This is a genomic window from Pseudochelatococcus lubricantis, from assembly GCF_011762225.1.
GTDB lineage: Bacteria > Pseudomonadota > Alphaproteobacteria > Rhizobiales > Beijerinckiaceae > Pseudochelatococcus > Pseudochelatococcus lubricantis.
In genome coordinates this window covers 115,344-173,014 of the sequence record NZ_JAASQI010000001.1, presented here as the reverse complement: position 1 = coordinate 173,014, position 57,671 = coordinate 115,344, and the positions used below count along the sequence as shown (strand labels likewise).

At 66.1% G+C, this 57,671-nt stretch carries 43 protein-coding genes and 2 tRNA genes (1 of these 45 only partly in view); 34 read left to right on the top strand and 11 right to left on the bottom strand.

Annotated features, from left to right (window positions below):
- Nucleotides 1-525: the beginning of a phosphoribosylformylglycinamidine cyclo-ligase gene (gene purM / locus FHS82_RS00705; protein ID WP_166947707.1), read on the bottom strand. 561 nt of this gene lie to the left of the window's left edge; the window shows 525 of its 1,086 coding nt (coding positions 1-525); it begins with the start codon at nt 523-525; its stop codon lies beyond the left edge, outside the window.
- A 299-nt stretch (nt 526-824) separates the two neighbouring features.
- Between purM and FHS82_RS00700 the strand changes: the two genes are divergently transcribed.
- The 5 genes from FHS82_RS00700 to ppx all read left to right on the top strand — a co-directional run bounded on the left by FHS82_RS00700 (nt 825) and on the right by ppx (nt 7,249).
- Entirely contained in the window at nt 825-1,370 is a 546-nt protein-coding gene (locus FHS82_RS00700; protein WP_166947705.1) for a CDP-alcohol phosphatidyltransferase family protein, read from the top strand.
- A 91-nt stretch (nt 1,371-1,461) separates the two neighbouring features.
- The gene (locus FHS82_RS00695) at nt 1,462-2,571 is read left to right on the top strand and encodes an AI-2E family transporter (protein WP_246224952.1); all 1,110 of its coding nucleotides are present in this window, start codon (nt 1,462-1,464) and stop codon (nt 2,569-2,571) included.
- A complete protein-coding gene (locus FHS82_RS00690; protein WP_166947701.1) occupies nt 2,564-3,274 on the top strand; it encodes a P-loop NTPase family protein in 711 nt (236 codons plus the stop codon). The genes FHS82_RS00695 and FHS82_RS00690 overlap by 8 nt, the downstream gene beginning before the upstream one ends.
- Before the next feature lie 152 nt (nt 3,275-3,426).
- Nucleotides 3,427-5,652 carry an RNA degradosome polyphosphate kinase gene (locus FHS82_RS00685; RefSeq protein WP_208394019.1) on the top strand — a complete coding sequence of 742 codons (2,226 nt, stop codon included), beginning with the start codon at nt 3,427-3,429 and terminating at the stop codon, nt 5,650-5,652.
- A gap of 58 nt (nt 5,653-5,710) precedes the next feature.
- Nucleotides 5,711-7,249: an exopolyphosphatase gene (ppx, locus tag FHS82_RS00680; protein ID WP_343042490.1), complete on the top strand. Its 1,539-nt coding sequence runs from the start codon at nt 5,711-5,713 to the stop codon at nt 7,247-7,249.
- A gap of 51 nt (nt 7,250-7,300) precedes the next feature.
- Here the strand turns inward: ppx and rnd are convergent, their stop codons facing one another.
- A complete protein-coding gene (gene rnd / locus FHS82_RS00675; protein ID WP_166947697.1) occupies nt 7,301-8,446 on the bottom strand; it encodes a ribonuclease D in 1,146 nt (381 codons plus the stop codon).
- Nucleotides 8,447-8,635: 189 nt separating this feature from the next.
- On the opposite strand from rnd, the gene aspS reads away from it, so the two are divergent.
- From aspS to FHS82_RS00660, 3 genes are all read left to right on the top strand, one after another.
- Nucleotides 8,636-10,450: an aspartate--tRNA ligase gene (gene aspS, locus FHS82_RS00670; RefSeq protein ID WP_166947694.1), complete on the top strand. Its 1,815-nt coding sequence runs from the start codon at nt 8,636-8,638 to the stop codon at nt 10,448-10,450.
- Nucleotide 10,451: 1 nt separating this feature from the next.
- The gene (locus FHS82_RS00665) at nt 10,452-11,345 is read left to right on the top strand and encodes a glycosyltransferase family 2 protein (RefSeq protein WP_166947692.1); all 894 of its coding nucleotides are present in this window, start codon (nt 10,452-10,454) and stop codon (nt 11,343-11,345) included.
- 126 nt (nt 11,346-11,471) lie between these two features.
- On the top strand, nt 11,472-12,554 hold the full coding sequence (locus tag FHS82_RS00660) for an acyltransferase family protein (RefSeq protein WP_166947689.1): 1,083 nt from the start codon (nt 11,472-11,474) through the stop codon (nt 12,552-12,554).
- Here the strand turns inward: FHS82_RS00660 and FHS82_RS00655 are convergent.
- Nucleotides 12,517-13,146: a CatB-related O-acetyltransferase gene (locus tag FHS82_RS00655; protein ID WP_166947686.1), complete on the bottom strand. Its 630-nt coding sequence runs from the start codon at nt 13,144-13,146 to the stop codon at nt 12,517-12,519. The genes FHS82_RS00660 and FHS82_RS00655 overlap by 38 nt on opposite strands.
- A 137-nt stretch (nt 13,147-13,283) precedes the next feature.
- On the opposite strand from FHS82_RS00655, the gene FHS82_RS00650 reads away from it, so the two are divergent.
- A complete protein-coding gene (locus tag FHS82_RS00650; protein WP_166947683.1) occupies nt 13,284-15,605 on the top strand; it encodes an NADP-dependent malic enzyme in 2,322 nt (773 codons plus the stop codon).
- A 129-nt stretch (nt 15,606-15,734) separates the two neighbouring features.
- Here the strand turns inward: FHS82_RS00650 and FHS82_RS00645 are convergent, their stop codons facing one another.
- Nucleotides 15,735-17,606 carry a hypothetical protein gene (locus FHS82_RS00645; protein ID WP_166947680.1) on the bottom strand — a complete coding sequence of 624 codons (1,872 nt, stop codon included), beginning with the start codon at nt 17,604-17,606 and terminating at the stop codon, nt 15,735-15,737.
- A 440-nt stretch (nt 17,607-18,046) separates the two neighbouring features.
- Here FHS82_RS00645 and FHS82_RS00640 point away from each other — a divergent pair, with 440 nt between their 5' ends.
- The 6 genes from FHS82_RS00640 to FHS82_RS00615 all read left to right on the top strand — a co-directional run bounded on the left by FHS82_RS00640 (nt 18,047) and on the right by FHS82_RS00615 (nt 28,645).
- Nucleotides 18,047-18,499 (top strand): hypothetical protein, encoded by a 453-nt coding sequence (locus FHS82_RS00640; protein ID WP_166947677.1) that lies wholly within the window; start codon nt 18,047-18,049, stop codon nt 18,497-18,499.
- Between the two features lie 141 nt (nt 18,500-18,640).
- Nucleotides 18,641-19,687, top strand: coding sequence for a dihydroorotase (pyrC, locus tag FHS82_RS00635; protein ID WP_166947674.1), 1,047 nt, complete (start codon nt 18,641-18,643; stop codon nt 19,685-19,687).
- A gap of 168 nt (nt 19,688-19,855) precedes the next feature.
- Nucleotides 19,856-23,317 (top strand): pyruvate carboxylase, encoded by a 3,462-nt coding sequence (pyc, locus tag FHS82_RS00630; RefSeq protein ID WP_166947670.1) that lies wholly within the window; start codon nt 19,856-19,858, stop codon nt 23,315-23,317.
- Nucleotides 23,318-23,496: 179 nt separating this feature from the next.
- Entirely contained in the window at nt 23,497-24,144 is a 648-nt protein-coding gene (locus tag FHS82_RS00625) for a cold-shock protein (protein ID WP_166947668.1), read from the top strand.
- 867 nt (nt 24,145-25,011) lie between these two features.
- Complete coding sequence (locus FHS82_RS00620) at nt 25,012-26,301, top strand: porin (protein ID WP_166947666.1); 1,290 nt, start codon at nt 25,012-25,014, stop codon at nt 26,299-26,301.
- Between the two features lie 229 nt (nt 26,302-26,530).
- A complete protein-coding gene (locus tag FHS82_RS00615; RefSeq protein WP_166947664.1) occupies nt 26,531-28,645 on the top strand; it encodes a GumC domain-containing protein in 2,115 nt (704 codons plus the stop codon).
- Between the two features lie 14 nt (nt 28,646-28,659).
- Here FHS82_RS00615 and FHS82_RS00610 read toward each other — a convergent pair whose 3' ends face one another.
- Complete coding sequence (locus FHS82_RS00610; protein ID WP_166947662.1) at nt 28,660-28,875, bottom strand: DUF2842 domain-containing protein; 216 nt, start codon at nt 28,873-28,875, stop codon at nt 28,660-28,662.
- 150 nt (nt 28,876-29,025) lie between these two features.
- On the opposite strand from FHS82_RS00610, the gene FHS82_RS00605 reads away from it, so the two are divergent.
- Complete coding sequence (locus FHS82_RS00605) at nt 29,026-30,129, top strand: COX15/CtaA family protein (RefSeq protein ID WP_166947660.1); 1,104 nt, start codon at nt 29,026-29,028, stop codon at nt 30,127-30,129.
- Here FHS82_RS00605 and FHS82_RS00600 read toward each other — a convergent pair.
- Nucleotides 30,111-31,394, bottom strand: a complete 1,284-nt coding sequence (locus FHS82_RS00600) for an O-acetylhomoserine aminocarboxypropyltransferase/cysteine synthase family protein (RefSeq protein WP_166947658.1) — start codon at nt 31,392-31,394, stop codon at nt 30,111-30,113. The two genes, FHS82_RS00605 and FHS82_RS00600, sit on opposite strands and share 19 nt — an antisense overlap.
- Nucleotides 31,395-31,714: 320 nt before the next feature.
- On the opposite strand from FHS82_RS00600, the gene FHS82_RS00595 reads away from it, so the two are divergent.
- The 3 genes from FHS82_RS00595 (at nt 31,715) to rpsI (ending at nt 34,652) form a co-directional block, all read left to right on the top strand.
- Complete coding sequence (locus FHS82_RS00595) at nt 31,715-33,469, top strand: chloride channel protein (protein WP_166947656.1); 1,755 nt, start codon at nt 31,715-31,717, stop codon at nt 33,467-33,469.
- Between the two features lie 230 nt (nt 33,470-33,699).
- Complete coding sequence (gene rplM / locus FHS82_RS00590) at nt 33,700-34,164, top strand: 50S ribosomal protein L13 (RefSeq protein ID WP_166947654.1); 465 nt, start codon at nt 33,700-33,702, stop codon at nt 34,162-34,164.
- 2 nt (nt 34,165-34,166) lie between these two features.
- Nucleotides 34,167-34,652, top strand: coding sequence for a 30S ribosomal protein S9 (rpsI, locus tag FHS82_RS00585; protein ID WP_166947652.1), 486 nt, complete (start codon nt 34,167-34,169; stop codon nt 34,650-34,652).
- Nucleotides 34,653-34,813: 161 nt separating this feature from the next.
- On the opposite strand, the gene glnA is transcribed toward rpsI, so the two are convergent.
- Together glnA and FHS82_RS00575 are read right to left on the bottom strand one after the other, a co-directional pair.
- Nucleotides 34,814-36,223 carry a type I glutamate--ammonia ligase gene (gene glnA / locus FHS82_RS00580; RefSeq protein WP_166947650.1) on the bottom strand — a complete coding sequence of 470 codons (1,410 nt, stop codon included), beginning with the start codon at nt 36,221-36,223 and terminating at the stop codon, nt 34,814-34,816.
- A gap of 85 nt (nt 36,224-36,308) precedes the next feature.
- The gene (locus FHS82_RS00575; RefSeq protein ID WP_166947648.1) at nt 36,309-36,647 is read right to left on the bottom strand and encodes a DUF3240 family protein; all 339 of its coding nucleotides are present in this window, start codon (nt 36,645-36,647) and stop codon (nt 36,309-36,311) included.
- A 344-nt stretch (nt 36,648-36,991) separates the two neighbouring features.
- Between FHS82_RS00575 and FHS82_RS00570 the strand changes: the two genes are divergently transcribed.
- Nucleotides 36,992-38,509: an NAD(P)H-hydrate dehydratase gene (locus FHS82_RS00570; protein WP_166947646.1), complete on the top strand. Its 1,518-nt coding sequence runs from the start codon at nt 36,992-36,994 to the stop codon at nt 38,507-38,509.
- Nucleotides 38,510-38,532: 23 nt separating this feature from the next.
- On the opposite strand, the gene FHS82_RS00565 is transcribed toward FHS82_RS00570, so the two are convergent.
- On the bottom strand, nt 38,533-39,957 hold the full coding sequence (locus tag FHS82_RS00565; protein WP_166947644.1) for a multicopper oxidase family protein: 1,425 nt from the start codon (nt 39,955-39,957) through the stop codon (nt 38,533-38,535).
- A 192-nt stretch (nt 39,958-40,149) separates the two neighbouring features.
- Here FHS82_RS00565 and FHS82_RS00560 point away from each other — a divergent pair.
- The 9 genes from FHS82_RS00560 (at nt 40,150) to FHS82_RS00520 (ending at nt 49,705) form a co-directional block, all read left to right on the top strand.
- Nucleotides 40,150-40,234 (top strand) — tRNA-Leu (locus FHS82_RS00560).
- A 49-nt stretch (nt 40,235-40,283) separates the two neighbouring features.
- Nucleotides 40,284-41,681, top strand: a complete 1,398-nt coding sequence (tig, locus tag FHS82_RS00555; RefSeq protein WP_166947642.1) for a trigger factor — start codon at nt 40,284-40,286, stop codon at nt 41,679-41,681.
- A gap of 260 nt (nt 41,682-41,941) precedes the next feature.
- Nucleotides 41,942-42,565, top strand: coding sequence for an ATP-dependent Clp protease proteolytic subunit (locus tag FHS82_RS00550; RefSeq protein WP_166947640.1), 624 nt, complete (start codon nt 41,942-41,944; stop codon nt 42,563-42,565).
- 395 nt (nt 42,566-42,960) lie between these two features.
- Nucleotides 42,961-44,229, top strand: a complete 1,269-nt coding sequence (gene clpX, locus FHS82_RS00545; protein WP_166947638.1) for an ATP-dependent Clp protease ATP-binding subunit ClpX — start codon at nt 42,961-42,963, stop codon at nt 44,227-44,229.
- Between the two features lie 319 nt (nt 44,230-44,548).
- Entirely contained in the window at nt 44,549-46,975 is a 2,427-nt protein-coding gene (lon, locus tag FHS82_RS00540) for an endopeptidase La (RefSeq protein WP_166947636.1), read from the top strand.
- A gap of 202 nt (nt 46,976-47,177) precedes the next feature.
- Nucleotides 47,178-47,456, top strand: coding sequence for an HU family DNA-binding protein (locus tag FHS82_RS00535; RefSeq protein ID WP_166947634.1), 279 nt, complete (start codon nt 47,178-47,180; stop codon nt 47,454-47,456).
- A 236-nt stretch (nt 47,457-47,692) separates the two neighbouring features.
- Nucleotides 47,693-47,769: transfer RNA gene (locus FHS82_RS00530), tRNA-Val, on the top strand.
- A gap of 58 nt (nt 47,770-47,827) precedes the next feature.
- A complete protein-coding gene (locus tag FHS82_RS00525) occupies nt 47,828-48,604 on the top strand; it encodes an alpha/beta fold hydrolase (protein WP_166947632.1) in 777 nt (258 codons plus the stop codon).
- Between the two features lie 162 nt (nt 48,605-48,766).
- The gene (locus FHS82_RS00520) at nt 48,767-49,705 is read left to right on the top strand and encodes an AEC family transporter (RefSeq protein WP_166947630.1); all 939 of its coding nucleotides are present in this window, start codon (nt 48,767-48,769) and stop codon (nt 49,703-49,705) included.
- A 267-nt stretch (nt 49,706-49,972) separates the two neighbouring features.
- Here FHS82_RS00520 and sugE read toward each other — a convergent pair whose 3' ends face one another.
- On the bottom strand, nt 49,973-50,293 hold the full coding sequence (gene sugE, locus FHS82_RS00515; protein WP_166948849.1) for a quaternary ammonium compound efflux SMR transporter SugE: 321 nt from the start codon (nt 50,291-50,293) through the stop codon (nt 49,973-49,975).
- Between the two features lie 152 nt (nt 50,294-50,445).
- Nucleotides 50,446-51,237: a signal peptidase I gene (lepB, locus tag FHS82_RS00510; protein ID WP_166947628.1), complete on the bottom strand. Its 792-nt coding sequence runs from the start codon at nt 51,235-51,237 to the stop codon at nt 50,446-50,448.
- A gap of 228 nt (nt 51,238-51,465) precedes the next feature.
- Between lepB and FHS82_RS00505 the strand changes: the two genes are divergently transcribed.
- The 5 genes from FHS82_RS00505 to FHS82_RS00485 all read left to right on the top strand — a co-directional run bounded on the left by FHS82_RS00505 (nt 51,466) and on the right by FHS82_RS00485 (nt 57,485).
- Nucleotides 51,466-51,921, top strand: coding sequence for a MarR family winged helix-turn-helix transcriptional regulator (locus FHS82_RS00505; protein WP_166947626.1), 456 nt, complete (start codon nt 51,466-51,468; stop codon nt 51,919-51,921).
- Nucleotides 51,918-53,378: a DHA2 family efflux MFS transporter permease subunit gene (locus FHS82_RS00500; protein ID WP_166947624.1), complete on the top strand. Its 1,461-nt coding sequence runs from the start codon at nt 51,918-51,920 to the stop codon at nt 53,376-53,378. Before FHS82_RS00505 ends, FHS82_RS00500 begins: the two co-directional genes overlap by 4 nt.
- A gap of 120 nt (nt 53,379-53,498) precedes the next feature.
- Nucleotides 53,499-54,770, top strand: a complete 1,272-nt coding sequence (locus FHS82_RS00495) for an aminopeptidase (RefSeq protein WP_166947622.1) — start codon at nt 53,499-53,501, stop codon at nt 54,768-54,770.
- A gap of 2 nt (nt 54,771-54,772) precedes the next feature.
- A complete protein-coding gene (locus FHS82_RS00490) occupies nt 54,773-55,096 on the top strand; it encodes a DUF6522 family protein (protein WP_208394017.1) in 324 nt (107 codons plus the stop codon).
- 91 nt (nt 55,097-55,187) lie between these two features.
- Nucleotides 55,188-57,485, top strand: coding sequence for an FAD-dependent oxidoreductase (locus FHS82_RS00485; protein ID WP_166947620.1), 2,298 nt, complete (start codon nt 55,188-55,190; stop codon nt 57,483-57,485).
- The last annotated feature ends 186 nt before the right edge of the window (nt 57,486-57,671 follow it).

The following is a 57,671-nucleotide window of genomic DNA, read 5'->3' as shown; positions in this document are numbered from 1 at the left end:
GCCGCGCTCCGCCGCGCCCACGGCAAAGCCGGCGAGGTCGTAGTCGCCGTTGCCGTAGAGGCCGGGCATCTCCGCCGTCTCGCCGCCGAGCAGCGCGCAGCCCGCCTGCCGGCAGCCGTCGACGATGCCCTGCACGACGAGCGCGCCCTCGCGCGGGTCGAGCTTGCCGGTGGCATAATAGTCGAGGAAGAACAGCGGCTCGGCGCCCTGCACCACGAGATCGTTGACGCACATCGCGACGAGGTCGATGCCGATCGTCTCGTGATGGCCCGTCTCGATGGCGATCTTGACCTTGGTGCCCACGCCGTCGTTCGCTGCGACCAGAATGGGATCGACGTAGCCGGCGGCCTTGAGGTCGAACAGGCCGCCGAAGCCGCCGATCGTGCCATCCGCGCCGGGGCGGCGGGTCGCGCGCACGAGCGGCTTGATCGCTTCCACCATGGCGTTGCCGGCGTCGATGTCGACCCCGGCCTCGGCATACGTCAGCCCGTTCCTGATCGATCCGTCATGTCCGTTTTGCGACATCGCTTGCGGTTCCTGTGAACAATTCCATCTGGCACCTACGACGGCGGACGCCCGAAGGCAAGTGCGAAGGCGGACGCACGGCCGCGGAATACCGATTTTTCGGTGAACCGCGCCCGCCGCGCCAGTCATTATATAGACAGGCCGCCACGGATGGCGAGGAAGCCTTTAGGACCGCCGCCGCGCCGTGGCTTGTCGGGCGGGCGGGATTTGGTATAGCTGGAAAAAATGCGCAGAACGGCGAGCCTCCCGCGGCCTGCGGACCCCACGCCGACCGGGCGCCGGAGGATGAACGCGGTTCCATGACGATCCCCAACCTGATCACGATCCTGCGGCTGTTGCTGGTGCCAGTCATCGTGGCGTCGATCGGCGCGCAGGCGTGGCTTGCCGCCTTCGTAATGTTCGTCGTGGCGGGCCTCTCCGACGGGGTGGACGGCTATATCGCACGCCGCTTCGACATGCGCAGCGAACTGGGCGCCTATCTCGACGCCTTCGCCGACAAGGCGCTGCTGGTGTCGATTTACGTGGCGCTCTCCGTCGTCGGCGTGCTGCCGGGCTGGCTGGCGATCCTCGTCGTCTCGCGCGATGTGCTGATCCTGATGGCCATTGCCATCTCATGGCTGATGACGCGGCCCGTGGCGATCCGCCCGCTCCTCGTCAGCAAGCTGAACACGGCGGCGCAGATCGGCTTCGCCGCGTTGACGCTGGGGAGCCTCGGCCTCGCCGGCGCCGGGCCGGCGGTCGCCGCGCCGTGGCTGTTCAACGCGGGCATGGCTTCGGTCGTCGGCTTGACGCTGCTTTCCGCGGGTGCCTATCTCACGCTGTGGCTTCGTCATATGGCCGAATGAATAATCGGTGTTAGATGGAGTGCATGCGCGGTATCCTGCGCGGAAAGGCGGTTGCGCCCAAACCGGGGGCTGGCAGAAAATGGACTGGCGGATGAGTGATTTCTCTCCTGTCGAGCGTCAGATGCGCTTCTGGATCGTGGCGCTGGCGGCGTTGCTTGTCGGGGTTTACCTGCTGCGGGGCATCCTGCTGCCGTTCGTCGCGGGGCTGGCGCTCGCCTACATTCTCGACCCGGTGGCGACGCGGCTTGAGCGGATCGGCATGGGGCGCCTCACGGCATCGCTGCTGATTCTGCTGTTGTTCGTGCTGGCCTTCATTCTCACGCTGGTGCTGCTGCTGCCGGTGGTGGTCAACCAGCTCGGGGTGCTGCTCGAAAACCTGCCGGCGAACGCCAGGAACCTGCAACAGTGGGCGACGGAATACGGCGGCCCGCTGATCGAACATCTCGGCGGGCCGGAGGCGTTGGCCACCGTGGAGCGTTCGCTCACGGATATCGTGGGGCAGGCGGCGCGGTGGCTCGGCACGTTCGCGACCTCCCTCTGGTCGGGCGGGCAGGCGGTGATCAGTGTGCTCGCCCTGCTGGTGGTGACGCCCGTCGTCGCCTTCTACCTGCTGGTGGACTGGGGGCGGATGGTCGAAACGATCGATAGCTGGCTGCCGCGCCGCCACGCCGACACCATCAGGACGCTGGCGCAGGACATGAACGGCGCCATCGCCGGCTTCATCCGGGGGCAGGCGCTGGTGTGCTTCATCCTCGGCTCGTTCTACGCCATCGCGCTGACGTCGGTCGGCCTGAACTTCGGCCTGCTGATCGGCCTCGTCAGCGGCGCGCTCACCTTCATTCCGTACGTGGGCTCGTTCACCGGTTTCGTGCTGTCGGTGGGCGTGGCGCTGGTGCAGTTCTGGCCGGACTGGACGATGATCGCCGTCACCGTCGGCATCTTCCTGTTCGGGCAGTTCGTGGAAGGCAACATCCTGTCGCCCAAGCTCGTGGGGGATGCGGTGGGGCTGCATCCGGTCTGGCTGATGTTCGCGCTGGTGGCCTTCGGCTCGCTGTTCGGTTTCGTCGGCCTGCTGCTCGCGGTACCCATCGCGGCCGCCATCGGCGTGCTGACGCGCTTCGCACTGCAGCTTTATCTGGCGAGCCCGCTCTATACCGGGGCGGACCGTGAGCCGAGGGCCCGGATTCACGTCGATGTCTGAAGAGCGGCCGCAAGCGCCGAGGCAACTGCCGCTCGACCTGCCCGTGGAGCCGCGTCTGGAGGCGGCGGATTTTCTCGTCAGCCCCGCCAACGCGCAGGCGTTCACCATGATCGAGAGCTGGCCGGCGTGGCCGGACAGGCTGCTGCGGCTCGTCGGCCCGGCGGGATCGGGCAAGACGCATCTCGCGGCGATCTGGGCGCGGCGCGCGGGCGCGCGCATCGTGTCGGCTGCCGAGGTCACCGCGCAGGGCGTGGAGGAGCTGGCCCTGTGCGAGGCGCTCGTCATCGAGGATGCGGACCGGCCGCCGCGCGACGAACACGCGCTGTTCCACCTGCTCAATGCGGTGCGCCGCAACGGCGCGTCGATGCTGATCACGGCGCGCGCGCAGCCCGGAATGTGGGGACTCGCCACGCCCGATCTCCTGTCGCGCCTGCGGCTGTCGCCCGCCGTCGCCATCGATCCGCCGGACGACGCCCTGTTGCGGGCCGTCCTGGTGAAGCTCTTCGTCGACCGGCAGCTCGTCGTCGATGCCGGCGTCGTCGAGGCGCTGGGGCGGCGGATGGAACGCTCGCTCGCGGCGGCGCGGGAACTCGTCGAGGTGCTGGACCGCGAGGCGCTGAGCGACCGCCGGCGCATCACCCGCCCTTTCGCGCTCGCCGTACTGGACCGGCTGGCCGTGCGATCGGGCGCGGACGACGCATAGAGTCCGTCGCGCTTCATATCGGGGTTTCATGATATTGGGGTTTCATGGTTTTTCGTCGTGGAATTGTCGCAGAAGATTGCGACAACGCGGCTTGAATAGGATAACGGCGGGCGATGATCGCACGCGGCCCGGGTCGAATGTGGAGGTTCACCATGACGGATGTCGAAACGGTTCTGAACGTGGTAGACGAGGATGCCGGTGTTCCCGCGGAGGTGAGCGCCCCGGCGGAGGATTTCCCTGCGGGCGACGCCCTGCTTCATTCCCCCGAGCGGCTGGTCAACCGGGAGCTGTCGTGGCTGCAGTTCAACCGGCGGGTGCTGGAGGAGGCCTCCAACCGCAACCACCCGCTGCTGGAACAGCTTCGCTTCCTGTCGATTTCCGCCAGCAACCTCGACGAGTTCTTCATGGTCCGCGTGGCGGGCGTGCGCGGCCAGCTCCGCTCGGGCGTGTCCGTTGTCTCGCAGGACGGCCTGACGCCGGCCGAACAGCTCGCCCGCATCGGCGCCGGCGTGACGAAGCTCGCCAGCGATCAGCAGAAGCGTTGGCTTGAGCTGCGCGAGGAGCTGGTCGAGAACGGCATCGTGCTCATCAACCCGGACGAGCTGACCCGCGCCGAGCTGAACTGGCTCGACGACTACTTCCTGCACTACGTCTTCCCGGTGGTGACGCCGCTCGCCATCGACCCGGCGCATCCCTTCCCGTTCATTCCCAACCTCGGCTTCTCGCTGGCGCTCGCGCTGCACCGCCAGAGCGACAACAAGTCGCTCAACGCCCTGATCCGCATTCCCAACAAGGTGCAGCGCTTCATCAAGCTGCCTGACTTTGCCGAGACGGGCGCCTCGCGCTTCATCGTGCTGGAGCAGGTGCTGGTGCTGTTCATCAACCGCCTGTTCCCGGGCTATTCGGTGCAGGGCCAGGGCAGCTTCCGCATCGTCCGCGACTCGGACCTTGAGATCGAGGAAGAGGCGGAGGATCTGGTGCGCGTGTTCGAGAGCGCGCTGAAGCAGCGCCGGCGCGGCGTCGTCATCCGGCTGGAGCTTGAGGGCGCAATGCCCGAGAACCTGCGCGACTTCGTCGCCAAGGAGCTGAATGTCCTGCCGGACGAAATCTTCGTCTCCACCGGCATGCTGGCGCTCAACGAGCTGTCGCAGCTCGTCGGCCTCGACCGGCCCGACCTCAAGTTCACGCCCTACAATCCGCGCTATCCGGAGCGCATCCGCGAGCACGCGGGCGACTGCTTCGCCGCGATCCGCGAGAAGGATCTGATCGTCCACCACCCCTATGAATCCTTCGACGTGGTGGTGCAGTTCCTGCAGCAGGCGGCGCGCGACCCCGACGTCGTCGCCATCAAGCAGACGCTCTACCGCACCTCTTCCGACTCGCCCATCGTCAAGGCGTTGGCGGAGGCGGCCGAGGCCGGCAAGTCGGTGACGGCGCTGGTCGAGCTGAAGGCGCGCTTCGACGAGGAAGCAAATATCCGCTGGGCGCGCGATCTGGAGCGGGCCGGCGCGCAGGTGGTGTTCGGCTTCATCGAGCTGAAGACCCACGCCAAGCTGTCGTCGGTGGTGCGTCGCGAGGGCGGCCAGCTCGTCACCTACTGCCACGTCGGCACCGGCAACTACCACCCGATCACGGCGCGCATCTACACCGACCTGTCGTTCTTCACGGCCGATCCGGCGATCGCGCGCGACGTCAGCCGCATCTTCAACTTCATCACCGGTTATGCGGAACCGGCGGAGCTGGAGCGCATGGCCGTGTCGCCGCTCACCATCAAGCCGCGCCTCCTCCAGCACCTGCAGGAGGAGATCGAGCACGTGAAGGCCGGCCGTCCCGGCTCGGTGTGGATGAAGTGCAACTCGCTCGTCGACACGGACATCATCGACGGGCTTTACGAGGCGAGTCGGGCCGGCGTGCAGATCGATCTCGTCGTGCGCGGCATCTGCTGCCTGCGCCCCGGCATTCCCGGCCTGTCGGAAAATATCCGGGTCAAGTCGATCGTCGGCCGCTTCCTCGAACATAGCCGGATCTACGCCTTCGGCAACGGCCAGGAACTGCCTAACCCGCAGGCACATCTGTATATTTCCTCTGCGGACCTGATGCAGCGCAATCTGGACCGGCGCGTGGAAGCGATGTGCCCGATCTCGAACCCCACAGTTCATCAACAGGTTCTTGACCAGATTCTGCTTGCCAATCTGCTCGATAACGAGCAGAGCTGGACGATCCTGCCGGATGGGACGAGCACGCGCATCACGCCTGCCGAGGGTGAGGAGCCGTTCAACGCCCATGCTTACTTTATGACCAACCCGAGTTTGTCTGGCCGTGGAAAGTCTCTCAGAAATTCACGCCCCCGGAGCCTCGCCAAGGGGCCCGTCGGCTGATCGTGTGCCGCCCGACCAGGGTTTCCGGGCGCATGGCGCCGCCGATCAGGGGGCACGCATCGTAGAACAGCCGCAATATCTGGGGCGGGCCGGCAACGGCTCGCCCATTGCTATTATCGATATCGGATCGAACTCCATCCGCCTCGTGGTCTATGAGGAGCTGAGCCGCTCGCCCGCCCAGCTCTTCAATGAGAAGGTGCTCTGCGGGCTGGGGCGCTCCGTCGTCTCCACCGGACGGTTGCCGGAGGATGCGGTCGAGAGGGCGCTCAAGGCGCTCGCCCGCTTTCGCATTCTCTGCGACGCCATCAAGGTCGAGCGCGTGCATGTGCTCGCCACCGCCGCGGCGCGGGATGCCGCCAACGGTCCCGATTTCATCGCCGAGGCCGAGCGCATTCTCGGTTACAAGATCGAGCTGCTGTCCGGCCGGCGCGAGGCGCAACTGTCCGCCTATGGCATCCTCTCCGGTTTCCATCACGCGGACGGTGTCGTCGGCGACCTTGGCGGCGGCAGCCTCGAACTTATCGATGTCATCGGCAACACCGTGGCGCAGGGCATCACCACCAAGCTCGGCGGCCTCGCGCTGCAGGACGTGACCGGCGGCTCGCTGAAGCGGGCGGTCCGGGTGATCCGCGATGCGCTCGCGGACGCAGCCCCGCTCGATGCCCTGCGCGGCCGCAATTTCTATGCCGTGGGCGGCACCTGGCGCGCGCTCGCCGCGCTGCACATGGCGCAGAAGGCTTATCCGCTGCACGTGATGCACGGCTATTCCATTCCGGCCCGCGACGCGGTCGAGTTCACCAAGCTCGTCGAGCGCGCCGACACGGATATGCTGGAGTCGATCGAGTCCGTTTCCGAAGCCCGCCGCCCCCTGTTGGGCTATGGCGCGCTGCTGCTCGACGAGATCATCCGCAGGGGCCGGCCCGAGGCCGTCGTGATGTCGGCGCAGGGCGTGCGCGAGGGGCTTCTTTACGAGCTGCTCAACGAGGAGGAGCGCCGCACCGATCCGCTGCTGGCCGGCGCGGGCGAACTCAACCGGCTGATGTCCCGCTCGCCCGGCCACGCGACCGATCTCATTGCCTGGACGGCGCGCCTGTCCGCGTCGCTGCACCTCGACGAGACGGAAGACGAGCGCCGCCAGCGCGAGGCCGTGTGCCTGCTGTCCGATCTGGCCTGGCGCACGCATCCCGATTACCGCGGCGAGCAGAGCCTCAGCCTGATTGCGCATGCGGGCCTGACGGGCGTCGACCACCCCGGCCGCGCCTTCATCGCGCTGTCGGTGTTCTTCCGCCATGAGGGCCTGTCGCTGGACGGCGCGAGTTCCCGCATGCGCGAACTCGTTTCGCCGCGGATGCTGAACCGCGCCCGCATTCTCGGCGGCATGCTGCGGGTGGCCTATCTCGTTTCGGCGGCGATGCCGGGCGTGCTGCCGCGCACGCCGCTCGTCGGCAGCGGGGCGCGGCTGGCGCTGTCGCTGCCGGGCGATCTCGAACCGGTGGCGAACGAACGGCTGGTCAACCGCCTGCGTCAGCTCGCGCGCATCGTCGGGCGCGATCCCGCCGTGGTCACCGTGCCGAACCCCGGCGGCGGGGCGGCATAAGGAAGGTGCCGGGCGCTCTGCCGACCGCCCGGCCCTCGAAAAAGTCCGGCATCACCGCTCTATCAGGATCACCCTGTTGCCCTCCACGGCGATGGCGAGCCTGCCGTGCTTGAGCTTCAGCGCCTGTTCGCCGAACAACCCGCGCCGCCAGCCCTGCAGCGCGGGCACGTCGGCATCGTCATCGGCGACGATGGCTTCGAGATCGTCGACGGTAGCGAGGATCTTGGGCGCCACGCGCGCCGTCTCGGCGACGCTCTTCAGCAGCACTTTCAGCAGCTCCAGCACCGCGCCGCCGCCATTGCGCCCCCGCGGCCGTTCGAGCTGCGGCAACGTGGCTGGATCGCGCGCCAGGCCGCGCTCCACCGCCGCGAGGATCTCTGTGCCGGCGCGTGAACGCTCGAAACCGTTGGGGATCGAGCGCAGGCGGCCCAGCGCCTCCGCGGAGCGCGGGGCATGGACGGCGATGTCGGCAAGGCCGTCGTCCTTCATCACCCGTGAGCGCGGCACGTCGCGCGTGCGCGCCTCGTTTTCCCGCCACCCCGCGACTTCGATCAGCACGGCGACCTCGCGTGACTTCCGGACGCGCCCGCGCAGCCTCTGCCACGCATCCTCCGGCTTCAGCTCGTAGGTGTCCGGCGAGGTGAGGATTGCCATTTCCTCATCCAGCCAGCCGAGGCGCCCGCTGCGCGCGAGATCGTCGGACAGCGCGCCGTAAATGGTGCGCAGATGCGTGACGTCCGATTCCGCATAGAGCAACTGCTGGTTGTCGAGCGGCCGCTGCGACCAGTCCGTGAAGCGGGACGACTTGTCGATGCGCTGGTGCGCGAGATCGTTGGTGAGCTGTTCGTAGGACACCGAATCGCCATAGCCGCAGACCATGGCCGCGACCTGCGTGTCGAACAGCGGCGCGGGAATGACGTGGCCGCGCTGCCAGATGATCTCCACATCCTGTCGCGCCGAATGGAACACCTTGACCACCGCCTCGTTCGTCATCAGCGCGAAGAAGGGGGCAAGGTCGATATCGGGGGCGAGCGGATCGACAAGCACCGCCTCGTCGGGGCCCGCCATCTGGATGAGGCAGAGCCGCGCGAAAAAGGTCGTCTCCCGCAGGAATTCGGTATCCACGGTCACGAACGGATGCCGTGCGAGGCGCGCGCAGGCCGCCGCCAGCGTGTCTGTTGTCGAAATCAGATCCATAATGGTCCCGCTATAGCGGAGCGGCCGGCGCTTGTCGCGGGGGTCGCGGCGATTTAGCGGCCAATCCGGCGTCTTTTTCGGCACGATGCTTGACAAGCGGTGCCCGTCGTGGACTTCTCCCGCCGGTCTGTCGCGTCGACCGGGCGCGTCGGTGTTCTTTTCCCGTCATCTACTGTGGCTTGTTCCGTCATGCATCGCTATCGTTCCCACACATGCGGCGCTCTGCGCGAATCCGATATCGGCGCCGAAGTGCGTCTGTCAGGCTGGTGCCACCGCATCCGCGACCATGGCGGCGTGCTGTTCATCGACCTGCGCGACCACTACGGCCTCACGCAATGCGTCGCCGACTCCGATTCGCCGGCCTTCGAGGCCGTGTCGCAGGTGCGCTCGGAATGGGTGGTGAGGATCGACGGCAAGGTACGCCACCGCCCCGAGGGCACCGAAAACGACGATCTTTCCACGGGCCGGGTCGAGATCTACATCACGGGCCTCGAAGTGCTCGGCCCGGCGGCGGAGCTGCCGCTGCAGGTGTTCGGCGATCAGGTCTATCCGGAAGAGACGCGCCTCAAGTACCGCTTTCTCGATCTGCGCCGCGACAAGCTGCACCGCAACATCATCCGCCGCGGGCAGGTGATCGATTCGCTGCGCCGCCGCATGCGCGAGCAGGGCTTCTTCGAGTTCCAGACGCCGATCCTCACCGCGTCCTCGCCCGAGGGCGCGCGTGACTTTCTGGTGCCGAGCCGCCTGCATCCGGGCAAGTTCTATGCGCTGCCGCAGGCGCCGCAGCAGTTCAAGCAGCTCCTCATGGTCGCGGGCTTTGACCGCTATTTCCAGGTCGCGCCCTGCTTCCGCGATGAAGACGCCCGCGCCGACCGCTCGCCGGGCGAGTTCTACCAGCTCGATATCGAGATGAGCTTCGTCACGCAGGAAGACGTGTTCCAGGCCGTGGAGCCGGTGCTGCGCGGCGTGTTCGATGAATTCGCCGACGGCAGGCAGGTCACGCAGACCTTCCCGCGCATTCCGTACGCCGAGGCGCTGCTGAAGTACGGCTCCGACAAGCCCGACCTGCGCAACCCGCTCGTCATCGCTGACGTCTCGCAGGAATTCCTCGCCGAGGGCGTCACCTTCAAGGCGTTCCGCGGCGTGATCGAGTCGGGCGGCGTCGTGCGCGCCATTCCCGCCCCTGGCGCCGCGAGCCAGCCGCGCTCGTTCTTCGACAAGCTGAACGACTGGGCACGCGGCGAAGGCGCGCCGGGGCTCGGCTACATCGTGTTCGAGGACGAGGGTGGCGCGCTCGTCGGCAAGGGCCCCATCGCCAAGTTCATCCCGGCCGACGTGCAGGCCGCCATTGCGGCGAAAGCTGGCGTCGGCGCGGGCGACGCTGTCTTTTTCTCGGCCGGCGAGGTGCTGAAGGCGGCGAAGCTCGCCGGCGCGGCGCGCCTGCGGATCGGCGACGAACTCGATCTTTCCGCGAAGGACCGCTTCGACCTCTGCTGGATCACCGATTTTCCGATGTACGAGTGGAACGAGGAGGAGAAGCGCATCGACTTCTCGCACAACCCGTTCTCCATGCCGAACTTCGACCACGACGCCTTCCTCGCGCTCGATCCCGCCGACGAGAAGACGATCCTCGACATCACTGCCTTCCAGTACGACATCGTCTGCAACGGCATCGAGCTGTCGTCGGGCGCGATCCGGAACCATCGCCCGGATATCATGCGCAAGGCTTTCGCCATCGCCGGTTACGGCGAGGACGTGCTGGAGGCGAAGTTCGGCGGCATGCTGCGCGCCCTGAGCTACGGCGCCCCGCCGCACGGCGGCATTGCGCCCGGCATCGACCGCATCGTCATGCTGCTGTGCGATGAGCCCAACATCCGCGAGGTCGTGCTGTTCCCGATGAACCAGCGCGCCGAGGACATCCTGATGGGCGCGCCCTCCGAAGTGACGGCGAAGCAGCTTCGCGAACTGCATATCCGCCTGAACCTGCCGGAAAAGCCGGCCTGAGATGGAGCCGGTCGACGCGGTCGTCGTCAGCTTCAACAGCGCCCGCGTGTTGCCCGCCTGCCTCGATGCACTGAGGCGGGAGGGCGCGCGGGCGATTGTCGTCGACAACGCGAGCAGCGACGATTCCGTGGCGGTTGCGGAGGCACACGGCGCGTATGTCATCCGCAATCCCCGCAACGAGGGTTACGGCCGCGCCAATAACATCGGCATCCGCATGGCGGCGGCCGATCATGTGCTGATCGTCAATCCCGATGCCGTACTCGGTCCCGGCGCGCTGGCGCTGCTCGTCGCGGCAGCCGGGCGCTATCCCGATGCGGCCCTGCTCGCGCCGCGCATCGTCGAGCGGGAAGGGCGCTTCTTCTTCCAGTTCCGCTCGCTGCTGTCGCCGTATCTTCCTAATCCGAGGGCCATCCGCCGCTTTCCGGAGGGCGATTGCTGCGCCCCTTTCCTCTCGGGCGCCGTGCTGCTCGTGCGGCGCGCCGCCTTTCTCGATGCCGGCGGGTTCGACGAGAACATCTTCCTGTTCTACGAGGATGACGACCTGTGCCGGCGCCTTGCGGATGCCGGTCATTCACTCGTCCATGTGCATGAGGCCACGGCGCAGCATCAGCGCGGCGCTTCGAGCGCACCCGATCTCGCACGCGCCTTCAACGCCCGCTGGCACCTCGCATGGTCGCGCGCCTATATCAGCCGCAAATACGGGCTGCCCGACCCCGCGCCGGGCATGGCGCTCGTCAACGGCCTCAAAGCACTGGGCTCGCTGCTCATTCTCGATCGTGTCCGCGCTGTCCGCTACGGCGGTTCGGCGGCCGGCGCCTGGGCGTGGCTGCGGGGCCGCAACGCGCTGTCGCGGCAGGGGCTTGAGCCGGGCGGCGCGACTTCCCCCGGCAGGTGAGGGCCGGAAGACGACGGGAGCGGAACGGCGCCGAAAACGGGACGTCATTCGCGGTTTCGCAATTTGTAACGATTCTGCTATTTGTGTTCGGGTCAGTCCGGCTGTCGTCGGCAATCGGGAACCTGAATGGCGGAAGATTCATATCGGTACGGCGCCACCATCGAGACGGCGATGGCGCGCGGCGGCGACAATTTCAGTCTGATCCGCCATTGCCTGGCGGCGGCGGTCGTCGTCTCGCACGCCTTCAGCGTCGGCACCGGCATCGGTGCGGATGAGCCGCTGCATGCCACGACTGGTTTTTCGCTGGGTGAGCATGCTGTCAACGGCTTCTTTGCCGTGTCCGGCTTTCTCGTCACCATGAGCTTCATGCGGCGCGGGCCGCTCGACTATGTCGTGGCGCGCGCACTGCGCATCGCGCCGGCGCTCGTCGCTGCCGTTCTGCTCTGCGCTTTCGTCATGGGCCCGCTGCTGACGCAGCTGTCGCCCGGCGACTACTTCCGCGATCCGATGTTGTGGCGTTTCGTGCAGGCGACGCTGACGACGCTGAAAAGCACCGCGCCGCTGCCGGGTGTGTTCGAGGACAACCCGTTCCGGTTCGCGCTCGGCACGGTCTGGACGTTGAAATACGAGATCGCCTGTTATGTTCTCGTGCTTGCCATCGGCATGGCCGGCGTATTGCGCCGCCGGACACTGGTTCTCGCCGGCGTCATTGCTCTCGCCGCGGCGAGTCTCCTGCTCGATTTTCTGTATCCCGAGGCGGGCAAGGGCCAGCAGACGGCGATCCGGCTGCCGCTCATCTTCATGACAGGAAGCCTGCTCTTCCTCTATCGCGACCGGGTTCGCCTCGGCCTCCTGCTCCTCGCGGTGCTGGCGTTCGCGATGTGGCTTGCTGCCGGCACGCCGCTCTACCGGACGTTGCTGTTCGTGACGCAGGCTTACGGCGTGCTGTGGTTCGCGCTCGCCGTGCCGCCGCTGCTGCGCAGGCCCCCGCGGGCCGATCTGTCCTATGGCCTTTATCTTTATGGCTGGCCGGTGCAGCAGGTTCTGTTCGGCTTCTTTCCGCAGATCGCCGCGTGGGCGATGATCGGGCCGGCCCTCGTGCTGTCGGCGCTCGTCGCCGCGCTGTCGTGGTATCTCGTCGAGCAGCCTGCGCTTGCCTTCAAGGGTCGGCTTATGCTGACAGCGCGCCGGTCGTCCGCAGCCGCCTGATGGCATCGATCAGTTCCGTCGTCCGCTCGCTCTGCAGCAGCGGCAGCAGGGTGGCGATGGCGGCGTCGGGCAGGTCCCACCAGGCCGTGTCGAGGAGAGCGTCGATGACGTCGCGCGGGAACCTGTGCCGGACGACCTGCGCCGGCACGCCCGCCACGATCGCATACGGCGGTACATCGCGCGTCACCACCGCCCGTGCCGCGATCACGGCCCCGTGGCCGATGGTCACGCCCGGCATGATCATCGCCCCCGATCCGATCCACACGTCCGATCCGATCGAAACGTCTCCGCCGCCCGCGCGATAGTCCGGCAGTGTCTCGCTGCCGGGCCACCGGTCCGGGAAGGCGGAAAACGGGTAGGTCGTCGTCCAGTGCAGGTGATGGCCGCCGCCGAGCAGAATCTCGACCTTGTCGGCGATGGAGCAGAAACGCCCGATGGCGAGGCTGTGCCCCTGGTCGGCGAAGCGCACCTTGGGGTGGCCATAGCTATGCGCGCCAACGGAAAATCCGTAACGGCGAATATCGCGCGCCAGAAAAAGCCGCGTTTCGTTGTGCGGATTGCGCCAGCGTTTCACACGTCTGAAAAGGGACATCAGCTATTCCTGGAACGCAAGCCGAAGGCGGGACAGAGCATTGACGAACGTGCACCGACACGCGACAAACGGACGGCGGGACACCAGACCCGGAAATTCGTACCAGCCATTCGCCAAAGACAGGGGACATCGCGCCAATGACCGGCAATATCTCGCAAGATCTCAAATCGGGGGCTCTCTTCTATCACCGCAACCCCCGGCCGGGAAAGCTCGAGATCAAGCCGACCAAGCCGCTCGGCAACCAGCGCGACCTCGCGCTCGCCTATTCGCCGGGCGTCGCCGTTGCCTGTGAGGCCATCGCGGCAGACCCGACGGAGGCCGACAGCCTCACCACCCGCCAGAACCTCGTCGCCGTGGTGTCGAATGGCACGGCCGTGCTCGGTCTCGGCAACATCGGGCCGCTGGCCTCGAAGCCGGTGATGGAGGGCAAGGCCGTCCTGTTCAAGAAATTCGCCGGCATCGACGTGTTCGACATCGAGGTGGCGGAAAACGACGTAGAGCGCCTCGTCAATGTCGTGGCCGCGCTGGAGCCGACGTTCGGCGGCATCAACCTTGAGGACATCAAGGCGCCGGAGTGCTTCGAGGTCGAGGAGCGGCTCAAGCTGCGCATGAACATCCCGGTGTTCCACGACGACCAGCACGGCACAGCCATCATCGTCGGCGCGGCCGTCACCAACGCGCTGGCGCTGGCAGGCAAGCGGATCGACAAGGTCAGGATCGTCGCTTCCGGCGCGGGCGCGGCGGCGCTTGCCTGCCTCAACCTGCTCGTGTCGCTCGGCGCGCGGCGCGAGAACATCTGGGTGACCGACATCGAGGGCGTCGTCTACGAGGGCCGCGCCGCGTTGATGGACCGCTGGAAGGCGATCTATGCCCAGAACACCGACAAGCGGACCCTTGGCGAGGTTATCGAGGGCGCGGACATCTTCCTTGGTCTCTCTGCGGCGAACGTGCTGAAGCCCGAGATGGTGAAGAAGATGGGCGAGAAGCCGCTCATCCTCGCGCTCGCCAACCCCAATCCGGAGATCCTGCCCGAGGTGGCGCGCGAGGCGCGGCCCGATGCGATGATCTGCACGGGGCGTTCGGATTACCCCAACCAGGTCAACAATGTCCTCTGCTTTCCATACATTTTCCGCGGCGCGCTCGATGTCGCGGCTTCGACCATCAACGAGGCGATGAAGGCCGCGGCCGTCAAGGCAATTGCGGAACTGGCGCGCGAGGCGCCCTCGGAAGTGGTGGCGCGCGCCTATGGCGGCGAAACGCCCAACTTCGGCCCGGAGTCGCTCATTCCGAACCCGTTCGACCCGCGCCTGATCCTGCGCATCGCGCCCGCTGTCGCGAAGGCAGCCATGGAATCGGGCGTCGCGCGCAAGCCCATCGCGGATTTCGATGCCTATGCCGACTCCCTGAACGGTTTCGTGTTCCGCTCCGGCTTCATCATGAAGCCGCTGTTCAGTCAGGCGCGTTCGGAGCCGGGCCGCGTCATCTACGCCGAAGGCGAGGATGAGCGCGTGATGCGGGCGGCGCAGGCGGTGGTGGAGGATGGCATCGCGCGGCCCATCCTCATCGGCCGTCCCGCCGTGGTGGATGCCCGCCTGAAGCGCTTCGGCCTGTCGATCGAGGCGGGACGCGACTTCGATCTCATCAATCCGGAAGACGATCCGCGCTACCGCGACTACGTCGCCACCTATCTGGAGGCTGCTGGCCGCAAGGGCATCACGCCGGACGCCGCGCGCACGCTGATGCGCACAAACCCCACCGTGATCGCCGCCGTGGCCTTGCTGCGGGGTGATGCCGACGCGCTGATCTGCGGGGTGGAGGGCCGCTTCGACTCCCACCTCAAGCATATCCGCAACATCATCGGCGTCGCGCCGGGCGTCGACGACTTCGCCGCGATGAGCCTCGTCATCACCTCGAAGGGCCATTACTTCCTGGCCGACACGCATATTCGCCCTGATCCGACCGCGCAGGAAATCGCGGATATGGCTGTCTCCTGTGCCGTCCATGTGCGCCGGTTCGGGATCGAGCCGCGCATCGCCCTGTTGTCGCATTCCAACTTCGGTTCCGCCGACACTGCCTCGGCGCGCAAGATGCGCACCGCGCTGGCGCTGCTGCGCGAGCGCGCGCCCGATCTTGAGGCCGACGGCGAAATGCAGGCCGATGCCGCGCTGTCGCAGGTGGTGCGCGACCGGGCACTGCCGTCCTCGCACCTCAAGGGCGCGGCCAATGTGCTGATCCTGCCGACGCTCGACGCCGCGAACATCGCTTTCCAGTTCGCGCGCGTACTGGCGGACGCGCTGCCGGTGGGTCCCATTCTTCTGGGCCCGGCAAAGCCCGCACACATCCTGACGCCGTCGGTCACGGCGCGCGGCGTGGTCAACATGACGGCGGTTGCCGTCGTCGAGGCACGTGCGCAGACCGAAACGCAGCGACAGGCCGGCGCGCAGCCGCAGCGGGCCTGAGCAGAGCCGGCAAGGCGCCTCCCGTCGGGCCGGGATGACTTTTCGCTGAATCGTCATCCCGATCCATCTCTCTGATCGAGCATGATCTTTTTCCGGGATCATGCTCTGGCGGGTGCCTTGTCGCGGTGTTTATTCGTTTGCCGTGCTGATGTCGAAACGGTCCAGAATGGCGCGCGGTTCGGAGGCGCCGAAATCGATGGTGCCGATGCCGACGCCGGCGGGCTCCCTGGCCGTCGCAGTCAGGGCGAGTTTGCCCGGCGAGTTTGCGAAGCGCGCTACCGCTGAGGCGATCTTTCGTGCGGCGGCGGAGTCGCCGATGACAGCCGGAATGCCGATCGTCGCGAGTGCGGCGAACTGCTGCTTGACGTCGTCCGGGCTGGCATCCGCGGCTTGCCGCTTGACGATCCGCTCGAACAGGCCCTTGTTTTCAAGGGTGAGGGTGATGTCGTGCAACGTGGCCTTGCCGAGCGCCTGCAACGCCAGATCGGTGTCGCCGGAAAAGGCGCGCCTGTCCACCTGCCCGAGCCGTGCTCGCACGTCGATGCTGCCGATTTCTTTTCCCGACAGAGACAGTGCCTCGACGGCGAGCCGGCCGCCCTCCGCTGTCCAGTGTCCGCGCGCGGTCGCCGAGAGGGTGACCTCGTCGTAGCCCAGCTCCCGCAACTGGTTGACGCCGTCATTGTCGGTCGCGGGCAGGAGCGCATGAAACCCGTCGAGAACGGTTTCGAACTGCGCGCTATCCCCGTCCGGCACAAGATCCGTCATGCTGGTGAACGAGGCGATCGAGAAAGCCACCCGTCCAGATGCGTCGTTCACCTGTTTCCCGTCCGCATCATCGATGTTGAAATCGACGTTGACATTTTCGACGCGCAGCCGCCCGCCCTCCGGCGCGAGGCGCGCGTTATCGAGCGTGATATCGGGGTTGTCCGGATCGGGCCGCGCGGCCTCGGCCAGCGCGCTTGCCGTCGACCTGAACGAGAGATCCTCCACAGCGAAAGTCCGCACCGAGGCCTTGCCGGCGTTGCCTTCGAACGTAATTCCCTCGAACGAAAATCCGAGCTTCCGGTCGATGAAGCGGGTTCGGATCGTATCGACGCGCAGGGAATAGTTGTCCTCTTTCGCGTGTGCGCCGGTCTGCGAGACGGTGACGCCCGAAGCGGTGGTCTCGCCCAGTTCGAGGCCGGAGAGCAGGCCGGCAAGTCCCGCGAGCACCTTGCGCTTGCCGTCGGGCGACAGTGAATCGAAGCTGCCGCTCCCAGCTTCCGCCAGTCCGGCCAGTTCCGACAGGGAGGTGCTGCCCGGTCGCACGGAGAGGCCCTCGCCGTCGATTCCGGCAATCTCCATCGAAAACGTGGCGTCGTCCGCGTTGCCGGTTACACGGTAATCCTTGATTGAAAACGGGCCATGGAGGGGCTGCGCAGGCTGCTCCCGATCCCGCGCGGCGCCGTCCGTTTCATCGCCGCCGAAAAGGCGCGCAAAGAGCACGGTATCGAATTTCTCGACCGAGGTTTCGCCTGAGGTGCCGGTAAACTGTACCTTGTCCCCGCTGTCGTCGGTGAGCGTGGCCGTGACGGCGCTGCGCGCGGAGCGGAGCGATCCGATGACGCCGTTGACGACATCATGCAATTCCATGTCGAAATAGGTTGTCACCTGCCGCACGCCGCCGGAGTGCTGCGTCACGGTCAGTTCGGGGATCGCGATGCGCGTCGCCGACAATGTGTCGAGACGTGCGGGCAGCGATCCGGCCCCCGTGGCGAACAGCGCCCGCAGTTCCGCTTCCGGCAGGCTGGAGCCGGTAATGGCCGCGCTCGGGATCGCGATCTCGACTCCGTTTCCGGAAATCCCGATATTCGCGAGAGAAATGTCAGAGGCAGCGTATGCCGCAGAAGGCCCCAGGAGGGCGAGGAGCGATGGCCGTGCCGGCTCCCCGCCAGGGAAGGACGATCCGGCGACGACGAAGGCGGCAACCAGCGTGCCGATAATGCGAGAGGCACAGGACATGCGATTCCCCAACATGCGGCCGGGCAAGGATGGATTGCCGCTGACGATCAGTGCTGAGAACGTAACACGTACAAGCACAGACTGTCAATTTCCGCTGGGCATGTTCAGATTCCAGATCGCAAAATAGTGATGAGCGTAATTCAATTAAAAATGCCATGAAAAAGAAAGGTTAATGATTTTCGAATATTTATAACGTCTTCTTGATGCGAGTTTATGGATGATGTTTTACAAAAAATGAGGGATTCATAAACTCTCTTTCGCTCCGTTATTGATGCCGGGCATTGCGGGGCGGGGGTCGTAGGGAGGCGGGCGCCGTATGAGAGCGGACATTTTTTCCTTGTCATCGCCCTCACATTGGTCATGCATATGGTGCCTGCCGTTTCAGGGGCTCCCGGTGTTCGTGTAAAGTGGCGCACGAATCAGGTAATGGAGATTGCAAGATGAGTGACGCGACCTCTCAGAATCCGCAGAACGGGGCGCAGGAACCGCTGGCCCTGACGTTTCACGCAGAGGTCGGCGAGGGCGATCAGGTCCTTCTGAAGGCGCGCTCCCCGCACGCCGAAACCGCCCTGCCGCTGACGAGCGCGCAGGCAGCGCATCTCGGGCGCGCGCTCCTGACGGCCGCGGTGGCAACCCATGCCGGCGCTTCACGTCCGGTTGCCGGCACGCCGGTGGACGATTGCCAGTTCCCAGTTTTGCGCTGGATCGCGGCGCGCTCCAGCCGCAACGGGTTTCCGCTCGTCACGGTGATCCTGCCCGGCAATGTCAGCCTCACGCTGCAGCTTGACGACAGCTCGACGGTGAAATGCGGCGAATCGCTGATCAGGCTGGCACAGCGTGGCGCCGAGGACGCTAACGGCACGCAGGACGGCGGACTGCCGCCCATCATCTGACGCGCGCTGTGCCGGATCTGACGCGCGCTGTGCCGGCAGGTCGCCGCGCGGGTGACAATTCTATATGCGCAGCCCGCGAGGCCTGCTACAACGCGGCCCCGAGTGCGGGAGCAATAGATACAGCAGCGCGGAACATGTGGCATGACTGACAGCCTGACAATCCTGCAGCCGGACGACTGGCACGTGCACCTGCGCGATAGCGACATGCTTGCGGCGGTGCTGCCGGCGACGGCGGCACATTTCGGCCGGGCAATCATCATGCCCAATCTCGTGCCGCCCGTCGTGACCGCCGCGCAGGCGCGGGACTATCGCGGCCGCATCCGCGCCGCCCTGCCGCCGGACAGCGCCTTCACGCCGCTGATGACGCTTTATATGTCGGACGATACGGCGCCCGAAGACGTCGTGGCCGGGCATGCGGAAGGCACAGTTGCTGCGGTGAAGCTTTATCCGCAGCATGCGACGACGAATTCCCATTTCGGCATCAGCGATATCGCGAAGGTCTATCCGGTGCTGGCGCGCATGGAGAAGGCGGGCGTGCCGTTGCTGGTGCACGGCGAGGTCGCCGATCCGGAGGTGGACATCTTCGACCGCGAGGCCGTGTTCCTGGAGCGCGTGTTCGATCCGCTGGTGCGCCGCTTTCCGGGCCTGACCGTCACGCTGGAGCACGTGACGACGCAGGAAGGCGTGGACTATGTGACGGGCGCGCGCGAAGGCGTCGGCGCGACAGTGACGCCGCACCATCTCATGTTCAACCGCAACGCCATCTTTCAGGGCGGCATCCGACCGCATTATTATTGCCTGCCGATCGCCAAGCGCGAACAGCATCGGCAGGCCCTGCGGCGGGCGGTGACATCGGGCAATCCGCGGTTCTTTCTCGGCACGGATACGGCGCCCCACCCCCGCCGGGCGAAGGAGGCCGCTTGCGGCTGCGCGGGCCTGTTCGTCGCGCCCGTGGCGCTCGCCACCTACGCGCAGGTATTCGACGAGGAAAGTGCGCTAGGCCATTTCGAGGCTTTCGCCAGCCTCAACGGGCCGCGTCACTACGGCCTGCCGGCGAACACGCGCCGGATCGTCCTTCGGCGCGCTTCCCGCTTCGTGGCGGAAGACCTCGATGTCGCCGGCGGCGATCGGGTCCATGTGTATCGCGGCGGCGAGAGCGTGGGCTGGACGGTGGAGAGCGTGGGCTGAGCGGCCGTTTCGCGCCCGCCCCGCGCGGATCGAAAAGGATGCTTGCAATGCGTCCGGTTTGGCAACAAAACCGTTTCGATAGACAGAATCGGCAACAAACGCCGCCGATCGGGGGTGGCGAGGGCGTTGCGCCTGGAAGATGCGCGCGAGCGGGTAGGGGAGCTGTAGATGAAGATACGCCGTCTGCTTGTGGCCAACCGGTCGGAAATCGCCATTCGGGTTTTCAGGGCGGCGGCGGAACTTGGGATCGAGACCGTCGCCATCTATGCCGAGGAGGACAAACTCTCCCTGCATCGCTTCAAGGCGGATGAGGCGTATCAGGTCGGCAAGGCCCAGGAGGGGCGCCGGCAGCTTGGGCCGCTTGAGGCGTATCTGTCCATCGATGAAGTGATTCGCGTAGCGCGCGAGGCGAAGGTCGACGCCATCCACCCCGGTTACGGCTTTCTGTCGGAAAGCCCGGAATTCGCCGATGCCTGTGCCGCGAACGGCATTATCTTCATCGGCCCGCGCCCGGAGACGATGCGTACGCTCGGCAACAAGGTCTCGGCGCGCAACCTCGCCATTTCCGTCAACGTGCCGGTGATGCCGGCCTCCGATCCGCTGCCCGAGGATCCGGAGGCGGTCAGAACCATCGCGGAGAAGATCGGCTATCCCGTCATGCTCAAGGCGAGCTGGGGCGGGGGCGGGCGTGGCATGCGTCCGATCGAGGGGCCCGACAACCTCGTCAGCGTGGTCGCGACCGCGCGGCGCGAGGCGAAGGCGGCCTTCGGCAAGGACGAGGTCTATTTCGAAAAGCTCGTGCGCCGCGCCCGGCATGTCGAGGTGCAGTTGCTGGGCGATACGCACGGCGGGCTGGTGCATCTCTTCGAGCGCGACTGCACCATCCAGCGCCGTCATCAGAAGGTGGTCGAGCGCGCGCCGGCGCCCTATCTCGACGGGAAGCAGCGGGCCGAGCTGTGCGAGGCCGCGCTCAGGATCGGCCGCGCTACGGGCTACGTCGGGGCGGGCACCGTCGAGTTCCTGATGGACGCCGACACGGGGGCCTTCTACTTCATCGAGGTCAATCCGCGCATCCAGGTCGAGCATACGGTCACCGAAACCGTGACCGGGCTCGATATCGTCAAGGCGCAGATTCACGTGGCCGAGGGTGGGCATGTCGGCAACGTCGCCGAAACCGGCATTCCGCCGCAGGAGCAAATCCGCCTCAACGGCCATGCGCTGCAGTGCCGCATCACCACGGAAAATCCGGAAAACAACTTCATCCCTGACTACGGCCGCATCACCGCCTATCGCGGTGCGTTCGGCTTCGGTATCCGCGTCGATGGCGGCACGGCCTATTCGGGCGCGGTGGTGACGCGCTTCTACGACCCCATGCTGGAGAAGATCACCGCCTGGGCACCGACGCCGGACGAGGCGGTGGCGCGCATGGTGCGGGCGCTGCGCGAGTACCGCATTCGCGGCGTGGCCACCAATCTGAGCTTCCTCGAAGCGCTGCTGAACCACGAAAAGTTCCTGCGCGGCGACTATACCACCCGCTTCATCGACGAGACGCCGGCGCTGTTCGCCATGCCGCGCAAGCGCGACCGCGCCACCAAGCTGCTCGGCTACCTCGCGGACGTCACGGTCAATGGCCATCCGGAGGCGCGCGGGCGCGCCCGTCCGCCGGCGGAGGCACGCTTTCCCGCGCCGCCGGCTTTCCATCGCGATGATCTGCCGGAAGGCTCGAAGCAGATATTCGAGCGCCTCGGCGCCAAGGGCTTCGCCGACTGGATGAAGGCCGAAAAGCGCGTGCTCGTCACCGACACCACCATGCGTGACGCGCACCAGTCACTGCTTGCCACGCGCATGCGCACCTTCGATATCGTCTCGGTGGCGGATGCCTATACGAAGGGCCTGCCCGAGCTTCTCTCGCTCGAATGCTGGGGTGGCGCGACCTTCGACGTGGCCATGCGCTTCCTTTCCGAGGACCCGTGGGAGCGGCTGGCGCTGCTGCGCGAGCGCGCGCCAAACATCCTGCTGCAGATGCTGCTGCGTGGGGCGAACGGCGTCGGCTACACGAACTATCCCGACAACGTCGTGCGCTACTTCGTCCGGCAGGCGGCCGAGGCCGGCATGGACCTGTTCCGTGTGTTCGACTGCCTCAACTGGGTGGAGAACATGCGCGTCGCCATCGATGCCGTGGGCGAGGCGGGCAAGCTCGTCGAGGGCGCGATCTGCTACACGGGCGATCTCGACGATCCGGCGCGGCCGAAATACGCGCTGAAGTACTACGTCGATCTGGCGAAAGAACTGGAGGCGGCGGGCTGCCACATCCTTGGCATCAAGGACATGGCTGGCCTGCTCAAGCCTTCCGCCGCGAAAAAGCTCGTGAAGGCGCTGAAGGAGGAAATTGGCCTGCCGATCCACCTGCACACCCACGACACCTCCGGAATTTCCGCCGCGAGCGTGCTCGCGGCGGTCAACGCCGGGGTGGATGCAGTCGACGCGGCAATGGACGCCATGTCCGGCCTCACCTCGCAGCCATGTCTCGGCTCGCTGGCGGAGGCGCTGCACAACGACGAGCGCGCCACGGGTCTCGATTCGGACGCCATTCGCCGCATCAGTTTCTACTGGGAGGCGGTGCGGGCGCAGTACACGGCCTTCGAGAGCGACCTGCGGGCGGGGGCGTCCGAGGTTTATCTGCACGAGATGCCGGGCGGCCAGTTCACCAACCTGAAGGAGCAGGCGCGGGCACTCGGCCTGGAGACGCGCTGGCACGAGGTGGCGCGCGCCTATCGCGATGCGAACGACCTGTTCGGCGACATCGTCAAGGTCACGCCGTCGTCAAAGGTGGTCGGGGACATGGCGCTGATGATGGTGGCGCAGGAACTGGCGCCCGCCGACGTACTCGATCCGGCACGCGAGATCGCCTTCCCGGCCTCCGTGGTGGAGATGCTGCGCGGCGATCTCGGCCAGCCCCCTGGTGGCTGGCCCGAGGCGCTGCAGAAGAAGGTCCTGAAAGGCGAGACGCCGTCGACCGCCCGCCCGGGCGCGCTCATCCCGGCGGCCGACCTCTCCGTGGAGCGGGAGACGGTGGCGGGCAAGATCGACCGGCCGGTCAGCGATCAGGAGCTGGCTTCCTATCTCATGTATCCGAAAGTCTTCACCGATTTTGCCATGACGAGCTGGAAGTACGGTCCGGTATCCACGCTGCCGACGCCCAACTTCTTCTATGGCATGCAGCCCGGCGGCGAGATTACCGTCGAGATCGAACGCGGCAAGGCACTCGTCATCCAGTTGCAGGCCATCGGCGAGACTGACGAGGACGGGCTCGTGCGCGTGTTCTTCGAGCTTAACGGCCAGCCGCGCATCATCAAGGTGCCGAACCGGGCGGCGGTGGCGGACCTGCCGTCCCGTCGCAAGGCGGAGGACGGCAACGACGCCCATGTCGCCGCGCCGATGCCGGGCCTGATCGCCACGCTCGCGGTGCAGGCGGGGCAGAGCGTGAAGGCCGGCGACGTGCTCGTCACCATCGAGGCAATGAAGATGGAAACCGCCTTGCGGGCGGCGCGTGACGGCGTTGTGCGTGAGGTTCTGGTGAGCGCGGGCAGCCCCGTGGACGCCAAGGATCTGCTGGTGGTGCTCGAATAGAGAGCTATCGACCCGATTACTCATTTTTCTCGCATTAACGTCCTCGCACATGGACGAAAACAAGGGTATGATGCTCCGTCGCCGGTAAACTGCGATGGAGAGGGGCCAACCATACGAATGGTTCGTGCGGGGGTTGCCTGTCCTGTTAACATTGACCACCTGTAGTTGGATCTTTCTGTATGAACCGATATGACGATTCCCGTGACGCGCGCCGGCGGGGCGCCCGTAGAGACGGTTTCGAGCCGCGCGATGGCGGGTATGGCCATTCCAGCCGTGACGACAGTGACAACGGCTATTATCCCCAGTCGATCGGCGGCCCGACGGGGCCCGCCATCGAAGCAACCGTGAAGTGGTTCAATCCGAGCAAGGGCTTCGGCTTTGTGGCCGCGTCGGACGGCTCGGGCGATGCGTTCCTGTCGCTGCGGACGCTGGAAGCCGCCGGGCATTCCGGGGCCGAGGCGGGGGCGCGCGCAATCGTTCGCCTGCGCGACGGTCCGAAGGGGCCTCAGGTGGCCGAGGTTCTCGAACTCGAAGACCTTCCGCCCCAGTCGCGTCCCGCGCGTCCGCCGCGTGCCGGCGGTTTCGGTGGCGGCTATCCGCCGCGTATCGAAGGGCCGGCCGAGGACATCAACGGAACGGTGAAGTGGTATAACCGCGACAAGGGCTTCGGCTTCGTTCAGCCCGACGACGGCGGCAGGGACGTTTTCGTTCACGCTTCGACGTTGCAGCGCGCGGGTCTCACCGATCTCGCGGAAGGCCAGCGCGTGCAGATGGGTGTCGTTGCCGGCGCCAAGGGCCGCGAGGCGTCAAACATCGCTCTCGATTGATATCGGGCCTCATGGGCTTGATGTCCGGTGGGACAACCGCTTCGGGTGTCCCGCAGACGGGGACGGGCTCATGTCCGTTCGTTGCAAAAACCGGGGTCGTGTCGTGCGGCGCCCGGCGCTATGGTGGTGTTGCTGCTCCCCGTTCCGGCCAATAAACGGCCTGTTTGGCGGATTGTCGATTTATCGCCTTGATTCGACCGTATGCTATCGAGTGTCGAATCAGTGTTATCTGGCAGCACGTCCGCAGGGGCATGCTGCTTTTTTCTTTTGATGGGTGAAGGTTGCGGCGGCACGGGCACCGCGCGGGCGGAAACAGCCCAGTCATCGGTTCGGCACGAACTGTACGGGCATGCGTGATATCTGACATTAACATAATTCCACGCAGTCACGCCATATTGAACCACAAGAAGAAATATCCGGCGCCGAAAAGCTTATTGACTTGATTTCTATTGGCGCTCTGCGTTTTTTTAACAAAAATTTAATGAATTTTAACGCGGTTCGAGAGAATATTTCATCATGTTTATTACGGAAAAGGAAAAATTTTTCCAAAAATTCCAAATTTTGACTTGTATCTATATCAAGTTTCCCTCTCATATTCGCGTGGCGTTTTCGCAACACAAGGTTCAAAACGCATCATAATCGTTCCATAATTATTGAATGAACGGTGTCGGTCGGTCATGGTTGTCGCGTCGAGGGCAACCGGACAATCGGATGAGTCGCAGATTACCTGTCTATCGGCGGGGCATTGTGGGGCAAGACTGGTTTTCGGAAGAACAAAGGCGCTTCATCTGCCGGTCTCTTGGAAGGCGGCTTATAGGGGACGGCCTGCTCTCGTAAGGGTCTCGATATCTCTCTGGAGGTCACACAATGAAGCTCGTGAAGAGCCTTCTCCTCGGAACCGCCGCCGGCATCGCCGCGGTTGCCGGAGCTCAGGCTGCAGATCTTCCCGTCACGAAGGCTGCTCCCGTCGAATACGTCCGCGTCTGCTCCACGTACGGCGCTGGCTTCTGGTACGTCCCCGGCACGGATAGCTGCATCCAGCTCTCCGGCCGTGTCCGTGCTGACTACGTCTACATCGAGCCGCGCAACACCAACGCCTCCCCGAACCAGGCTGGCAATGGTCGTTACAAGGATGCCACCGGCATCAAGGCCCGCGCCCGTCTGAACGTCGACGTCCGTACGCCGACCGAGTGGGGCACGCTGCGCGCCTACATGCGCTTCCAGATCGACAAGAACACCGGCAACCAGGGCACCAGCAACGGTGCGCTGCTCGACAAGGCCTACATCCAGTGGGCTGGCATCACCGCCGGTCAGGCCCAGTCGTTCTTCGACTTCTACGCGTCTGACCTGAACTGGGGCAGCTTCGGCGGCGCGCCTGGTTCGGATACCTCGACCAACCTGCTGGCCTACACCGCCACGTTCGGTTCGGGCTTCTCGGCCACCATCTCGCTCGAAGACCGCGGCAACCGCGAGCTGAACTCGAGCTACTACGACCGCGCTGGCCAGCGTCTGCCCGACGTCATCGCCAACCTGCGCGTCGATCAGGACTGGGGCTCCGCTCAGCTGTCGGGCGCCCTGCATCAGCTCAACTCCGGCACGATCTACAATCCGTGGGGCGGCAGCTGGGGCACGCGCGTCGACACCACCTATGGCTGGGCCATTCAGGGTGGCGTGAAGTTCAAGCTCCCGCAGCTCGGCGCGGGTGACGTGCTGTGGCTGCAGGCCGCTTACGCGGACGGCGCTCTCAGCTACCTCGGCCTGAACGGCAGCACCACTGCCGGCAAGGTCTCGAACACCGTGATCGATGGCTACGTCATCAACGGCGACATCAAGACCTCTTCGGGCTTCAACATCACCGCTGCCGGCGTCCACTACTGGACCCCGAGCGTCCGTTCGACCCTCTGGGGTTCGTACACGGACGTGTCCTACAACTCTGCGGTCAAGTTCAGCAACGCGCTGTTCCGCGACTTCAACATGTGGCAGGCCGGTACGGCTCTGATCTGGTCGCCGGTGTCCAAGTTCGACATCGGTGTCGAGGTCCTCTACGGCCGTCTGGAGCGCGACCGCTTCCGCGTCGTCGACTTCAACCAGCCCTACTACGTGAAGCGCAACGAGGACCAGGTCCAGACGCGCATCCGTCTGCAGCGCGACTTCTGATACGCGCTCTCCGTCGTATCGGGATCCACGGCCCCGGCGCTCCTGCGCCGGGGTTTTTCGTTATGGGCCACCTCCCGGCGCTGCCAGATCCGGGGCGCCGTTAACCGGACCTCAACCTTGAACGGCTTTTCTTGTTGCCTGATCCGGATGGATACCGTCCGGACATCCTGCGACCGTGGTCAACCGGCCCCATGAACAGCCTCAGGTAAGTAGCCCAGGTGAATAGCCCATGACGCAGCCGTCAGGCGCCGTTTACGCCGCGCCGATAATCCCCGCCGGAGCGGGGAGGCGCGCCCGCGCGTTGCTGCGGTGCTTGCCGGTCGCACTGGCGGTCGGGCTCGTCGCGCTGCTGGCGGGCGCGTTGGCTGCTTCGCTGGTGCCGCCGCGCTTCACGGCGCAGACGTCGCTGCTGCTGACGGAGGGGCAGGGCCTCGCGCCGGTGGGCGACAGGCCATCGGTTGCGGCGGCGATCGTCGCCTCGCCGGATTTCGCGCGCGAAGCGGTGGCGCTGCTTGGCGCGGAGACGGTCGCGCGACTGCGCGGCGACCCGCTGGACGGCCTGCCCGGGCTCGTCCGTCAATGGCTGGGGGAAACTGGGGGCAGGAACGGCGCCGGGCGCGACGGCGAGGCCGGCCTTGAACGCGCTTTCCTGAAGGCGCTCGGCACACGCCCGGCAGACGATGCCGGCATTCTGTCCATCACCATGACGGCGGACGACGCGGAGGCCGCGGCGCGGGCCGCCAATGTCGTGGCGCAGGTCTACCTCGACCGTCGCAGGGCCGCCGTCACCGAGCGGGACGATGCGCTGCGCGCTGCATCCCTGCACGTTGCCGAGGCGCAGCAGGCGCTGCAGCGCGGCCTCGATTCCGCCGCGGCCTTCCGGGCCGATCCGGCGGGCGGTGAGACCGCGCAGCGTGCGCGCACGGCCGCGGACGACCTCGCCCTGCTGATCGCCGAACGGGCGGCACTGCTGGCGGAGCAGGATGCGATCGGGCGCCGTCTCGCATCGGTCGAGACGATGGGCGCCTCGGGCGATCTGTTCCGCGCGCCGTCCGAGGGTGCGAACCTGTTGAGCCACCTCGTCGAGCAGCGGCTCACGCTGCGCGCCGAACTCGCCGCCGAGCGCCGCATCCGGGAGGCGCGGCACTGGCGGGTGCGGGCGCTCACGGCGCGGGCCGCCGATCTGGACGACCAGATTTCGCAGGCCCAGGGATCGACACGTGAATGGCTGGCCGGTGAGCGCGAGCATCTGGCGGCGCGTGTCGTGGAGCTCGATACCGCCATCCGGCTGCGGCAAGCGATCATAGCTGCCGCGCATGACAATCGCCGGCGCCAGGAGGCGATGGACCGCGACGTCGAGCGGGCGCGCCTGCAACTGGCGCTTGAGCGCGAAAGATTGCAGGATGAGGCGGCGCGCGTGCGTGACGGCGCGGGCGCTGCCCGCGTTCTCACCCCTGCCGGCTCGCCCGAGGCGCCCGACCGCGCGGTGCCGGTGGGCGTCGGCGCGGGCGCGGCCCTGGTCGCCGCGCTCGTCGCGACCGCGCTGTTCGGCGGCGGCACCGGGCGGAGCGGGCGTCCGCGCGGCGGACTCGCGCCGGGTGCGGTCGGCGCGCCACCGCCGGTTTTCACGGCGGGAGAGGCAGAAACCGCGGCCGGTCCTCCACCGGCGGCCGATATCGCCCCTGTTGCGCCCGCCGCCCCCGCAAGCATCCCGATCCGGGCGGGAGGGTCCGTTCCGCCGCCGGTCGCGCAGCGGCCGCCGTTTGCCTCGGTGCGGGTGGAGGGCGCGGGCGACGATGCGCTCGATGCCCTGCTGGCGCGGCTCGCCATCGCCGCCGTTCCCGAGAGAGGGCGGCGCCTGCTCGTCCTCGGCGCGGCGCCGTCCGGGCGCACGGCGGCAGCCGCTGGCGCACTCGCGCGGCGGCTCGCCCTGCAGGAACGGGTCATTTTCCTCGATCTCACGCTGCCCGCCGCACCGGCCGACGTCGCGGCGGCCGGCTTCGCCGATCTCGTCGAGGGCCGCGCATCGTTTTCGGAAATCATCGTCCGCGATCCCGGTTCCCGGCTCCATCGGATGGAGCGCGGGCGGGCCATCGCGCAAAGCCTGCCGGCGGGCGACGCAGCCGAACTTGCGCTCGCCGCGCTCGACCAGACCTACGACTGGGTCGTCGCCGCGGTGGGGGCGGACGAGCAGGGCGATCTGTCCGACAGGCTGGCCCGGCGCGCCGACGGCGTGGTGCTGGTTGCACAGGGCGATGTCGTCGACGTCGCCGCCTTCGCCGCCTACGAGGCGCTACGCGAGCAGGGGATCGACAACATCGTCGTGGCGCTGGCGGGCGCGTAACCGCCGGCGCTGTCCTATTCCTCGCCGGCGCCGCGCTTCTCCATCCAGCGGATGAGCGGCAGGATCGGCAGGATCCAGCCCATGCCGAATACGATATAGAAGGCGAGCTGCGCTGCGCTCGGCCACTCCGGCACGCGCGAATGGGCGAAGGCCATGACGAGCAGCGCGTAGAAGATGCCGAACGCCAGAATGGCGATCATACCGATGAACTTTCGCGTGCGCCGCTTCATTATGTCGTCTGCCCCGCTCGGGTCCGCGGCGGCCGGAGGCCGCGCAGGCGTGAAAATCTGCCGCATCCGCGTGCGTTGTGCCGGGCGCGTCGACGGACTATGTTTGGGCTGATCGATACCCGTAATCCCGGAAGCGTCAAGCCGCAACTCATGACGATCAGCACGTTCCCCCCATCCGTCGCCGTCGCCGAAAAAATGGCCGATCCCACCCGCCGCTCGGTGCGGATATGGCTGGGTATGGTGGCGGCGCTCATTGTGCTGATGGTGATCGTCGGCGGCGCGACGCGGCTCACCGGCTCCGGCCTCTCAATCACCGAATGGCGGCCCGTCACCGGGATGCTGCTGCCGCTGACGGAGACGTCGTGGCTGGCGGAGTTCGAAAAGTACCGCGCCACGCCGCAATATCAGTTGCTCAACCATGGCATGACGCTGGGTGAGTTCCAGTTCATCTATCTGTGGGAATGGGGGCATCGCCAGCTCGGCCGGCTGATCGGTTTCATCTATCTGTTGCCGTTGCTGTGGTTCGCCTACAGGGGCGTCGTGCGTGGGCGGTTCCTCGCCACGCTGCTCGCCATCGGCCTGCTCGGCGGGGCGCAGGGCGGCATCGGCTGGATCATGGTGGCGTCCGGCCTGGAACCCGGCATGACGGCTGTCGCGCCGATCAAGCTCATGCTCCATCTCGTCGCGGCCTGCGGCCTGTTCGTCGCGGTGGTGTGGATCGCCGTCGGCCTGCGCGACAGGCATGCGCGCATCGCCGTGCCCGCGCGGCTGCGGATCACGGGTTCCATCGCGGTCGCGGCGATTCTGGTGCAGATTGCGCTCGGGGCGCTGGTTGCCGGGCTCAATGCCGGCATGTCGTTCAACACCTGGCCGCTGATGGCGGAGCGCCTCATTCCCGACAGCTTCACCCTGCTGCAGGTTTCGCCGTGGTGGCGCAATCTGGTGGAGTCGACCGCGCTCGTGCAGTTCAATCACCGCGTCGGTGCCTATCTGCTGCTGGCGCTGGTCGTCTGGCACGCCATCGACGCGGCAAGGGCCGCGCCGGGCTCGAAGACGGTGCGGATGGCGCGCGTGCTGGCAGGGCTGGTACTGGCGCAGGCCGCCATCGGCATCATGACGCTGCTGCTGTTCGCACCCCTGTGGGCGGCGCTGCTGCATCAGGCGATGGCCGTGCTGCTGCTCGGCCACGCGGTCGCGCACCGGCGCATGATGTCGCCGGCGCGCGTGTTTCCGGTTCAGCCGGCGAGCGCCTGATCGAGGTCGGCGATCAGGTCTGCCGCGTCCTCAAGGCCGATGGAGAGGCGCACCACGTCCGGCCCCAGCCCCGCGGCGATACGTTCCTCCGGCGGCATGTTCTTATGGGTCGTCGTCGCCGGATGGATGATCAGCGAGCGCGTCTCGCCGATGTTGGCGAGGTGCGAGAAGATCTTCAGCGTACTGATGAGGTGTTTCGCCGCCGTCTCGCCGCCCTTGACGCGCACCGTGAACACGGCGCCCGGCCCCTCGGGCGTGTAGCGTTGGACGAGCGGGTGGTTCGGGTGGCCTTCGAGGCCCGGATAGCTCACCTCGGCGATTGCCGGATGGCTGGCGAGATGGCGCGCGACGGCCTGCGCGTTGGCGACGTGGCGGGGCATGCGCAGGTGCAGCGTTTCCGTGCCGGTGAGGGCGAGAAAGGCGTTGAAGGGCGACAGGCCCGGCCCCAGATCACGCATGCCGTAGACGCGGGCTGCGACGCCGAATGCCGTCTGCGGGAATTTCTCGGAAAGCACGATGCCGCCGTAGTCCTCCCACGGCTCCGAGAGCAGCGGGTAGCGGGCGTCGCCCGCCCAGTTGAACTTGCCGGCATCCACGATGATGCCGCCGATCACCTGCCCGTGGCCGCCGATGAACTTCGACAGCGAATGGAAGACGATGTCGGCGCCGTATTCGATGGGGCGGATCAGGTAAGGTGTGGCCAGTGTGTTGTCGACGACGAGCGGGATGTTGTGCTTCTTCGCGATATCGGCCACGGCGGCGATGTCGACCACGTCGCCCGAGGGGTTGACGATGGACTCGATGACGATGGCCCGCGTGCGCTCGGTGACGGCGGCGGCGAAGGCGTCGAGATCGAGCGGGTTGGCGAACGTCACCTTGAGGTCGTGGCGCTCTTCGAGGCGGCGCATCAGGCCGAGCGAGCCACCGAACAGGCGGTTGGCGGAAACGTACTCGTCGCCCGATTTCAGCAGCGTCAGCAGGATGACGAGCAGAGCCGACTGGCCGGAGGCGATGGCGACCGCGTTGGTGCCGCCTTCAAGGGTGGCAATGCGCTTTTCCAGCACGGCGCCCGTCGGGTTGCCGCCACGCGCGTAGGAATAGCCGCTCTTGCGCAGCGCGAAAATGTCGGCGGCGGCCTCCGGCGTCTCGAACGCGAAGCCGTTGGTGAGATAGAGAGGCGTCACGCGCGCGCCCGTGACGGGATCGGGACTGGCGCCTGCGTGCACGGCAAGCGTTGCGAAGTGGTTTCTACAGTCGGATGACATGGTTGTTATTCTCCGCCAAATGGCAACAATGTGGCGACGGACACGGTCTGTAAAGGACGGAACGGGCGGTTCACGGCAATGGATCGACCTCGTCGGGACACGGCGTGTCAAACAAGGCCGCGCTCCTGTTCCGCGGGCGTTTCCCCGGCGAGGGAAGAGCGTATATGTTCGATATAACGAACGCCGCGTCCGGTCAACAGCCTGCGTGGCATGATGGAGCGCTTCTGGGCGCTGCTGGCGCATTGACCCGACCCGGGGCTTTGGCTACGACCTTTCCGACGTATGGGAGCGATGGTCCGCCATGACGAGGCAATCCGTCCATGTTTGATGCTATGTGGTGGAGGATCAAGGCCTTTGCGCGGGCAGAGGAGTTGTCGCTTTCCGTCTTCGCCATCCTGATCGGCACGGTGACGGGCGTGGGCGTGGCGCTGGCCCACAGCGCGGCGCAATGGCTGCACGAGGAACTGTTCGGGCTTGAGCGGGGTGCGTATCTCAGCGCTTCGCTATCGCTCGATCCCGTGCGCGTCTTCACGTCGCTCATCGTCGGCGGTCTCGTCGTCGGCTGCTACACGTGGGCGGTGCACCGGCTGCGCCGGCGCGATGCCGTCGACCCCATCGAGGCGAACGCGCTCTACGGCGGGCGCGTCTCGCTGACGGACAGCGTGTTGCTGACGGGCGGCACCGTGCTCTCCAGCGGCTGCGGCGCGGCTGTCGGCATGGAGGCGGGCTACACGCAGTTCGGCGCGGGAATGGGGTCGTGGCTCGGGCGGAAATTCAACCTGCGGCGCGCCGACCTGCGCACGCTCGTCGCCTGCGGCGCGGCCGCCGGCATCGCCGCCGCGTTCGATGCGCCGATGGCCGGCGCCTTCTACGCCTTCGAGCTGGTGCTGGGTGCCTATGCGGTGGTGACGCTCGCGCCTGTCATGCTGTCGGCACTGACCGCGCCGGCCGTCGCCGGGCTGTTGACGCAGGAGCTGACCAGCCCGCTGCTCAACATCGACCTCTACTTCTCGCGCTACGACATCATCGTTTTCGTCGGGATTGGCGTCGTCGCGGGCGTGATCGGCATCTGGATCATGAAGATGGCCACGGCGGGCGACTTCGTGCTGCGCCGCTTCAAGGTGCCTGCGCTTCTGCGTCCCGCGCTCGGCGGCCTCGGCGTCGCGGTGCTGGCGCTCTATTCGCCGGCGGTGCTCGGCGCGGGGCACGGCGCGATGCAATATTATCTCGTGCACGCGCACGGCTTCACGGTGCTGCTGGGGCTGCTCGCCGCGAAGGTGCTGGCGGCGGCGTTGTCGGTGGGTACCGGCTTTCGCGGCGGCCTGTTCCATACGTCGCTCTTCGTCGGCATCCTGCTCGGCGACGTCATCGGGTTCGGCATCACGTCGCTCTTCCCGGCGCTGCCGGTGGACCGCATCGTCTATGCGCTCGTGGGCATGGCCTCAATGGCAGCTGCCATCATTGGCGCGCCGATCACCATGATCTTTCTGGTGTTCGAGCAAACGGGCAATATCGCCATCGCCAGCGGCGTGATGATCGGCGCGGTCATCGCCTCGCTGATCGTGCGGCGGCTGTTCGGCTACTCGTTCGCCACCTGGCGTTTCCACGTGCGCGGCGAGTCGATCCGCTCGGCCTTCGACATCAGCTTCGTAAAAGACCTGACGGTGGTGAAGTTGATGCGGCGGGAGGCGCGCACGGCGGGCGAGCACATGACTGTCGCGGCCTTCCGCAAGCGCTTCCCCATCGGCTCCACGGAGCGCGTGTTTCTGGTAGACGAGGGCGGCGGCTACGTGGGCTTCGTGCTGGCGGCGGAGGTGCATGCCAACGGGCAGGACACCGACGCGGAGACCGTGCCGGTGCGCAACCTGCGCCACGCGCCAGACGTCTTCCTGCTGCCGCGCCAGAACATCAACATGATTCTGGAGGCATTCGACAGGGCGGAAACCGAAACGCTGGCCGTGGTCGACGATCCGCAATGCCGTTCCGTTCTGGGCTACGTGACGGAGGCCCATGCGCTGAGGCGCTACGCCCAGGAACTCGATCGGCGGCGGCGGGAGTTGAGCGGAGAGCGCTAGCGATAGCGGTATTATAATACCTAATATCGTAACATGTTGAAATATATAATTATTTCATGGCGTCATCGAATTGACGTCCTCTTGACAGAGCGATTTCAGTAGCTTAGTGATCCGCCATCCCGCGTCGTCTGCTTGTGAGGGCAGGCGGCTCGTTTGTTTTTCCGCTCCCGTCCGGTGCCGCACTGCGGTTCTTCCGGGCCGGGACCTTCTGAATGTGAAGAAGATCCATCATGACGACGTACTCGGCCAAGCCCGCCGAAGTCGAGAAGAAGTGGGTGATCATCGACGCATCCGGCCTCGTGGTCGGCCGCCTCGCCTCGATCATCGCGCTTCGTCTGCGCGGCAAGCACAAACCCACCTTCACGCCCCATGTCGATGACGGCGACAATGTCATCGTCATCAACGCGCAAAAGGTTGTCTTCACCGGCAACAAGTATACCGACAAGCGCTACTACCACCACACCGGCTATCCGGGTGGCATCAAGGAGCGTACCGCCAAGTCCATTCTGGAAGGCCGCTTCCCCGAGCGCGTCGTGGAGAAGGCCGTGGAGCGCATGCTGCCGCGCGGTCCGCTCGGCCGTCGCCAGCTCGGCAATCTGCGCGTGTACGGCGGCGCGGAGCATCCGCACGAAGCCCAGCAGCCCGAGGCGCTGGATGTTGCCGCCCTCAACCGCAAGAACGCGAGGAGCGCCTGATCATGTCCGATACCATCCAGAGCCTTGCCGATCTCGGCCAGATCGCCGGTGTTGTCAGCGACACGCCGGAAGCGCCCCGCTACGAGCAGAAGCTCGACGCCCAGGGCCGCGCCTACGCCACCGGCAAGCGTAAGGACGCCATCGCCCGCGTGTGGATCAAGCCCGGTGAGGGCAAGATCGTCGTCAACGGCCGTTCGGTCGAGACCTACTTCGCCCGTCCGGTGCTGCGCATGATCCTGCGCCAGCCGCTGGTGTTGGTGAACCGCGACGGCCAGTACGACGTCACCGTCACCGTCACCGGCGGCGGCCTCTCCGGTCAGGCGGGCGCGGTGCGCCACGGCCTCTCCAAGGCACTGACCCACTACGAGCCGGAACTGCGCGGCCCGCTGAAGAAGGAAGGCTTCCTCACCCGCGACAGCCGTACCGTCGAGCGTAAGAAGTACGGCCGCGCCAAGGCCCGCCGTTCCTTCCAGTTCTCGAAGCGCTGATTCTTCACGGCGGTTACCGGCTGCGAAACCGGCAACCGGCGCGAGAGACGACAGGGCGGCCGCAGGGCCGCCCTTTTTGTTTGCGACGTGCGCCGTCCGCATAAAAAAACCGGCGGTCAGAGACCGCCGGAGTTGCTCCCCTCATTATTCGTGGGCCGTCGTCAGACGGAGTAGTACATATCGAACTCGACCGGGTGCGGCGTGTGTTCGAAGCGGATAACTTCCTGCATCTTCAGTTCGATGTAGGAGTCGATGAACGTGTCGCTGAACACGCCGCCGGCCTTGAGGAAGGTGCGGTCCTTGTCGAGTTCCTGCAGCGCCTCGCGCAGGCTGGCCGAGACGGTCGGGATCTGCTTCAGCTCACGCGGGGGCAGATCGTAGAGGTCCTTGTCCATGGCTTCGCCGGGATCGATCTTGTTGAGGATACCGTCGATACCTGCCAGCGCCAGCGCCGAGAAGGCGAGATAGGGGTTGGCGGCCGGATCGGGGAAGCGCACCTCAAGCCGCTTGGCCTTCGGGTTCGTCGTCCACGGAATGCGGCAGGAGGCCGAGCGGTTGCGCGACGAATAGGCCAGCAGCACGGGGGCCTCGAAGCCGGGCACGAGACGCTTGTAGGAGTTCGTGGACGGGTTCGTGAAGGCGTTCAGCGCCTTGGCATGCTTGATGATGCCGCCGATGTACCACAGGCACTCCTGGCTGAGGTCGGCATACTTGTTGCCGGCGAAGAGCGGCTTGCCTTCCTTCCAGATGGACTGGTGCACGTGCATGCCCGAGCCGTTGTCGCCGTAGATGGGCTTGGGCATGAAGGTCGCAGTCTTGCCGTAGCTCGACGCGACATTATGGATGCAGTACTTGTAGATCTGCATCGCGTCGGCGGTCTCGACAAGCGTGGCGAACTTGATGCCGAGTTCGTGCTGGGCGGAAGCGACCTCGTGGTGGTGCTTCTCGACGGTCACGCCCATGGCGGCGATGGCGGCCAGCATCTCGCTGCGGATGTCCTGGCTGGCATCGAGCGGGGGAACGGGGAAGTAGCCGCCCTTGGTGGGGATGCGGTGGCCGAGGTTGCCGCCCTCGTATTCGGTATCGCCGTTGGTCGGCAGTTCGGCGGCATCCAGCTTGAAGCCGGTGTTGTAGGGGGTCGCGGTGAACCTGACGTCGTCGAACAGGAAGAACTCGGCCTCCGGCCCCACGAAGAGCGTGTCGCCGATCCCGGTGGACTTCAGGTAAGCTTCCGTCTTCTTGGCGATGCCGCGCGGGTCGCGCTCATAGGGCTCGCCGGTCGTGGGTTCCAGCACGTCGCAGACGATGGAGAGCGTCGAGGCCGAGAAGAACGGGTCGACCTGGGCGGTCGTCGGGTCGGGCAGCAGCACCATGTCGGATTCGTTGATGGCCTTCCAGCCGGCAATGGACGAACCGTCGAACATCGTGCCTTCGCTGAAGAAGTCTTCATCGATGAAGGACACGTCGAAGGTGACGTGCTGCCATTTGCCGCGCGGGTCGGTGAAGCGCAGGTCGACGTAACGGATGTCGTTGTCCTTGATGAGCTTGAGGACATCCTGAGCGGTCGTCATGAGTAACGTTCCTTGTTGCTTTCGTTAGGTGCCGGGCCATTTGCGACGCACGTCGTCCGTTGGCCGTTGAGTAGAGGTCGCCGGGTCAGATCGCGTCCGGGCCGGTCTCGCCGGTGCGGATGCGGATCGCTTCCTCGACCGGAGATACAAAAATCTTGCCATCTCCGATGCGGCCGGTGGCGGCAGCCTTGCGGATGGCCTCGACCGCGCGCTCGACCTGCTCGTCGGCCAGCACGATCTCGATTTTCACCTTGGGCAGGAAGTCGACCACGTATTCCGCGCCGCGATACAGTTCGGTATGGCCCTTCTGACGTCCGAAGCCCTTGGCCTCAATAACCGTGATGCCTTGCAGCCCGACTTCCTGCAGCGCTTCCTTCACCTCGTCGAGCTTGAAGGGTTTGATGATCGCTTCGATCTTTTTCACGTCGGAAGCCCTCCCATGGCCAGTGAGCCGGTATCGGTTCGCGTATCTATTCCACGTCGCCTCCGGCCGGGGCCTTCGCGACGTTGGCGCGGCGCCGCGCGCCGCTCTCTGCCGACGATAATTACCATCAATGCCCGGGGGCGGACATGCCCAAAATCGTTGCGCCCGACGATGTATGCCCAGCAAATAGGCAAATGCTGGTGATAAAATGGGCAAATGCTGCACTTCACCGCGCCACAACAGCCGTCACGGCGGGAAACGCCCGGGCGCTCCGTTGACACGCGGCGTTCCGGCGGCTTCCCTTGCGGAGGACATGCGGTTTCGGCAGCGACGGAGAAACGGTGATGGCGACGACCCTGTTGACGACACGTGCGATGCGCGACGCCGACGCCCGCACGATCGCGGCGGGCACGCCCGGCTACACGCTCATGCAGCGGGCCGGGGCGGCGGTCGCGGAGAAGGCGGCGCAGCTCGCCGGTTCTCCCGCGCGCAAGATCATTGTGCTGTGCGGGCCCGGCAACAACGGTGGTGACGGCTTCGTGGCCGCGCGCCTGCTGGTCGGCCGCGGCTTCACGGTGCGGCTGGCGCTGATGGGCGCGGTCGCCGCGCTGAAGGGCGATGCCGCCGCCGCGGCGGCGGACTGGCAGGGCGAGGTTCTGTCCATCGACGATGTGACGCTCAACGACGCGGACGTGATCATCGATGCGCTCCTCGGCGCGGGTCTCGACAGGGACCTGACGGCGGAGCTTCAGGCGCTCGTGGCGCGCGTGAACGCCAGTCCGGCGGCAGTGGTGGCTGTCGACGTGCCGACAGGGATCGACGGCGACAGCGGTGCCGTGCGCGGCGCGGCGGTGCAGGCAACCCTTACCGTGACGTTCGCCCGCGCCAAGCCCGGGCATTATCTCTTTCCCGGACGCGCCTGTCGCGGCGACCTGCATGTGGCGGACATCGGCATTGCCGATGTGTTGGCGGACGAGCTGTCGAACGGGCTCACGGTCAACGGGCCGGGGCTGTTCGGCGACAGCCTGCCGGTGCCGTCCGTGACCGGCCACAAATATGGACGCGGGCATGCGCTCGTCGTCTCGGGCGGAAGGGCGCGTACCGGCGCGGCGCGCCTTGCGGCGCGGGCAGCCCTGCGCATCGGTGCCGGGCTGGTGACGGTTGCCTCGCCTGCCGATGCGCTCGCCGAGAATGCCGCCCACCTGACCGCCATCATGCTCCGCCCGGTCGAAGATGCCGCGCAGCTTGCGGAAGCGTTGGCCGACGAGCGGTTCAACGCGCTGGTCATCGGCCCGGCGGCCGGTGTGGGCGAGCGCACGCGCGCTTTCGTGGCGGCGACGGGCGCGGCCGGCCGCGCGCTCGTGCTCGACGCCGACGCGCTGACGAGCTTCGCCGGGGATGTCGACAGCCTGCGCGCGGCAATCGGGCCCGCCACGCGGCGGGGTGTCGTGCTGACACCGCACGAGGGCGAGTTCGCCCGGCTCTTCGCGCAGGAGGCGGCGGTCGCGTCCGCGCGCTCCAAGCTCACCCGGGCGCAGCATGCCGCGCAACGCACCGGGGCGGTCGTGGTGATCAAGGGCGCCGACACGGTGATCGCTGCGCCCGATGGCCGCGCCGCGATCAACGACAATGGTTCGCCTTGGCTGGCGACGGCGGGATCGGGCGACGTGCTGGCCGGCATGATCGCGGGCGCGCTCGCGCAGGGGGTGCCGGCGTTCGAGGCGGCTTGCGCCGGTGTCTGGCTGCACGGCGCCGCCGCGCAACTCGGGGGCGCCGGCCTCATCGCCGAGGATCTGCCGGAGCTGCTGCCGCGCGTCCTGCCGCAAGTGCTGAAGCCGCTGGAGCCGCTCCGGAAAAAATGAGCGGGCGCCCTTCGCCTGCTGTCCTATCCGACCTCGAACCAGCCCGCCAGTCCCGCGCCGAGCCGGTCTAGAACGGCGGAGCCGATCATCCAGCGCCCGGGATTGTCAGCGAGAAAGGCGACGCGCACTGTCTGCCCCGCCGGCACGGCGATGGTATCGAGCCAGAATGGCTCCCAGCCGTCGTCGAGGCGGTGCAGCTGGCGGGCGTGGTGGCCGTGCAGATGCAGCACCTGCAAAAAGGCCGTGCGGTTCTCCAGCGCCATCACGACCGGCGTGCCGCCCGGCACCCGGAACAGCGGGCGCGCCGCCGCATCGCGCCAGGACAGGCCGCCGAGCCGCCAGATGCGTGTGGGATCGCCCGCGCTCTCGCTGGCGGCGGGGTCGAGGCCGCCATCGATGATCAGGTCGAAACGCCGCGCGCGGGCGAGGTCGAGCGATTCGGGCAGGTCGTTTGGCGGCAAGCCGGCCACGGGTTCCGGCGCGTGCGTCTCGGGCGTGCCCGCGCCCGTGAGGGCCAGAAGCGGCAGGCCGCTGCCGAGGGCCGCGACCACCTTGCCGGAAACGCCATCGTCCGGCGTATCCACCACCACGTCGACGCGCCCGCCCGGCGCCAGCGCGATGCTGTCGCGCACCGGCCGAAAAGGCGAGTCGACCGGCTGGCCATCGGCGGCGATGACGTGGGTCGTCAGGTTCTCGAAGCGCAACGTCAGCGGCCGCGCATTGGCAATGTTGGCGATCCGCAGCCGCAGCCGCCGGCCAGGCGGGCGGGAGAGCTGTTCCGGCGCGGTGCGGCCGTTGATCAGCAGCCGGTTGCCGAGGCGTCCCGCCAGGCCGATCTCGGCGGGGGAGCCGAAGCTGTCGCGGACCTGCCCGTTGTCGTCGAGAGCGATGTCATCGAGCACGAGGGCGACGTCGTCCGCGTAGGGCGGCGTGTCCTCGTCGACGACGAGGATGCCGGCAAGGCCGCGCTCCGTCTGTTCGGCCGCGTGCTCCGGCACGAGAGGGCGGTAGACATACGTGCCGGCATCGCGCGCGGTGAAGCCGATGTCCGCGCTCTCTCCGGCCGCGAGCGCCGGGCCCGTGAGGCCGGCGACGCCATCCATGGCGTTGGCGATCCGCAGGCCGTACCAGTGCAGTGAGGTCGGCTGGAGCAGGGTGTTGCGCAGCCGCAGGTTCAGGGCGGCGCCCCGGCGCACGCGCAGCAGCGGGCCGGGGAAACGCCCGTCGTAGGTCCACAGCCGCACGGGCGCCGGCACACCGTCGAGGGCATGGGCCGATTCGCCCGCGGTCAGCGTGAGCGGGGATTCTGTGGATGAAGCGGAGGGCGCCGCCTCGTCGGCGCGCACCGCCGGCGACAGGCCGGGAACGGCGGCGAGGGCAAGCGACGCCAGCAGCGAACGGCGGCTCGGGAAAAGAGGGTTTCCGTTGTATCGCAATGGGTTGCTCATCGATTCCGGGTTCCTGTCGGTCCTCTGCGTCATTGGCCGGCAGCGCGCCGTCGCGCTGTTTTATCCGGGCCCGGCGCGCAAGGCGAGGCGTAAAGAACTAGCGTGCCTGTCATTTTTTTGCTGCAATAGCCGGCGGCCATGATATAGAGCCGCGACCCGGGGAAGGGCTCGCTGCGGCAGCGGGTCCGTGATGCGGGCGTGGCGGAATTGGTAGACGCGCAGGATTTAGGTTCCTGTGACGCAAGTCGTGGGGGTTCGAGGCCCTCCGCCCGCACCATAGCTCCGCTGTCTAATTCTGAACGCGAACTGGATTGAGAAACTGTACCATGCAGGCGACCGAGACTCTTTCAGAGGGTTTGAAACGCGAGTTCAAGGTGGTGGTGCCCGCCACCGAGCTGGAAAGCAAGCTGTCGAGTGAACTCGCGGGCCTGAAGGACCGCGTGCGCATCAACGGCTTCCGCCCCGGCAAGGTGCCGGTGGCGCATCTGCGCCGCCTCTATGGTCAGTCGCTCATGGCGGAAGTGGTGCAGGGCGCCATCAACGACGCCAACCGCCAGATCGTCGAGGACAACGCGCTGCGTCTGGCAGGCGAGCCGAAGGTGACGCTGCCGGAAGACAAGGAAGAGATCGACGCCGTCATTGCCGCCAAGGGCGATCTGGCCTTCAGCGTCGCCGTCGAGCTGCTGCCCACGTTCGAGCTGAAGTCGCTCGAAGGGCTGGCGCTGGAGCGCGAGGTCGCGGAAGTGCCGGAGTCTGAGGTGGACGAGGCCATCGCCCGCATCGCCAGGGAAAGCCGCCCCTTCAGCGAGAAGGACGGCGCGGCAGAGGCCGGCGATCGTGTGCTGATCGACTTCGTCGGCTCCATCGACGGCACCCCCTTCGAGGGCGGCTCCAGCCAGGACATCCGCGTCGAGATCGGCTCGAACAGCTTCATCCCCGGCTTCGAGGAGCAGCTGATCGGCGCGTCCAAGGACGAGGAACGCACGATCGTGACGACGTTCCCCGAGAATTATCAGGCCGAGCACCTCGCGGGCAAGGAAGCCAGCTTCGCCGTGACGGTGAAGGCTGTCGAGGCGCCGGGCGAGACCGCGCTGGACGATGAATTCGCCAAAGGCATCGGCTTCGATTCGCTGGAAGCCCTGCGCAACGTGATTCGCGGCACGATCGAACGCGACTTCCAGACGCAGACGCGCCGCAAGGTGAAGAAGGAACTGCTCGACGCGCTCGACGCGCAGTACGACTTCGAACTGCCGCCCAGCCTCGTGGACCAGGAATTCGCGGGCGTCTGGCAGCAGGTCGTCTCTGACCTGAAGCAGGCCGGCCGCACCTTCGAAGACGAAGGCACGACGGAAGAGGCGTCGAAGGCGGACTACCGCAAGATCGCCGAACGCCGCGTGCGTCTGGGCCTCGTGCTTGCCGAGGTCGGTGACCGGGCCAGCGTGAGCGTCTCCGACGACGAGGTCACGCGCGGCGTGGTGGAACGCGCGCGGCAGTTCCCGGGCCAGGAAAAGGCCGTGTGGGACTACTACAACAAGAATCCGCAGGCGCTGGCGGAAATCCGTGCGCCGATCTTCGAGGAGAAGGTCGTCGACCACCTGCTCGCGCAGGCGACGGTGACGGACAGGACGGTGACCCGCGAGGAGCTTTTCGCGGATGAGGACGGCGAGGAAGCCGCTCCCGCGCCGGACGCGGCAAAGGCGGCCGGAGACGATGCCGGGGCGTGATCGCACGGATGGATGGCGCTGCGTCTGTCGTTGCAGCCCTCCATAATGCTATGAAGGAGCGCGACTCGCTGCCGGGGGCGGCGAATCGCGCTTCTGTCGTTTTATCCGCGTGGCGTCTGGCGCCGCCGGCACGGGGGCGGGAAGGTGATGATGGCGCGGGAGGTCTTGAATATTCGTGTTCCGCGCCATAGGTGCGTGCCGTGCCCGTCACACAGTGCCGCGCAGCGTCGCGGCGACATCCAATCAAGGCTTGATCAGCGATGAGAGATCCGTTCGAGGTTTACAACAGCACGCTCGTGCCGATGGTGGTGGAGCAGTCCAATCGCGGCGAGCGCGCATTCGACATCTATTCGCGGCTGCTGCGCGAGCGGATCATCTTCCTGACCGGACCGGTGGAAGATTATTCGGCCTCGCTCGTGGTGGCGCAGTTGCTGTTTCTGGAAGCGGACAATCCGAAGAAGGAAATCAACTTCTACATCAACTCGCCCGGCGGCGTGGTGACTTCCGGCCTGTCCATCTACGACACGATGCAGTTCATCCGCAGCCCGGTGACCACGCTCTGCCTCGGGCAGGCGGCTTCCATGGGCTCGCTGCTGCTGGCGGCGGGCGAGGCGGGGCAGCGATTCGCGCTGCCCAACGCGCGAATCATGGTGCACCAGCCCTCCGGCGGCTTCCAGGGGCAGGCGACCGACATCCTGATTCACGCCCGCGAGATCGAGGCGCTGAAGCGGCGGCTGAATGAGATTTACGTGAAGCATACCGGCCGTGACATCGCCGAGATTGAAGCGGCGCTTGAGCGTGATAACTTCATGACGGCCGATGCCGCGAAGGAATTTGGCCTGATCGATCAGGTCCATACTAAGCGCGCGGAAATCGAAGGCTGACGCGCGTTGCCTCGCCTGCCGGGCGGGGTGCACGCGGCGCTGCGGAAAAGATCCTGCGATATCAATGGATTGACAACGCGGCGCACGGTGTGGATTGTTGAGAAGGCCGAGGGCGCCCGCGGCGTCGTCTGTGGATCGCCCGGCCGGGTCATGCGAGATGGTGCCGCGGCTATTGATTGCGACAGGGCACCGTGATTGCATGGAAATTCTGCGGTGTCGCCAGCCGGTGGCAACGCGGGAGGGGGTGGCCTCCGGGCCACCTTCGCGGGACAGGGTCGGGCAATGGCAGAACGCTGCGGTCACACCGCTTACTTTTTCTTTGTCCCTGGCCTATATGAACACATGATGACGCTCCGTCGATTTTGACGCGAGCAGTGACCGAGTGGAGACGGACCATGAGCAAGACAGGCGGCAGTGACTCGAAGAGCACGCTCTACTGCTCATTCTGTGGCAAGAGCCAGCATGAGGTCCGTAAACTCATCGCCGGGCCGACGGTGTTCATATGCGATGAGTGCGTGGAGCTGTGCATGGACATCATCCGCGAGGAATCCAAATCCTCGCTGGTGAAGTCGCGCGAGGGCGTTCCGACGCCCAAGGAAATCAGCAAGGTGCTCGATGACTACGTCATCGGCCAGTCGCACGCCAAGAAGGTGCTGTCGGTGGCGGTTCACAACCACTACAAGCGCCTGTCGCACGCGACGAAGCACAACGACGTCGAGCTGGCGAAGTCGAACATCCTGCTCGTGGGCCCCACGGGCTCGGGCAAGACGCTGCTGGCGCAGACGCTGGCGCGCATCCTCGACGTTCCCTTCACCATGGCCGACGCCACCACGCTGACCGAGGCGGGCTATGTGGGCGAGGATGTCGAGAACATCATCCTGAAGCTGCTGCAGGCATCCGACTACAATGTCGAGCGCGCCCAGCGGGGCATAGTCTACATCGACGAGATCGACAAGATTTCCCGCAAGTCGGACAATCCGTCGATCACGCGCGACGTCTCGGGCGAAGGCGTGCAGCAGGCGCTGCTGAAGATCATGGAAGGCACGGTCGCCAGCGTGCCGCCGCAGGGCGGGCGCAAGCATCCGCAGCAGGAATTCCTGCAGGTGGACACCACCAACATCCTGTTCATCTGTGGCGGTGCCTTCGCGGGGCTCGAACGCATCATCATGGGACGCGGCAAGGGCACGTCGATCGGCTTTGGCGCCAACGTGCAGGCGCCCGACGACCGGCGCACCGGCGAGGTGTTCCGCGAGGTGGAGCCGGAGGACCTGCTCAAGTTCGGCCTCATTCCGGAATTCGTCGGCCGCCTGCCGGTGATCGCCACGCTGGAGGACCTCGACGAGGTGGCGCTGAAGCGCATCCTTCAGGAGCCGAAGAACGCGCTCGTCAAGCAGTACCAGCGGCTGTTCGACATGGAGGACGTCGAATTGACGTTCAACGACGAGGCGCTGTCGCTGATCGCCCGCAAGGCGATCGAGCGCAAGACCGGCGCGCGTGGCTTGCGCTCCATCATGGAGGGCATCCTGCTCGACACGATGTATGACCTGCCGGGCCTGGAGGGCGTGGAGCAGATCGTCGTCGGCCCCGAGGTGGTCGAGGGCAAGGCGAATCCTCTGTACATCTATGCCGACCGATCGGATGCGAACGCATCCGTCAGCGCGTGACGGAAGGCTGTCCCGGCAGGCGCCGGGAAGCAGAACGATGAGATATGCGGGCGCCGTTCTCCGGGACGGCGCCCTTGCTTTTGCCGCGCTCGCGCGTTGGTTGAGGGTTTGGCGTGTTTGTGCACACTTCTTGCCGCCAACGAACTTGAAAGCCGGCGCAACTCTCTCCAACTTAGGGAAGTCGCTGCTGAACCATCATGCCAGGAGGGTGATGGAGGCAGCGCACCGGAGGCAGTCGCCCGCGCGATGAGCGCTTCCGGCAACCGTCCGTGAACCTGCCAAAGAGGGGGGCGCGGGCGCAAACGAAAGGATACGGGCCATGACGACAACGAAGCCCCGACAGGCGGTGGCCGCAGGAACGGTCGGGATCTACCCTGTTCTTCCGCTCCGTGACATTGTTGTTTTCCCGCACATGGTCGTGCCGCTTTTTGTAGGGCGCGACAAATCCATTCGCGCGCTGGAGGAGGTCGTCAAGAGCGACCGGCACATCCTGCTGGCGACGCAAATCAATGCGTCTGACGACGATCCGGCGACCGATGCGATCTACGAGGTCGGCACGCTTGCCAACGTGCTGCAACTCCTGAAGCTGCCCGACGGCACCGTGAAGGTGCTGGTGGAAGGGACGACACGTGCCCGCGTGCGGACCTATACCCGCAGCGAGGGGTTTTACGAGGCCGAGGCCGAGGCCCTGCCCGAGTCGACGGGCGCCGATGTCGAGGTCGAGGCGCTTGCGCGCTCGGTGGTCGCCGAGTTCGAAAATTACGTCAAGCTGAACAAGAAGATTTCTCCCGAGGTGGTTTCCGCTGTCACGCAGATCGATGAGCCATCGAAGCTCGCCGACACGGTGGCCTCGCATCTCGCGGTCAAGATCGCCGACAAGCAGGCCATCCTGGAGGCCTCGTCCGTTTCCGAGCGGCTGGAGAAGGCGCTTGGGCTGATGGAAAGCGAGATCTCCGTCCTGCAGGTGGAAAAGCGCATCCGCACGCGCGTCAAGCGCCAGATGGAGAAGACCCAGCGCGAGTACTACCTCAACGAGCAGATGAAGGCGATCCAGAAGGAGCTGGGCGACGAGGACGGCCGCGACGAACTGACCGAGATCGAGGAGCGGATCGAGAAGACGCGCCTCACCAAGGAAGCGCGCGAGAAGGCGCTCGGCGAGCTGAAGAAGCTGCGCCAGATGTCGCCGATGTCCGCGGAAGCGACGGTGGTGCGCAACTACCTCGACTGGATCCTCGGCATCCCGTGGTCGAAGCGGTCGAAGGTCAAGAAGGATCTGGTGCTGGCGCAGAACGTGCTGGACACGGATCACTACGGCCTCGACAAGGTCAAGGAACGTATCCTCGAATATCTCGCGGTGCAGCAGCGCGCCAACAGGCTGACCGGCCCCATCCTGTGCCTCGTCGGGCCTCCCGGCGTCGGCAAGACGTCGCTCGGCAAGTCGCTCGCCAAGGCGACGGGACGTGAGTTCGTGCGGCTGTCGCTCGGCGGCGTGCGTGACGAGGCGGAGATTCGCGGACACCGGCGGACCTACATCGGCTCGATGCCCGGCAAGATCATCCAGTCGATGCGCAAGGCCAAGACGTCGAACCCGCTCATCCTGCTCGACGAGATCGACAAGATGGGCATGGACTTCCGCGGCGATCCCTCGGCGGCGTTGCTGGAGGTGCTGGACCCTGAACAGAACGGCGCCTTCAACGATCACTACCTCGAAGTCGATTACGACCTGTCGAACGTGATGTTCGTGACCACGGCCAACACGCTGAACATTCCGGGGCCGCTGCTCGACCGTATGGAGGTGATCCGCATCGCCGGCTATACGGAAGAGGAGAAGCTGGAAATCAGCCGCCGGCACCTCATCCCCGAGGCGGTGAAGAAGCACGGTCTGAAGGACGGCGAGTGGTCGATCGACGACGCGGGCCTGCTGCTGCTGATCCGCCGCTACACCCGGGAAGCGGGTGTGCGTAACCTTGAGCGCGAGATTTCCAACCTCATCCGCAAGGCGGTGAAGGAAATCGTGCTCAAGAAGGCGGACAGCATCCACGTGACGGCATCCAACCTCGCCGACTATCTCGGCGCGCCGAAGTTCCGCTTCGGCGAGGTCGAGGACGAGGATCAGGTGGGTGCGGTCACCGGACTGGCGTGGACCGAGGTGGGCGGCGAGTTGCTGACCATCGAGGGCATCAGGATGCCGGGCAAGGGCAAGATGACCGTGACCGGCAACCTGCGGGACGTGATGAAGGAATCGATTTCGGCGGCGGCTTCCTATGTCCGCTCGCGCGCGCCCGATTTCGGCATCGAACCGGCGTTCTTCGACAAGCACGACATCCACGTGCACGTGCCTGAAGGAGCGACGCCCAAGGACGGCCCGTCGGCCGGCATCGCCATGGCGACCGCCATTGTCTCGACCGTGACGGGCATTCCCGTCCGCAGGGACATCGCGATGACGGGCGAGGTGACGCTGCGCGGTCGTGTCCTGCCGATCGGCGGGTTGAAGGAGAAGCTGCTGGCGGCGCTGCGCGGCGGGCTGAAGAAGGTCCTCATTCCGGAAGAGAACGCCAAGGACCTGGCGGAGCTGCCGGACAGCGTGAAGAACGGGCTGGAAATCGTGCCGGTGTCGCGCATGGACCAGGTTCTTCAGCACGCGCTGGTGCGGCTGCCGGAAGCTCTCGTGCAGCCGGTGGCAGAGGCCGCGGCGGTGCCCCTGCCGGCCGAGGACGGCGAAAGCGCGGTTTCCGTGGCGCACTGAGCCGGCTGATGTTGCCGAATAATTGTTGAAAACGGCCCCCCGGAGCGGATCCGGGGGGCTTTTTTGCCGAAAAATGCTGGGAAGGCATTGCTTTCGCTTATAATTTACGGCATCCGGTGGCACTTGCCGTATGATCGGACACGATGCCCACGCCGGCATGATACGAAACCATAACTCGGGTTGACGAGTTCAGGAGGACCATATGAATAAAGGTGATCTCGTTTCAGCCGTCGCCGACAAGGCCGGTCTGACCAAAGCCCAGGCGGGCGATGCGCTGGACGCCGCTATCGAGGTGATCACCTCGGCGCTTGCCCAGGGCGACGAAGTCAAGCTGATTGGTTTCGGCACCTTTGTGGTCGCAGACCGTCCGGCCGGTACGGCCCGCAACCCTCGCACCGGCGAGACCATCGAGGTCGCTGCTTCCCGCACGCCGAAGTTCAAGGCTGGCGCCGGCCTCAAGGATGCCGTCAACAACAAGTAAGCTTTCTCCCGGGTCGCGCGACGGCGCCTGTGCACGGAAAAGCCCGGATGTGGATCAGCTCCCGATATCTTCGGAGACTTGGTGCTGCAGGCCCTTTCGGGCGGGCCGGGGAAGAATCGATTTGCATCTTGAAACACCCGGCAGGTTCCCTTAGACGATGGGGGCGTGCCGGTGTCGCCGGAAAAAGATTGCGCCTCGTCGACCCGCGGGCGTGTTTTCAAGCCTGAAGTTGTCGGGGGCGGTTAGCTCAGCTGGTTAGAGCGCCACGTTTACACCGTGGATGTCGGGGGTTCGAATCCCTCACCGCCCACCATGTTTCCGGGCGACACGCGCGGCGCACCAGCCCGTTACCGGCAGGGAGGAAGTGCAGCGTGCAGGCGTTCTCGTCCGATGGCGTTCGCATCAATTTCATCGATATTCCTGCACGGGACGGCGATGGCCGGCCGGTGCTGCTCATTCATGGCTTCGCCTCGAATCATGCCGTGAACTGGGTCAATACGATGTGGACGACGACGCTGGGGCGTGCCGGCTATCGCGTCATCGCGCTCGACAACCGCGGGCATGGCCAGAGCGAGAAGCTCTACGATCCGGCTGCCTATACCACCGCGAACATGGCGGAGGACGCGCGCCGCCTGCTCGACCATCTGGACATCGAGCGCGCCGCCGTGATCGGCTATTCGATGGGCGCGCGCAACACGGCGCGGCTCACCGTGCTGCATCCCGAAAGGGTGGCGGCGGCCGTGCTCGGCGGGCTCGGCATTCACCTCGTCGATGGCGACGGCCTGCCGACCGCTATCGCGGAGGCGATGGAGGCGTCGTCGCTGGAGGATCTGACGGCCCCGAACCAGCGCATGTTCCGCGCCTTCGCACAGCAGACGGGCAGTGACCTGCGGGCGCTCGCGGCCTGCATTCGCGGCTCGCGCGGCGGGGCGCTGACCCGCGCCGAGGTCGCCGCGATCGCCATGCCCGTGCTCGTCGCCGTGGGCTCGCGCGATCCCATCGCCGGCTCCGGCGAGGCGCTGGCGGCGCTCCTGCCTCACGGCCGTTTTCTTGAGATTCCCGGCCGTGACCACAATCTCGCGGTTGGCGACAAGGCGCACAAGCAGGGCGTGCTGGCGTTCTTCAGCGAGGTCTATCCGGCCGCGTAAGCCTCCGGGCGGGGCGGTGGAAACCGGGAGCGCAAGTCTGTCCTGCGCTGCACGCAATTGACGCCTGGCGGAGGGAGTGCGTACTTTTTCGAGGTCCGCGCGCTTGCCGGTGCGTCGATGCGCCTTCCGCCCTCCCACTTTCTTTCCCTCCGCCTTCACCGGATGAATCAGATACTGACCCTCGTCGCGCCGGTTTTCGGGCTCATCGGGCTTGGCTGGTTCGTCGCAAGAACACGGCTGCTGCCCGAAAGCACGGCGGTCGGCGTGTCGGACTTCGTCGCGACACTCGCCATTCCGGCGCTGATTTTCCGCACCCTGTCGGAGGGCAGCGTTCCCGAGGCCAGCCCATGGAGCTACTGGGCGGCGTATTTCCTGGGCGTTGCCATTGTGTGGCTGCTGGCGATGGCGCTGGCGCGCCGGTTGTTCGCGGCGAGCGGAACCGAAACCGTGATATGCGGCTTCTCCGCCGCGCAGTCGAACACCGTGCAACTGGGTGTGCCGCTGATCGTGATGGTGTTCGGCGAGCCCGGCGCGCTGCCGATGTTCCTGCTGATCGCCGTGCATCTGCCCATCATCATGCTGGCGGCGGCCATCATGTTCTCCCGCGCCAACGGGGAAGGGCGCGGCTTCGGCATCGTGGCGACGCTGCGGGCGCTGGCGACGAACCCGATCATCATCGCGATCGTGCTCGGCGGCATCGTGCGCGTCGCGCATATCCCGTTGCCGGGCCTTGTCGTGGACATCGTCGGGCAGCTCGCCGTGGCCGCGGCGCCCGTAACGCTCGTCGCGATGGGTATGGCCGTGGCGCGCTACGGCCTGCGGGGCAATCTCGGCCCGACAACGGTCATGACTGTGTTCAAGCTGGTCGTGCACCCGTTCGTAACCTGGATTCTCGCCTTTCACGTCTTCGCGATGCCGCCGGTTTTCGCCGCCGTGGCGGTGACCTTCGCGGCGTTGCCGACCGGCATCAATGCCTATCTGGTCGCGATCCGCTACAGGTCCGGCGAGGCGTTGGCCTCGAACGCCATTTCGCTGACAACACTCGTTTCGGTCGTCACTATAACGTTCTGGCTATGGTTCATCGGCGCGGCGCCCGTGTAGGAGGTCTTGCGGACTTTCCGGAACGCGCGGGGAATATGTCGATTTTTGTCGTTCGCCGCGCCGGGGAGAAACGACTATTTTACATCTTCCGTTCAAGTTGTGGCGAGGGCGCGAAGTGTGCGTATCCCGGCCCTGCATCGGGACGGGAAGGGAATGTGAATTCGAGAATACGGCGCGCCCGACCCTTCGATCGTGTGACCCTCTGACCGGCGGCCGTTCTGGCCGCCGGATTTTTTTGTTCTTGGGGAATGTTTCGCGGAACTCGGGCTATACGGGTGAGAAAATCTTCAGGCCGACGATCCCGGAGACAATCAGCCCGACGCAGACGAGCCGCATCGTCGTCATCGGTTCGTGGAACAGCACCACGCCCAGAATGACGGTGCCGATCGCGCCGATTCCGGTCCAGATCGCATAGGCGGTGCCGACGGGCAGAACTTTCAGCGACCACGCCAGCAGCGCGAAGCTGACCGCCATCGCCGCCAGCGTGAGGAGCGAGGGCACAAGGCGGGTGAAACCTTCCGTATACTTGAGCCCGATCGCCCAGACGGTCTCGAACAGGCCCGCGACGAAGAGGGCGAGCCACGCAATTCCGGATTGTCCCATGAAGGGCCTCCAGTCAGTTCGTGGCGGGGTCGTCCCCGCCGGATTGAGGAGGCGTCGACATCGGGCGTCGAGGGCGGGGCCGTCCCCGCCGCGCCGTGACCGGCCGGAGCCCTCCCGCAGCTGGCGGAAGGCGATTGTCAGTGAATGCGCATGAACAGGCGGTCCCAGCGCACCGCCGACGGCCAATTCCATATCTGCCACGCGGGCGTTTCGTCGTCCAGCGAGAAGAATGTGATCTCGGCCCGGCCGATGAAGTGATCGAACGGCACATAGCCCATGGACGCGAGGTCGCGGGAATCGCTGGAGTTGTCGCGGTTGTCGCCCATCATGAAATAGTGCCCGTCCGGCACCTTGTAGACGAAGGTGTTCGCCCAGTAGCTTGCCGCGCCCTCGCGCTCAATGATGAGGTGGCTGCGGCCGCCGGGGAGCGTTTCGCGGTAGAGCGGCACGTTCAGCGGCCGGCCCCACTGATCGGCGTCGGGATAGGTGCCGATCCGCTCGCGTTCGACCGGCTTGCCGTTGATGACGAGCACGTTGTCGACCATCTGGATGGTGTCGCCGGGCAGGCCGATCACCCGCTTGACATAATCGGTGCCGTCGTTCTTCGGCGAGGCGAAGACGGCGATATCGCCGCGCTGCGGTTCCGCGCTCCAGATCCGCCCCTCGAACGGGACGATGCCCCACGGGAAGGAATAGCGCGAATAGCCGTAGGCATATTTCGACACGAACAGATAGTCGCCGATCAGAAGCGTGGGGATGAGCGACCCGGAGGGGATGCTGAACGGCTGGAACAGGAAGGTGCGGATCACGAGTGCGATCAGTATCGCCTGGGCGACCACCTTGACCGAGTCGCCGATGCCGCCTTTTCCGCGTTTCGGTGCGTTGCTGTCGTCCCGCTGCTGCGTACCGTCGTCGGATGAGGCGTTCATGACATGCTCCGTGCGTGGGCCTCCTGAATAGGAGATGGATGCCGATGCGGGCAAGCGCTTTGTGGGCGTCACGCTCCCTGCCGGTCGCGCGAGGCTGCCGTGCGCGAAACGCAGCTTGACGGTCGATGGCCTCATTTATATAGTTAGTCTAACTAATATTATGAGGCGGCGAAAGACGTTTTCCTGTCTTGCTGCGGTCGCGGCGTGCACCCCGAGAGTATATCCACCATGCCATCCGAGCGTCTTGAGGACGAGGCGGCGGCCATCGCCGATCTGCTGCGCCCGGCCATCCTGCGGCTCAACCGCGACCTGCGCCGGGAGACGCGGGGAGCGGTGGGCCTGTCGCCGTTCCAGACGCTGCTTCTGGGCACGCTCCAGCGTGAGCCCGGCATCGGCGTCAACGAGCTGGCGGCGCGCGAGCGCATCACGCCGCCGAGCATGAGCGCGCATATAAAGCAGCTCGAAACGGCGGGCCTGCTGCGGCGCATCGAGGGCGCGCACGACGACCGCCGGCGGGTGGGCCTTGCGATCACCGGGGAAGGCGAGCGCGTGCTCGACGAGGTCAAGCGCCTGCGTACCGCCTGGCTCGCTGCCCGCATCGCGCAACTGACGGACCAGGAACGCAAGCGCATCCAGCTGGCAATCGAGCCGCTGATCAGACTGAGCGAGTTGCCCCCATCATGACTTCCGCTGCAAAGCCTGGCCTGATCGAGCGGGTCGCCCGCTCGCGCTTCATCGTACCCTATATCGTGGGCTTCGCGCTGTTCATGCAGATGCTCGACTCGACGGTGATCGCGATGGCCCTGCCGGACATGGCGCGGTCGCTGAACGCCGATCCCGTGCGGCTCAATATCGCGATCACGTCCTACCTGCTCAGCGTGTCGGTGTTCATTCCCGTGAGTGGCTGGGTGGCGGACAGGTTCGGCGCGCGCAACGTGTTCGTCGCGGCGATCGTGCTGTTCACGGTCAGCTCCGTCTTCTGCGGCCTTGCGGGCTCGCTCGGCGAACTCGTCGCCGCGCGGCTTGCGCAAGGCGTGGCGGGGGCGATGATGGTGCCGGTGGGGCGCATCGTCATGCTGCGCTCCGTCAGCAAGGCCGATCTCATGCAGGCGACGACCTATCTCACGTTGCCCGCGCTGCTCGGCCCGGTGCTCGGCCCGCCGGTCGGCGGCTTCATCACCACCTTCGGCTCCTGGCGGTGGATATTCCTGATGAACGTGCCGGTGGGCGTGATCGGCGTCGTGCTGGCGCTGACGTTCATCAGGAACACGCGCGAGGACGGCGTGCCGCCGCTCGACGTGCGCGGCTTCGTGCTGACGGGCGTGGCGCTGGCGTGTCTCGTGCTCGGCTTCGAGACGCTCGGCCACGGCGCGATCTCGTGGCAGTTCAGCACGCTCGTGCTGCTGGTAGGGCTGGTGTGTGCGCTGCTTTATGTCCACCACGCGCGCCGCACGCTCCACCCCGTCGTGGACTTCGGGCTGATGCGGATACGGACGTTCAGGGCCTCCATCGTGGGTGGCAATCTGTGCCGGTTCGATGTGGGGGCGGCGCCCTTCCTGATGGCGCTGCTGCTGCAGGTCGTGATGGGCATGTCGCCGTTCGCGGCGGGGATGATCACCTTTACCGGAGCGACGGGGGCGATCATGGCCAAAATCCTGATCACACCGGTTTTCCGGCGCTTCGGCTTCCGGCTGGTGCTGACCGCCAACGCCGTGATGGTGGCGCTGACGATCGTCGCATGCGCGGCGCTGACGCCGCTCACGCCACAATCCGTCATCATGATCGTGCTGTTTGTCGGCGGCATGTTCCGCTCCCTTCAGCTCACGGGGGTGAATGCGCTGGTCTATGCCGATATCCCGCCGGAGCGCATGAGCAGCGCCAACACATTGTCGAGCATGCTGCAGCAGGTGGCATTCAGCATGGGCGTCAGCATCGCGGCGCTTGCCATCCAGGCGAGCATGACGGCGCGCGGCGCGGCGACGATATCCATTGTCGACATCAGGGCCGGCTTCATCGTGCTGGCGCTGCTTGCGGCGGCCTCCGCCATATCGTTCCTGCGCCTTCCGCCGCGGGCCGGCGAGGAGGTAAGCCGCGGGCGGACCGGCGCCATGGAGGCTTCCGTTTCCGACGGCCATGCGTGAATTCCTGCGTGAATTCACGCGCGAGTTTCTGTTGACAGGCGCTGGCGGGCGGACTTTCCTCGACGGAGGCGAGGTCCGGCCGGGTGCCGGGCTTCGGGAACTCCATTCAGGCAGGTATTCATGACGACGCATCCGCAGGACCTTTCCCCCTCGATCGATCCGGTGAAGCTCGACAGGCTGGCGGAGGTTGCCATCCGGGTCGGGCTGCAACTGCAGGCAGGGCAGGACCTGCTCGTGACGGCACCGGTGGCGGCGCTGCCGCTCGTGCGCCGCATCGCCTTCCATGCCTATTCGGCGGGTGCCGGGCTGGTGACGCCGTTCTTTTCCGACGAGGAACTGACGCTTGCCCGCTACCGCTTCGCCGCCGATCCCGGGTTCGACCGCGCGGCGGGCTGGCTCTATGAGGGCATGGCGAAGGCGTTTTCGGCCAACACGGCCCGGCTCGCCATCGTTGGCGACGACCCGATGCTGCTCTCTAACGAGGACCCCGTGAAGGTAGCGCGCGCCAGCAAGGCCAATTCGGTCGCCTATCAGCCGGCGCTGGAGAAGATCGCGGGTTTCGACATCAACTGGAACATCGTCGCTTATCCCGGGCTCTCCTGGGCGCGGCAGGTCTTCCCGGACGACGCGCAGGACGTCGCGGTGCGGAAGCTGTCGGATGCGATCTTCGCCGCCTCGCGCGTCGACGGCGACGATCCGGTGGGCGCATGGGCGGCCCACAACGCGGCGCTGCACCGCCGCTCGGCGTGGCTGAACGCCCAGCGCTTCCACGCGCTGCACTTCACCGGGCCGGGAACGGACCTGACGATCGGTCTCGCCGACGGCCACGAATGGCATGGCGGCGCCTCGACGGCGAAGAACGGCATCACCTGCAACGCCAACATCCCCACCGAGGAGGTGTTCACCACGCCGCATGCCGCCCGCGTGGAGGGATACGTGGCGAGCACCAAGCCGCTCTCGCATCAGGGCACGCTGATCGACAACATCCGCGTGCGCTTCGAGGCGGGCCGGATCGTGGAAGCGAAGGCCTCGCGCGGCGAGGAGGTGCTCAACCGGGTGCTGGACACCGACGAGGGCGCGCGCCGGCTGGGGGAGGTCGCGCTGGTGCCGCATTCGTCGCCGATCTCGAAGAGCGGCATCCTGTTCTTCAACACGCTGTTCGACGAGAACGCCTCCTGCCACATTGCGCTCGGCCAGTGCTACGCCAAGTGCTTCGTCGATGGCGCGAAGCTGACGCCGGAAGAGATCGCGGCGCGCGGCGGCAACAAGAGCTTCATCCACATTGACTGGATGATCGGCTCGGACGAGGTCGACATCGACGGCGTGCATGCCGACGGCCGCCGCGTGCCGGTGTTCCGGAAAGGCGAATGGGCCCGGCCGGAAGAGGTCTGACCATGACCGGCGACTTCAGGATCGAAAGGGACGCGGGCGGGGACTTCGTCCTCGACCCCGCGGTGCTTGCCGCCCGCTTCCGCCTGTCCGTCGCGGACTTCCGCCGCAACATGGCGCTCGGCCATATCACGAGCATGGTCGAGGCGGGGCAGGGGGAGGACGCGGGACGATTTCGCCTGACGCTGCGCTTTGGCAACCGGGTCTGGCGGGCCGTGGTCGATGCCTCTGGCAGGGTTGCCGACGAGACGCTGGGCTTCACCAGTCCGGTTCGCGGCATCCGGGCGGGGGCGGCGGCGACCTGTTCCGCGTCTGCACGAAAACCCTAATAATTCCTTCACAGTGAAGGTGTTATAGAATGAATTGATCGTTCGGGACGTCTCGTTCCCGGAAATCCCTCAAGACAAGGCGGCGGAAGAGATGGCGATAACGCAAGTGGATTATCTCCTGCTGGGGGGCGGCCTCGCCAGCGCAACCGCCGCCGAGACCCTTCGACATGAAGGCGCCAAGGGAAAAATCCTGATCCTCTCCGAGGAAAGCATCTCGCCCTACTATCGCCCGTTCCTGTCCAAGGAATATCTGGTGCAGGAACAGGATCCCTCGAAACTGCAGATATTCCCCGAGAAGTTCTACGCGGAGCAGGACATCCTGCTGGCGCTGAACACCACGGCGGTGACGCTCAACGCTTCGGGCAAGTTCATCGTCACGAATACCGGGCAGGTGATCGGCTATGACAAGCTGCTGATCGCCACGGGAGCGAAGCCGAAGCCGCTGCGCATCCCCGGCTGGGAGCGGGCGGGCGTCTTCTGGCTGCGCCGGCGCAGCGAGGGCGAGGCCATCCGTCGCGCGGCGGCGAAGGCGAAGACCGCCGTCGTCATGGGCGGCAGCTTCCTCGGCATGGAAATCGCCATGTCGCTTCACCACCTCGGCCTCAAGGTCACGGTGGTGGAGCGCGGCGACAAGGTGCTGACCCACCTCGAATCGGCGCAATTGTCGGCCTACTTCCGCGCCTTCGCGGAGTCGAAAGGGCTGACCTTCCATTTCTATGACGAGGTCGTCAGCATCGAGGGCGACGAGCACGTGCAGTCGGTGGTTACCCGCGAGGGCCGCACCATTCCGGCTGAGATGGTGATTGCCAGCATTGGCGTCGACCCGGCGACATCCTTCCTGCGCGGCACCGACATCGCGTTGGAGAACGGCCGCGTGCTGGTGAACGAGTTCATGGCGACCAACGTCCCCGGCATCTATTCCGCCGGCGACGTCACCACCTTCTACGATCCCGTTTTCCGCTCCAAGCGCCACATCGAGCATGCCGACAACGCCATGCGGCAGGGGCGCATCGCGGCGCGCAACATGCTGGGCAAGCGCCAGCGCTACGAACAGGTGTCGTACTTCTTCTGCGAGGTTGGGGAACTCAGCTTCAGCGCGCTCGGCGTCTCGGAGGAGGCGGACGAATGGATCGAGCGCGGAAGCCTCGATGCGCGCTCCTACTCGTTGTTCTATCTCCGCAACGGCGTGGTGCAGGGCTATTTCTCCATGGGTCGCCCCGCGAGCGAGACGCGCACGGCCGAGGGGCTGATCCGCTATCGCGTCAACGTCGCGGACCGCAAGGAGCGCATCGCGGACGCCTCCGTCGCGCTCGACGACATTCCCACCCAGAACGTGTTCGTGCTGCAGGGAGGCGGCGCGCTCGGCGCATTCGAGACGGGCGTGATCAAGGGGCTTGAGGAGCACGGCATCTATCCGGATATCGTGGCGGGCGTGTCCATCGGCGCGATCAACGGCGCGGTGATCGCCGGCAATCCGAAAGATCCGACCCGCGCGCTGGAGGCGTTCTGGAAGGATCTCACCGTGGACGCGCCGCGCCTCCTGCCGGACGACGCGCGCCGCACGGCGGTGTCGCTGCAGATTCTGGCTTTCGGCGTGCCGAGCTTTTTCCGCCCGCGCTGGCTGCCGCCCGTGTACGACCCGATGACGCTGCCCTTCAACTGGACGAGCTACTACGACACGTCGCCGATGAAGTCCCTGCTGCGCAAGTATGTGGATTTCTCCGCGCTGAAGGACAGCCCGGTGCGGCTGCTCGTGAGCGCCGTCAACGTCAACACCGCCGAGCTGGAAATCTTCGACAGCTACGTGGACGACATGACGCCGGACCATATCCTCGCCAGCGGCAGTCTGCCTCCGAGCTTTCCGTGGACGGAGATCGATGGAAAAGCGTATTGGGACGGCGGCATCATCAGCAATTCGCCGCTCGATATCGTTCTCGACCGCTGCGGCCCGGACGGCAAGCGCGTCTACGCTGTCGATCTGTTCGCGTCCAGCAAGCCCTTGCCGCAAAACATGATGGAAGTGCGCTCGCGCCTGAGCGAGATCATCTATTCGGAGCGGGTGCGCAACGACATCCGCATCCGTGAGGTTGTCAGCGCCTATCGCGGGCTCATCGAACACGTGCTCAGCCACGTGGAGGAGGAAACCGCCGCCCGCATCCGCCAGCGCCCCTACTACATCCAGCTCATGGGCGACGGCGCGCCGATGAAGATCATCCGTTTCCTGCGCGTCGGCACGCCCGGCGAACCGTCCTCGCGCGACTACGACTTCTCCGACATGGGCATCCGCGCGAACCAGAAAGAAGGCTACGAACTGGTCATCAGGACGCTTCAGGAACTGCGCCAGCAGGAAGAGGGCGACGAGATACCGGTATCCATCGCCGCGAAATAAGGTTTTGTGCCGCCTTTTATTGCGTCTGCAAAATTATGCCGGCAGCATGTTGACTTGACACACAATTGTTAAGTCGCCGTTTTAAGAGAATAAACGAGACGACGTCTCTGCCCGGCTGTCCGGCCAGCCAGTTTATAATAACTATAAGCTGGCCGTCTGCGGGTGTGTGTATGCCGTAACCGGGCG

What these genes read in the sequence shown, in the direction of transcription:
- rplM (WP_166947654.1), top strand. Translation starts at nt 33,700, where the DNA reads ATGACGACGTACTCGGCCAAGCCCGCCGAAGTCGAGAAGAAGTGGGTG.
- FHS82_RS00490 (WP_208394017.1), top strand. Translation starts at nt 54,773, where the DNA reads ATGACCGGCGACTTCAGGATCGAAAGGGACGCGGGCGGGGACTTCGTC.
- FHS82_RS00700 (WP_166947705.1), top strand. Translation starts at nt 825, where the DNA reads ATGACGATCCCCAACCTGATCACGATCCTGCGGCTGTTGCTGGTGCCA.
- FHS82_RS00485 (WP_166947620.1), top strand. Translation starts at nt 55,188, where the DNA reads ATGGCGATAACGCAAGTGGATTATCTCCTGCTGGGGGGCGGCCTCGCC.
- FHS82_RS00685 (WP_208394019.1), top strand. Translation starts at nt 3,427, where the DNA reads ATGACGGATGTCGAAACGGTTCTGAACGTGGTAGACGAGGATGCCGGT.
- aspS (WP_166947694.1), top strand. Translation starts at nt 8,636, where the DNA reads ATGCATCGCTATCGTTCCCACACATGCGGCGCTCTGCGCGAATCCGAT.
- FHS82_RS00650 (WP_166947683.1), top strand. Translation starts at nt 13,284, where the DNA reads ATGACCGGCAATATCTCGCAAGATCTCAAATCGGGGGCTCTCTTCTAT.
- FHS82_RS00655 (WP_166947686.1), bottom strand. Translation starts at nt 13,146, where the DNA reads ATGTCCCTTTTCAGACGTGTGAAACGCTGGCGCAATCCGCACAACGAA.
- lepB (WP_166947628.1), bottom strand. Translation starts at nt 51,237, where the DNA reads ATGAACGCCTCATCCGACGACGGTACGCAGCAGCGGGACGACAGCAAC.
- FHS82_RS00695 (WP_246224952.1), top strand. Translation starts at nt 1,462, where the DNA reads ATGAGTGATTTCTCTCCTGTCGAGCGTCAGATGCGCTTCTGGATCGTG.
- FHS82_RS00500 (WP_166947624.1), top strand. Translation starts at nt 51,918, where the DNA reads ATGACTTCCGCTGCAAAGCCTGGCCTGATCGAGCGGGTCGCCCGCTCG.
- FHS82_RS00595 (WP_166947656.1), top strand. Translation starts at nt 31,715, where the DNA reads ATGTTTGATGCTATGTGGTGGAGGATCAAGGCCTTTGCGCGGGCAGAG.
- FHS82_RS00660 (WP_166947689.1), top strand. Translation starts at nt 11,472, where the DNA reads ATGGCGGAAGATTCATATCGGTACGGCGCCACCATCGAGACGGCGATG.
- FHS82_RS00625 (WP_166947668.1), top strand. Translation starts at nt 23,497, where the DNA reads ATGAACCGATATGACGATTCCCGTGACGCGCGCCGGCGGGGCGCCCGT.
- FHS82_RS00645 (WP_166947680.1), bottom strand. Translation starts at nt 17,606, where the DNA reads ATGTCCTGTGCCTCTCGCATTATCGGCACGCTGGTTGCCGCCTTCGTC.
- FHS82_RS00610 (WP_166947662.1), bottom strand. Translation starts at nt 28,875, where the DNA reads ATGAAGCGGCGCACGCGAAAGTTCATCGGTATGATCGCCATTCTGGCG.
- pyc (WP_166947670.1), top strand. Translation starts at nt 19,856, where the DNA reads ATGAAGATACGCCGTCTGCTTGTGGCCAACCGGTCGGAAATCGCCATT.
- FHS82_RS00640 (WP_166947677.1), top strand. Translation starts at nt 18,047, where the DNA reads ATGAGTGACGCGACCTCTCAGAATCCGCAGAACGGGGCGCAGGAACCG.
- FHS82_RS00600 (WP_166947658.1), bottom strand. Translation starts at nt 31,394, where the DNA reads ATGTCATCCGACTGTAGAAACCACTTCGCAACGCTTGCCGTGCACGCA.
- FHS82_RS00615 (WP_166947664.1), top strand. Translation starts at nt 26,531, where the DNA reads ATGACGCAGCCGTCAGGCGCCGTTTACGCCGCGCCGATAATCCCCGCC.
- FHS82_RS00495 (WP_166947622.1), top strand. Translation starts at nt 53,499, where the DNA reads ATGACGACGCATCCGCAGGACCTTTCCCCCTCGATCGATCCGGTGAAG.
- FHS82_RS00570 (WP_166947646.1), top strand. Translation starts at nt 36,992, where the DNA reads ATGGCGACGACCCTGTTGACGACACGTGCGATGCGCGACGCCGACGCC.
- glnA (WP_166947650.1), bottom strand. Translation starts at nt 36,223, where the DNA reads ATGACGACCGCTCAGGATGTCCTCAAGCTCATCAAGGACAACGACATC.
- FHS82_RS00565 (WP_166947644.1), bottom strand. Translation starts at nt 39,957, where the DNA reads ATGAGCAACCCATTGCGATACAACGGAAACCCTCTTTTCCCGAGCCGC.
- FHS82_RS00520 (WP_166947630.1), top strand. Translation starts at nt 48,767, where the DNA reads ATGAATCAGATACTGACCCTCGTCGCGCCGGTTTTCGGGCTCATCGGG.
- FHS82_RS00665 (WP_166947692.1), top strand. Translation starts at nt 10,452, where the DNA reads ATGGAGCCGGTCGACGCGGTCGTCGTCAGCTTCAACAGCGCCCGCGTG.
- rpsI (WP_166947652.1), top strand. Translation starts at nt 34,167, where the DNA reads ATGTCCGATACCATCCAGAGCCTTGCCGATCTCGGCCAGATCGCCGGT.
- FHS82_RS00505 (WP_166947626.1), top strand. Translation starts at nt 51,466, where the DNA reads ATGCCATCCGAGCGTCTTGAGGACGAGGCGGCGGCCATCGCCGATCTG.
- FHS82_RS00620 (WP_166947666.1), top strand. Translation starts at nt 25,012, where the DNA reads ATGAAGCTCGTGAAGAGCCTTCTCCTCGGAACCGCCGCCGGCATCGCC.
- rnd (WP_166947697.1), bottom strand. Translation starts at nt 8,446, where the DNA reads ATGGATCTGATTTCGACAACAGACACGCTGGCGGCGGCCTGCGCGCGC.
- FHS82_RS00535 (WP_166947634.1), top strand. Translation starts at nt 47,178, where the DNA reads ATGAATAAAGGTGATCTCGTTTCAGCCGTCGCCGACAAGGCCGGTCTG.
- pyrC (WP_166947674.1), top strand. Translation starts at nt 18,641, where the DNA reads ATGACTGACAGCCTGACAATCCTGCAGCCGGACGACTGGCACGTGCAC.
- tig (WP_166947642.1), top strand. Translation starts at nt 40,284, where the DNA reads ATGCAGGCGACCGAGACTCTTTCAGAGGGTTTGAAACGCGAGTTCAAG.
- FHS82_RS00550 (WP_166947640.1), top strand. Translation starts at nt 41,942, where the DNA reads ATGAGAGATCCGTTCGAGGTTTACAACAGCACGCTCGTGCCGATGGTG.
- FHS82_RS00605 (WP_166947660.1), top strand. Translation starts at nt 29,026, where the DNA reads ATGACGATCAGCACGTTCCCCCCATCCGTCGCCGTCGCCGAAAAAATG.
- clpX (WP_166947638.1), top strand. Translation starts at nt 42,961, where the DNA reads ATGAGCAAGACAGGCGGCAGTGACTCGAAGAGCACGCTCTACTGCTCA.
- lon (WP_166947636.1), top strand. Translation starts at nt 44,549, where the DNA reads ATGACGACAACGAAGCCCCGACAGGCGGTGGCCGCAGGAACGGTCGGG.
- FHS82_RS00690 (WP_166947701.1), top strand. Translation starts at nt 2,564, where the DNA reads ATGTCTGAAGAGCGGCCGCAAGCGCCGAGGCAACTGCCGCTCGACCTG.